Annotated in this window: 49 protein-coding genes and 2 pseudogenes (1 of these 51 cut by a window edge); 20 read left to right on the top strand and 31 right to left on the bottom strand. The window is 71.4% G+C overall.

What is annotated here, in order from left to right; translation table 11 throughout:
• Window positions 1-459: pseudogene (locus ACFVGW_RS14965) on the top strand (2-oxoacid:ferredoxin oxidoreductase subunit beta); the annotation flags it as partial.
• Window positions 460-498: 39 nt separating this feature from the next.
• On the opposite strand, the gene ACFVGW_RS14970 reads toward ACFVGW_RS14965, so the two are convergent.
• The 4 genes from ACFVGW_RS14970 to ACFVGW_RS14985 form a co-directional block, all read right to left on the bottom strand.
• Window positions 499-2,697 (bottom strand): bifunctional serine/threonine-protein kinase/ABC transporter substrate-binding protein, encoded by a 2,199-nt coding sequence (locus tag ACFVGW_RS14970; RefSeq protein WP_385852252.1) that lies wholly within the window; start codon window positions 2,695-2,697, stop codon window positions 499-501.
• A 2-nt stretch (window positions 2,698-2,699) separates the two neighbouring features.
• The gene (locus tag ACFVGW_RS14975) at window positions 2,700-4,886 is read right to left on the bottom strand and encodes a bifunctional serine/threonine-protein kinase/ABC transporter substrate-binding protein (protein WP_385852253.1); all 2,187 of its coding nucleotides are present in this window, start codon (window positions 4,884-4,886) and stop codon (window positions 2,700-2,702) included.
• Entirely contained in the window at window positions 4,883-5,710 is an 828-nt protein-coding gene (locus ACFVGW_RS14980; protein ID WP_385852254.1) for a hypothetical protein, read from the bottom strand. The genes ACFVGW_RS14975 and ACFVGW_RS14980 overlap by 4 nt, the downstream gene beginning before the upstream one ends.
• 83 nt (window positions 5,711-5,793) lie before the next feature.
• Window positions 5,794-6,201, bottom strand: coding sequence for a helix-turn-helix domain-containing protein (locus ACFVGW_RS14985; RefSeq protein WP_352188861.1), 408 nt, complete (start codon window positions 6,199-6,201; stop codon window positions 5,794-5,796).
• Window positions 6,202-6,299: 98 nt separating this feature from the next.
• On the opposite strand from ACFVGW_RS14985, the gene ACFVGW_RS14990 reads away from it, so the two are divergent.
• Window positions 6,300-7,160 carry an NAD(P)H-binding protein gene (locus ACFVGW_RS14990; RefSeq protein WP_385852255.1) on the top strand — a complete coding sequence of 287 codons (861 nt, stop codon included), beginning with the start codon at window positions 6,300-6,302 and terminating at the stop codon, window positions 7,158-7,160.
• Between the two features lie 218 nt (window positions 7,161-7,378).
• Window positions 7,379-8,350, top strand: a complete 972-nt coding sequence (rarD, locus tag ACFVGW_RS14995; RefSeq protein ID WP_385852480.1) for an EamA family transporter RarD — start codon at window positions 7,379-7,381, stop codon at window positions 8,348-8,350.
• Between the two features lie 72 nt (window positions 8,351-8,422).
• Here rarD and ACFVGW_RS15000 read toward each other — a convergent pair whose 3' ends face one another.
• Entirely contained in the window at window positions 8,423-8,758 is a 336-nt protein-coding gene (locus tag ACFVGW_RS15000; RefSeq protein ID WP_385852256.1) for a DUF6401 family natural product biosynthesis protein, read from the bottom strand.
• A gap of 26 nt (window positions 8,759-8,784) precedes the next feature.
• Window positions 8,785-10,212, bottom strand: a complete 1,428-nt coding sequence (locus tag ACFVGW_RS15005; protein ID WP_385852481.1) for an MFS transporter — start codon at window positions 10,210-10,212, stop codon at window positions 8,785-8,787.
• A 108-nt stretch (window positions 10,213-10,320) separates the two neighbouring features.
• On the opposite strand from ACFVGW_RS15005, the gene ACFVGW_RS15010 reads away from it, so the two are divergent.
• Together ACFVGW_RS15010 and ACFVGW_RS15015 are read left to right on the top strand one after the other, a co-directional pair.
• Window positions 10,321-10,779, top strand: a complete 459-nt coding sequence (locus tag ACFVGW_RS15010; protein WP_383228470.1) for a winged helix-turn-helix transcriptional regulator — start codon at window positions 10,321-10,323, stop codon at window positions 10,777-10,779.
• Window positions 10,780-10,950: 171 nt separating this feature from the next.
• A complete protein-coding gene (locus ACFVGW_RS15015) occupies window positions 10,951-11,406 on the top strand; it encodes a VOC family protein (RefSeq protein WP_352188856.1) in 456 nt (151 codons plus the stop codon).
• A 25-nt stretch (window positions 11,407-11,431) separates the two neighbouring features.
• Here the strand turns inward: ACFVGW_RS15015 and ACFVGW_RS15020 are convergent, their stop codons facing one another.
• Window positions 11,432-11,950, bottom strand: a complete 519-nt coding sequence (locus ACFVGW_RS15020) for a DUF1203 domain-containing protein (protein WP_385852257.1) — start codon at window positions 11,948-11,950, stop codon at window positions 11,432-11,434.
• Window positions 11,951-12,242: 292 nt separating this feature from the next.
• Between ACFVGW_RS15020 and ACFVGW_RS15025 the strand changes: the two genes are divergently transcribed.
• Entirely contained in the window at window positions 12,243-13,556 is a 1,314-nt protein-coding gene (locus ACFVGW_RS15025; RefSeq protein ID WP_385852258.1) for a M28 family metallopeptidase, read from the top strand.
• Window positions 13,557-13,680: 124 nt separating this feature from the next.
• Here the strand turns inward: ACFVGW_RS15025 and ACFVGW_RS15030 are convergent, their stop codons facing one another.
• Both ACFVGW_RS15030 and ACFVGW_RS15035 read right to left on the bottom strand, forming a co-directional pair.
• A complete protein-coding gene (locus tag ACFVGW_RS15030) occupies window positions 13,681-14,871 on the bottom strand; it encodes an outer membrane lipoprotein carrier protein LolA (RefSeq protein ID WP_385852259.1) in 1,191 nt (396 codons plus the stop codon).
• Between the two features lie 156 nt (window positions 14,872-15,027).
• Window positions 15,028-16,038, bottom strand: a complete 1,011-nt coding sequence (locus ACFVGW_RS15035; protein WP_352188852.1) for a polyprenyl synthetase family protein — start codon at window positions 16,036-16,038, stop codon at window positions 15,028-15,030.
• A gap of 175 nt (window positions 16,039-16,213) precedes the next feature.
• Between ACFVGW_RS15035 and ACFVGW_RS15040 the strand changes: the two are divergent.
• Window positions 16,214-16,548 (top strand): annotated as a pseudogene (locus tag ACFVGW_RS15040) (hypothetical protein); the annotation flags it as partial.
• A gap of 47 nt (window positions 16,549-16,595) precedes the next feature.
• Window positions 16,596-18,593: a CocE/NonD family hydrolase gene (locus tag ACFVGW_RS15045; protein WP_385852260.1), complete on the top strand. Its 1,998-nt coding sequence runs from the start codon at window positions 16,596-16,598 to the stop codon at window positions 18,591-18,593.
• Between the two features lie 61 nt (window positions 18,594-18,654).
• Here the strand turns inward: ACFVGW_RS15045 and ACFVGW_RS15050 are convergent, their stop codons facing one another.
• A complete protein-coding gene (locus ACFVGW_RS15050) occupies window positions 18,655-19,911 on the bottom strand; it encodes an LPXTG cell wall anchor domain-containing protein (RefSeq protein WP_385852261.1) in 1,257 nt (418 codons plus the stop codon).
• 301 nt (window positions 19,912-20,212) lie between these two features.
• On the opposite strand from ACFVGW_RS15050, the gene fahA reads away from it, so the two are divergent.
• Window positions 20,213-21,439, top strand: a complete 1,227-nt coding sequence (gene fahA, locus ACFVGW_RS15055) for a fumarylacetoacetase (protein WP_385852262.1) — start codon at window positions 20,213-20,215, stop codon at window positions 21,437-21,439.
• Window positions 21,440-21,519: 80 nt separating this feature from the next.
• Here the strand turns inward: fahA and nuoN are convergent, their stop codons facing one another.
• From nuoN to ACFVGW_RS15125, 14 genes are read right to left on the bottom strand one after another with little or no spacing between them, the layout of a single operon-like run.
• On the bottom strand, window positions 21,520-23,193 hold the full coding sequence (nuoN, locus tag ACFVGW_RS15060) for an NADH-quinone oxidoreductase subunit NuoN (RefSeq protein ID WP_385852263.1): 1,674 nt from the start codon (window positions 23,191-23,193) through the stop codon (window positions 21,520-21,522).
• Window positions 23,190-24,764, bottom strand: coding sequence for an NADH-quinone oxidoreductase subunit M (locus tag ACFVGW_RS15065; RefSeq protein ID WP_385852264.1), 1,575 nt, complete (start codon window positions 24,762-24,764; stop codon window positions 23,190-23,192). The genes nuoN and ACFVGW_RS15065 overlap by 4 nt, the downstream gene beginning before the upstream one ends.
• Before the next feature lie 5 nt (window positions 24,765-24,769).
• Window positions 24,770-26,665 (bottom strand): NADH-quinone oxidoreductase subunit L, encoded by a 1,896-nt coding sequence (gene nuoL / locus ACFVGW_RS15070; protein ID WP_385852265.1) that lies wholly within the window; start codon window positions 26,663-26,665, stop codon window positions 24,770-24,772.
• An 11-nt stretch (window positions 26,666-26,676) separates the two neighbouring features.
• Complete coding sequence (nuoK, locus tag ACFVGW_RS15075; protein ID WP_260229523.1) at window positions 26,677-26,976, bottom strand: NADH-quinone oxidoreductase subunit NuoK; 300 nt, start codon at window positions 26,974-26,976, stop codon at window positions 26,677-26,679.
• Window positions 26,973-27,800, bottom strand: a complete 828-nt coding sequence (locus ACFVGW_RS15080; protein WP_385852266.1) for an NADH-quinone oxidoreductase subunit J — start codon at window positions 27,798-27,800, stop codon at window positions 26,973-26,975. Before ACFVGW_RS15080 ends, nuoK begins: the two co-directional genes overlap by 4 nt.
• Window positions 27,797-28,393, bottom strand: a complete 597-nt coding sequence (nuoI, locus tag ACFVGW_RS15085) for an NADH-quinone oxidoreductase subunit NuoI (RefSeq protein WP_383228480.1) — start codon at window positions 28,391-28,393, stop codon at window positions 27,797-27,799. The genes ACFVGW_RS15080 and nuoI overlap by 4 nt, the downstream gene beginning before the upstream one ends.
• A complete protein-coding gene (nuoH, locus tag ACFVGW_RS15090; protein ID WP_385852267.1) occupies window positions 28,368-29,729 on the bottom strand; it encodes an NADH-quinone oxidoreductase subunit NuoH in 1,362 nt (453 codons plus the stop codon). Before nuoH ends, nuoI begins: the two co-directional genes overlap by 26 nt.
• Complete coding sequence (locus ACFVGW_RS15095) at window positions 29,726-32,209, bottom strand: NADH-quinone oxidoreductase subunit G (RefSeq protein ID WP_385852268.1); 2,484 nt, start codon at window positions 32,207-32,209, stop codon at window positions 29,726-29,728. The genes nuoH and ACFVGW_RS15095 overlap by 4 nt, the downstream gene beginning before the upstream one ends.
• On the bottom strand, window positions 32,206-33,558 hold the full coding sequence (gene nuoF, locus ACFVGW_RS15100) for an NADH-quinone oxidoreductase subunit NuoF (protein WP_352188839.1): 1,353 nt from the start codon (window positions 33,556-33,558) through the stop codon (window positions 32,206-32,208). The genes ACFVGW_RS15095 and nuoF overlap by 4 nt, the downstream gene beginning before the upstream one ends.
• Window positions 33,555-34,298 (bottom strand): NADH-quinone oxidoreductase subunit NuoE, encoded by a 744-nt coding sequence (gene nuoE, locus ACFVGW_RS15105; protein WP_385852269.1) that lies wholly within the window; start codon window positions 34,296-34,298, stop codon window positions 33,555-33,557. The genes nuoF and nuoE overlap by 4 nt, the downstream gene beginning before the upstream one ends.
• Window positions 34,295-35,620 carry an NADH-quinone oxidoreductase subunit D gene (locus tag ACFVGW_RS15110; protein ID WP_383228484.1) on the bottom strand — a complete coding sequence of 442 codons (1,326 nt, stop codon included), beginning with the start codon at window positions 35,618-35,620 and terminating at the stop codon, window positions 34,295-34,297. The genes nuoE and ACFVGW_RS15110 overlap by 4 nt, the downstream gene beginning before the upstream one ends.
• A complete protein-coding gene (locus tag ACFVGW_RS15115) occupies window positions 35,617-36,348 on the bottom strand; it encodes an NADH-quinone oxidoreductase subunit C (RefSeq protein ID WP_383310841.1) in 732 nt (243 codons plus the stop codon). Before ACFVGW_RS15115 ends, ACFVGW_RS15110 begins: the two co-directional genes overlap by 4 nt.
• Window positions 36,345-36,899 (bottom strand): NADH-quinone oxidoreductase subunit B family protein, encoded by a 555-nt coding sequence (locus tag ACFVGW_RS15120; protein ID WP_003998928.1) that lies wholly within the window; start codon window positions 36,897-36,899, stop codon window positions 36,345-36,347. Before ACFVGW_RS15120 ends, ACFVGW_RS15115 begins: the two co-directional genes overlap by 4 nt.
• Before the next feature lie 17 nt (window positions 36,900-36,916).
• Complete coding sequence (locus ACFVGW_RS15125; protein WP_030494815.1) at window positions 36,917-37,276, bottom strand: NADH-quinone oxidoreductase subunit A; 360 nt, start codon at window positions 37,274-37,276, stop codon at window positions 36,917-36,919.
• A 680-nt stretch (window positions 37,277-37,956) separates the two neighbouring features.
• Between ACFVGW_RS15125 and ACFVGW_RS15130 the strand changes: the two genes are divergently transcribed.
• Complete coding sequence (locus ACFVGW_RS15130) at window positions 37,957-38,781, top strand: C40 family peptidase (RefSeq protein ID WP_352188835.1); 825 nt, start codon at window positions 37,957-37,959, stop codon at window positions 38,779-38,781.
• A 78-nt stretch (window positions 38,782-38,859) separates the two neighbouring features.
• Here ACFVGW_RS15130 and ACFVGW_RS15135 read toward each other — a convergent pair whose 3' ends face one another.
• Window positions 38,860-39,732: an NAD(P)-dependent oxidoreductase gene (locus tag ACFVGW_RS15135; RefSeq protein ID WP_385852270.1), complete on the bottom strand. Its 873-nt coding sequence runs from the start codon at window positions 39,730-39,732 to the stop codon at window positions 38,860-38,862.
• 87 nt (window positions 39,733-39,819) lie between these two features.
• Here ACFVGW_RS15135 and ACFVGW_RS15140 point away from each other — a divergent pair, with 87 nt between their 5' ends.
• Window positions 39,820-40,815 carry a helix-turn-helix domain-containing protein gene (locus tag ACFVGW_RS15140; RefSeq protein WP_385852271.1) on the top strand — a complete coding sequence of 332 codons (996 nt, stop codon included), beginning with the start codon at window positions 39,820-39,822 and terminating at the stop codon, window positions 40,813-40,815.
• On the opposite strand, the gene ACFVGW_RS15145 is transcribed toward ACFVGW_RS15140, so the two are convergent.
• Entirely contained in the window at window positions 40,781-42,067 is a 1,287-nt protein-coding gene (locus tag ACFVGW_RS15145; RefSeq protein WP_383228487.1) for a geranylgeranyl reductase family protein, read from the bottom strand. The genes ACFVGW_RS15140 and ACFVGW_RS15145 overlap by 35 nt on opposite strands.
• A 114-nt stretch (window positions 42,068-42,181) precedes the next feature.
• Entirely contained in the window at window positions 42,182-42,874 is a 693-nt protein-coding gene (locus ACFVGW_RS15150) for a demethylmenaquinone methyltransferase (RefSeq protein ID WP_385852272.1), read from the bottom strand.
• Window positions 42,875-43,037: 163 nt separating this feature from the next.
• Between ACFVGW_RS15150 and ACFVGW_RS15155 the strand changes: the two genes are divergently transcribed.
• Both ACFVGW_RS15155 and ACFVGW_RS15160 read left to right on the top strand, forming a co-directional pair.
• The gene (locus tag ACFVGW_RS15155) at window positions 43,038-43,565 is read left to right on the top strand and encodes a SigE family RNA polymerase sigma factor (protein ID WP_385852273.1); all 528 of its coding nucleotides are present in this window, start codon (window positions 43,038-43,040) and stop codon (window positions 43,563-43,565) included.
• A gap of 8 nt (window positions 43,566-43,573) precedes the next feature.
• Window positions 43,574-44,380, top strand: coding sequence for a hypothetical protein (locus ACFVGW_RS15160; protein ID WP_385852274.1), 807 nt, complete (start codon window positions 43,574-43,576; stop codon window positions 44,378-44,380).
• A gap of 280 nt (window positions 44,381-44,660) precedes the next feature.
• Here the strand turns inward: ACFVGW_RS15160 and ACFVGW_RS15165 are convergent, their stop codons facing one another.
• From ACFVGW_RS15165 to ACFVGW_RS15175, 3 genes are read right to left on the bottom strand one after another with little or no spacing between them, the layout of a single operon-like run.
• Window positions 44,661-45,260, bottom strand: a complete 600-nt coding sequence (locus ACFVGW_RS15165) for a hypothetical protein (RefSeq protein WP_383228491.1) — start codon at window positions 45,258-45,260, stop codon at window positions 44,661-44,663.
• Between the two features lie 7 nt (window positions 45,261-45,267).
• Window positions 45,268-46,467 carry a cyclic dehypoxanthinyl futalosine synthase gene (gene mqnC / locus ACFVGW_RS15170; RefSeq protein ID WP_385852275.1) on the bottom strand — a complete coding sequence of 400 codons (1,200 nt, stop codon included), beginning with the start codon at window positions 46,465-46,467 and terminating at the stop codon, window positions 45,268-45,270.
• Between the two features lie 60 nt (window positions 46,468-46,527).
• Window positions 46,528-48,399, bottom strand: coding sequence for a serine/threonine-protein kinase (locus ACFVGW_RS15175; RefSeq protein WP_385852276.1), 1,872 nt, complete (start codon window positions 48,397-48,399; stop codon window positions 46,528-46,530).
• Window positions 48,400-48,599: 200 nt separating this feature from the next.
• Between ACFVGW_RS15175 and ACFVGW_RS15180 the strand changes: the two genes are divergently transcribed.
• Window positions 48,600-49,640: an alpha/beta hydrolase gene (locus ACFVGW_RS15180; RefSeq protein ID WP_385852277.1), complete on the top strand. Its 1,041-nt coding sequence runs from the start codon at window positions 48,600-48,602 to the stop codon at window positions 49,638-49,640.
• A gap of 4 nt (window positions 49,641-49,644) precedes the next feature.
• Here the strand turns inward: ACFVGW_RS15180 and ACFVGW_RS15185 are convergent, their stop codons facing one another.
• Window positions 49,645-50,517 (bottom strand): menaquinone biosynthesis protein, encoded by an 873-nt coding sequence (locus ACFVGW_RS15185; protein WP_352188824.1) that lies wholly within the window; start codon window positions 50,515-50,517, stop codon window positions 49,645-49,647.
• Between the two features lie 270 nt (window positions 50,518-50,787).
• On the opposite strand from ACFVGW_RS15185, the gene ACFVGW_RS15190 reads away from it, so the two are divergent.
• The 6 genes from ACFVGW_RS15190 to ACFVGW_RS15215 all read left to right on the top strand — a co-directional run.
• Window positions 50,788-50,991, top strand: a complete 204-nt coding sequence (locus ACFVGW_RS15190; RefSeq protein ID WP_003967102.1) for a cold-shock protein — start codon at window positions 50,788-50,790, stop codon at window positions 50,989-50,991.
• A 101-nt stretch (window positions 50,992-51,092) separates the two neighbouring features.
• The gene (locus ACFVGW_RS15195; RefSeq protein WP_385852278.1) at window positions 51,093-51,521 is read left to right on the top strand and encodes a DUF1992 domain-containing protein; all 429 of its coding nucleotides are present in this window, start codon (window positions 51,093-51,095) and stop codon (window positions 51,519-51,521) included.
• Window positions 51,522-51,658: 137 nt separating this feature from the next.
• Window positions 51,659-52,174 (top strand): DinB family protein, encoded by a 516-nt coding sequence (locus tag ACFVGW_RS15200; RefSeq protein ID WP_383291385.1) that lies wholly within the window; start codon window positions 51,659-51,661, stop codon window positions 52,172-52,174.
• A 156-nt stretch (window positions 52,175-52,330) separates the two neighbouring features.
• On the top strand, window positions 52,331-54,589 hold the full coding sequence (locus ACFVGW_RS15205) for an FG-GAP repeat domain-containing protein (protein ID WP_385852279.1): 2,259 nt from the start codon (window positions 52,331-52,333) through the stop codon (window positions 54,587-54,589).
• 102 nt (window positions 54,590-54,691) lie between these two features.
• Window positions 54,692-56,932 (top strand): FG-GAP repeat domain-containing protein, encoded by a 2,241-nt coding sequence (locus ACFVGW_RS15210; protein WP_385852280.1) that lies wholly within the window; start codon window positions 54,692-54,694, stop codon window positions 56,930-56,932.
• A gap of 102 nt (window positions 56,933-57,034) precedes the next feature.
• Window positions 57,035-57,502 carry the beginning of an FG-GAP repeat domain-containing protein gene (locus ACFVGW_RS15215; RefSeq protein WP_385852281.1) on the top strand. The gene runs 1,776 nt beyond the window's last position, so 468 of the gene's 2,244 nt are visible here — the first part of the coding sequence; the start codon lies at window positions 57,035-57,037; the stop codon falls past the right edge of the window.

The following is a 57,502-nucleotide window of genomic DNA, read 5'->3' on the forward strand; positions in this document are numbered from 1 at the left end:
GCCGACCACCCCGGCACCGCCCTCGTCGAGATCTACCAGAACTGCAACATCTTCAACGACGGCGCCTTCGAACCACTCAAAGACAAAGACCAGGCGCAGGAGGCCGTGATCCGGCTCGAACACGGCCGGCCCATCCGCTTCGGCACCGGCCAGGACAAGGGTGTCGTCCGCGACCCGGCCACCGGCGATCTCAAGGTCGTCACGGTCACCCCCGAGAACGAGAGCACGATCCTGGTCCACGACGCCCACGCGGCCTCACCGACCACCGCCTTCGCACTCTCCCGCCTCGCCGACCCCGACACCCTCCACCAGACCCCCATCGGCGTCTTCCGCTCCGTCCGACGCCCCGTCTACGACACCCTCATGGCCGACCAGCTCGAAACCGCCATCGAACAGCACGGCAAGGGCGACCTGGGCCAGCTCCTCGCGGGGAACGACACCTGGACCGTGGTCGGCTGACACGGGCCGCATCCTGAAGGGGTGAGGGGCCGCGGCCCCTCACCCCTTCAGACGCTTCTTCTCCTCGTCCGCGAACTTCTCGAACTGCCCGAGGTAGCGCGGGACGCCGCGCTCGACGCGGTACAGGAACACCTCTTTGTTGTACCGGTACATCATCACGTTCTGTTCGTCGAAGCCGTACATCTTGGCGACGCCCTGGAACGAGAACGCCCGCATCGCGCCGCGCACCGCGATCCGTGTCATCGCCAGCTTCCGGTCCGACACCAGGTCCCGCATGCGGTCGGCCAGGCACGTCACCGCGTCGTACGCCTCCACCGCGAAGCGCTCGACGGGCGCCGTGCCCGACAGGCGCCAGCGCCTGCGGTAGGCGGCCGTGAACTCCTTGGCCGCGGGCACGAGCGCCGGGTCGACGTAGGTGGTGCCGAAGTACCAGCCCTCGGCCGCCGGGCCGGCGGTGGAGAGGAACTCCGGTGCCAGCGCGTACTCGACGCTGCCGCACAGGCCGCCGTAGCCCTGCTGCTTCAGCGCCTTGGCGCACAGTCCGGCGCGGCGCGGGGAGACGCCGCCGTAGAGCACGGCGTCGGGGCGGGCGGCGACCACCTCGCGCGCCACCGGGCCGAAGTCCTCTTCGTCCGCCGCGATCTGGTGAACGGTCACCGTCTCACCGACCGCACCCATGGTGGTCTGTGCGGAGTGGGCCGTGCGCCAGGCGTAGTCGCCCGCCGCCCGGTCCTGCACGACGGCCGTCCGCTTGGCGCCATGCACGAGGGCGACGCTGGTGAAGGGCAGTTGCAGCATGTCGTGGTGGACGCGCAGCTCGCGGTAGACGGGGTTGATGGTCTGGAAGGGCAGGTCACCCTGGTCGATCCCGACGGCGACGGTCGCCGTCACCAGCAGGTTCGCGTCGTAGGTGGGGGCGGCGGCGAGCAGGGTCTCGCGGGTGGTGGGGCCGATCAGGGCCATGACGGTCGGGTCCTTCACGAACTCCCGTGCCAGGGCTCCCGCCCGGGGCGGGTGGCCCTCGTCGTCCAGCACCTTCAGGGCCAGGTCGAAGGGCCGGTCGGGACGGGCGTTGAAGGTCTCGGCGGCCAGCCTGGCCCCGCGCTCCTGGGCGCGCCCGTCCGCCGCCCGGGGGCCGCTGAGATCGGTCTGGATCCCGATCCTGTACGTGGGCAGGGCCGTGGGCGGCCCGCCGGCCGCCGGGTTCGCGGGGGTGCGGTTCACGAGCCAGGCCGTCAGCCCGCCGGCCCCGGCCACGGCGGCCGCCGAGCCGAGCGCGAGAAAGCGGCGCCGTGACGGGGAGGCGCCGTCCGGGGTCCCGGAGGCGACGACGACGGTGGGCTCCGCCACGGGCAGGTCCAGGACCCGCGCGGAGCGTTCGGCGATCAGCGCGGGCAGCCCGGGCGGCAGCCAGTCGCCCGCCGGCCCCTCGGCGGACCCCAGCCGCGCCCGTACCTCCACCGCCGTGGGCCGTTCCGCCGGATCCTTGGCGAGGCACTCGGTCACCAGCGGCAGCAGCGCCCGCGGTACGTCGTCGAGGTCGGGCTCCTCGTGGACCGTGCGGTACACGACGGCGGCCACCCCGCCCGTGCCGAAGGGGCGTCGCCCGGTCGTCGCGTACGCGAGGACGCATCCGAGCGAGAAGACGTCGCTCGGCGGGCCGACCTCGCCCGCACCGGCGGCGCGGGCCTGCTCGGGGGCGAGGAAGCCGGGCGTGCCGATCATCGCGCCGGTGGCGGTGAGGGCGGTGGCCCCGGCCGACCTGGCGATGCCGAAGTCGATCAGGCGCGGCCCGTCGAGGGCGAGGAGGACGTTGCCCGGCTTGACGTCACGGTGGACGAGTCCGGCCTCGTGGACGTCCGCGAGCGCGTCGGCGAGCCGGGCGCCCAGGGCCCGTACGCTCTCCTCGGGCAGGGCGCCGTGGAGGGCGACGGCCTCGGCGAGCGAGGGGCCGGGCACGAACTCGGTGGCGAGCCAGGGCTCACGGGCCTCCGGGTCGGAGCCGAGGACGCGGACCACCCAGTGGCCGGTGATGCGCTCGGCGACCCGGGCCTCCCGCCGGAACCGCTCGCGGAAGCCGGGGTCGGCGGCGTGCTCGGCCAGGATCAGCTTGAGCGCGGCGAGCGCGCCGCCGGCGGACCGGGCGAGGTAGACCACGCCCATGCCGCCGGCGCCGAGCCGGCCCAGCAGGCGGTATCCGGCGATCGTCGAGGGATCGGCGGGACGGAGGGGCCGCACGCTCAGACCTGTCTGTTCTTGGGCGGCACGGCGGGGGCGAACTCCAGCGGTTTGTACCGGCCGTTCTCGACGGCGTACATGAAGGTGCCGACCCCCGTCAGGTGCCCGTCCTCGTGGTCGAAGACGTAGCCGCCCATCGCGCCGGTGTACGTGGCCTTGCGCAACGAGGCGACGAGCGACGTGCGGTCGGGGCGCTTCCCGCCCTTCGCCGCCTTCTCCACCTCCTGGATGAGGAGGTTGACCATGTCGAAGTACTCGCCCGCGTAGAAGGCGGGCGTCTCGCCGAACCGCTTGCGGTGCGCGGCGATGAGGCCGGAGGCCTCCTTGCGGGTCGTGGGGTCGACGACCGGCGCTCCGATGATCCAGCCCTCCGCCGCCTCCCCCGCCTCGGTGAGGAACTGCGGCTTGAACACATGCTGCCCGGTGATCCTCATACCGGTGAAGCCGAGTTCGTCGAGCGCGCGGGCGGCGAGGACGGCGCTGGGGGCGAGACCGCAGTGGACGTACGCGTCCATGCCTTCCGCGATCAGGCTGCCGAGCACCCGCTTGTAGTCGGTGGTGGGTCCGGGGACGACTCGGGGGAGGGGCACGACCTTCGCCTGGCGGAAGCCGAAGTTGGCGCCGCCGATGTACTGCCAGGCGTAGGTGTCGTCGGTCCGCTCCTGGAGGACTCCCGGCCGGATGCTCCGGGTCTTCGTCAGGACGTAGTAGGCGAGGCACATGCCCGCGTAGACGTGCTGCGGGCACGCCTGCACCATCGAGAGTCCCTGGCCGCCGGCCCGGTTGGAGAGCAGGTTGAGTCCGGCGGAGGCCGTGATCACGGGCAGGAGCGCTTCGTCGTACGCGGGGAGGGCGGCCAGGCCCGTGTAGTCGGAGGTGGGCCCGATGACGCCGAGGACGTCGGGATCGCCGGTGAGGACGCGGGCCGCGGCCAGGGCCCTGTTCTTGTCCCCGCCGTCGTCGGAGACCTTGAGTTCGAGGGTGAAGGGCTTGTCCTTCCGGGCGTTGAACTGCTCGACCGCGAGTCGGGCGCCGCGTTCCTGCGCCAGTCCGACGTCCTTGGCGGGGCCGGTCAGGTCGGTGTGGACGCCGATGACCCAGCGGCGCTTCTTCGGTCCGGTGGCGGCCTTCCGGTCCTTGTCGTCGTTCCGCAGCGCGGCCCAGGCGCCGATGCCGCCGCCGGCGGCGAGGACGGCGCCGCCGGAGGCCAGGAGCAGGAACTTCCTTCTGCCGGTGCCCTGTTGTCCGCCGTCGTCCGCCGTGCCGAGCTGGGTGGACTCGATCTCGGGGAGGGCGAGCATGGCTGCGGAGCGCTCGGCGATGGTCCGTACGACGGGGGCGGGCAGCCAGTCGTTCCCGGCGCCGGGCGCGTCCTCGGTGAGGCGGTCGGCGATCTCCTCGGCGGTGGGCCGCCCGGCCGGTTCCTTGCCGAGGCAGGCGCGCACGAGGTCCAGGAGCCCGTCCGGTACGCCGGCGAGGTCGGGCTCGTCGTGGACCGTGCGGTACAGCAGGGCGTCGACCGACCCTGTGCCGAAGGGCGGGCGGCCGGTCGCCGCATGGGCGAGGAGGCAGCCGAACGCGAAGACGTCGCTGGGCGGGCCGATCTCGGCGGCGCGGGCCTCGGCCTGTTCGGGCGCGAGGAAGCCGGGGGTGCCGACGACCATGTCGGTGGAGGTGAGGGCGGTGTCCCCGGTCGCGCGGGCGATGCCGAAGTCGATCAGGCGCGGGCCGTCGACGGCGAGGAGGACGTTGCCGGGTTTGACGTCCCGGTGGACGAGTCCGGCCGCGTGCACGGCGGCCAGCGCGCGGGCGAGCGCGCCGCCGAGGATCCGTACGCTCCGCTCCGGCAGCGGGCCGTGCGCGGCGACGGCCTCGCCGAGGGAGGGGCCGGGGACGAACACGGTCGCCATCCACGGCTCCGGGGCGTCCGGGTCGGCGCCGGTGACGGGGACGGCCCAGGGGCTGGCGACCCGGCGGGCGGCCTCGACCTCGCGGCGGAATCGGGCGCGGAAGTCGGCCTGGTCGGCCTGGTCGGCGTGGGTGACCTTCACGGCGGCGAGTTCGCCGTTGTCCGTGCGGCCGAGGTAGACCACGCCCATGCCGCCGGCGCCGAGCCGGCCGAGCAGCCGGTATCCGGCGATCGCCGACGGGTCCGAGGTCCTCAGCGGCTGAAGGGCTGCGGGGCTCATGACTGCACCTCCAGGCTGTCCTCGGCGCGCCCGACCATGGCGACCAGCGCCTGGATCTGCGCGTTGTCGACCTCCTTGGCGACGTGGCCGGGAGCGCCCTTGACGACGGCGGCGACGGTGATCTGTCCCACGCGGGACTGGTACCAGGAGTACGTCTGCTCGCCCTTGACCGCGTCGTTGACGTACGACCCCGCCTCTCTGAGCGAGTCCGCGGCGGTGAAGTTGCCGCCGACGCCGAACGGGCTGCCGAGGGACATCAGACCGGTGATCCGCTCCCCGTCGCGCAGTCGCTGCGCGGGGCAGCGGAGCGCCTCCTCCAGGGTCTCCGCCATCTCCCAGTCGGCGTCCGTCTCGCTGCGGTGGACGGTGACGGTGGCGGAGACCCGGAGCGCGCCCCGGCCAGCCCGGGCGGGGATCTCACCGTAGGCGGTGACGCTGTGGAGCACGGTGGGCGGGCGGGTGCCGGTCTCCCAGGTGCACTGCGCGGAGAGGACCGGCCAGTAGTCGTCGGCGCTGAGGTACGGGGTGCGTCTGACGTAGTCCGCGCCCCAGGACTCGGGGCCCGCGACGATCGCGAGGGCGAGCCGCTTGGCCTCGGCCTCGTTCTTCGGGGCCCGCTTGGGGTCGGCGGTGAAGCCGAGCTTCGAGGGCGTCGGCGCGGGCTGGGCGGTCGCGGTTCCGGACGACGCCGCCGCCGAGGGTGTGCCCCCCTTGCCGTCGTCGTGTCCCCCTTCGTCGCCCGCGTCGGAGCATCCCGTCAGGATCAGGCCGCACGCGAGTACTCCCCCGCAGGCGCGCAGCACTCTTCGGTACCCGTATGTCACGTATCCCCCACGCACGCTCACACTTGCCCCGAGTGGTGAGGAGATCGTACGCGTGCGGACACCAACTCACCCCGATAACAACATCATTGGGGCGAACCTGTGGCCTTCCCGGGACGTGCCGCGTCGTAGCGGGCGCGGGCCTCCCGGACCGCGGGGACCCGGGCGTCGGTCCAGCGGGCCAGCTCCCAGACCCGCCCGGCGGCCTCCTGGCCGAGTTCGGTGAGGCTGTAGTCGACGCGGGGCGGGATGACCGGCTTGGCGTCGCGGTGGACGAAGCCGTCGCGCTCCAGGGTCTGGAGCGTCTGCGTCAGCATCTTCTCGCTGACCCCGCCGACCTGTCGGCGCAGCTCGCTGAAGCGGTACGAACGCTCCCGCAGCGCGATCAGGATCAGGACGCCCCAGCGGCTGGTGACGTGTTCCAGGACGAGCCGCGCCGGGCACATCGCGCCGTCGACGTCGGCCAGCAGGCTCTTCGGGTCACTTACTTCCATGCCAGTACCTTACTTCAAAGTGGGTACTTTCCCAGAGTTAGTGCCTTCCGTACGGTGAGTGCACAGCCCACCGCACCCCACGGGAGAAGGAACCACCCATGAGCATCGTCGTCACCGGAGCCACCGGACAGCTCGGCCGTCTCGTCATCGACGAGCTCCTCGCCCAGGCGGCCGCCGAGTCCGTCGTCGCCGTCGTCCGGGACAAGGCGAAGGCCGCCGATCTCGCCGAGCGCGGCATCGGGCTGCGGATCGCCGATTACAGCAGGCCGGAGACCCTCGCGGAGGCCTTCGGGGCCGGCGACCGCGTCCTGCTGATCTCCGGCAGCGAGGTCGGGCAGCGCGTGGCCCAGCACGCCGCCGTGATCGACGCGGCCAAGGCCGCCGGCGTCGCCCAGCTCGCGTACACCGGCATCCTCGGCGGGCCGGAGGCCGACTTCGACCTGGCCGCCGAGCACCGGGCGACGGAGACGCTGATCCTCGACTCGGGGCTGCCGTACACCTTCCTGCGCAACGGCTGGTACACCGAGAACTACACGGCGAACCTCGCCCCCGTCCTCGCCCACGGCGCCGTCGTCGCCAACGCCGGCGAGGGCCGCGTCGCCTCCGCCGCGCGCGCCGACTACGCGGCCGCGGCCGCCGCCGTCCTGACCGGCCCCGCCGAGGAGCACGCGAACAGGGCGTACGAGCTGAGCGGCGACACCGCCTGGTCGCTGGCCGAGTACGCGGCCGAGGTCGCCCGCCAGACCGGCCGGGAGATCGGGTACGACAACGTCCCGGCCGAGGCGCACGAGGCGATCCTGACCGGTGCCGGGCTCCCGGCGGCCTTCGCCGCGATCCTCGTCGACGTCGACAGGGCCATCGAGCGCGGGGCGCTCGCCCGGCGGACCGGCGACCTGTCCCGCCTCATCGGCCGCCCCACCACCCCGCTCGCCGAGACGGTCGCGAAGGCCCTCGCGTAGGCCCTCACGCAGGCCGTCGCGCAGGCCCTCGCCCAGTCCTTCCGCAGGCCCTCGGGAGGGGCCGGGGCGAAGGTCATGACCGTATCGCGGTACGGACATGACAGCCTGCCCTGTGCGGCGCTACCTTCATCAGGACGGCGTGGCGCAGGGCAGGAGGTTCGGTGAAGACGGACGACGAGGGACGAGCAGGTCTCCTCTACGGGATCGGTGCCTACGGGATGTGGGGTCTGGTCCCGCTCTTCTGGCCGCTCCTGAAGCCCGCCGGGGCGGTCGAGATCCTCGCCCACCGGATGGTGTGGTCCCTGGCCTTCGTCGTCGTCGCGCTCCTCGCGGTCCGCCGCTGGGGCTGGATACGCGAGCTGGTGCGCAGCCCGCGCAAGCTCGGCCTGATCACGCTGGCCGCGGCGGTGATCACCGTCAACTGGGGCGTCTACATCTGGGCGGTCAACGCCGGCCAGGTCGTCGAGGCGTCCCTCGGCTACTTCATCAACCCGCTCGTCACGATCGCGCTGGGCGTCCTGCTCCTGAAGGAGCGGCTGCGGCCCGCGCAGTGGGTGGCGGTCGGCGTGGCCGCCACGGCCGTGCTCGTCCTCTCCGTCGGGTACGGGCGGCCGCCGTGGATCTCGCTGATCCTGGCCTTCTCCTTCGGCGTCTACGGCCTGGTGAAGAAGAAGGTCAACATCGGCGGCCTGGAGTCCCTGGCGGCCGAGACCGCGATCCAGTTCCTGCCGGCCCTCGCCTACCTGCTGTGGCTCGGCTCGCAGGGTTCGGCCACCTTCGGCGCCGAGGGCACCGGGCACGCGGCGCTGCTCGCCGCGACCGGCATCGTCACCGCCGTACCCCTGATCTGCTTCGGCGCGGCGGCGATCCGCGTACCGCTCTCGACGCTGGGACTGCTCCAGTACCTGGCCCCGATGTTCCAGTTCGGGCTGGGGATCGCGTACTTCCACGAGGCCATGCCGCCGGAGCGCTGGGCGGGCTTCTCGCTGGTGTGGCTGGCGCTGACGATCCTGACCTGGGACGCGCTGCGGACGGCCCGGCGGAGCAGGGCGGCACTGGCGGCCGCCGAGCGTGCGGCCGCCGCGGCTGCCGTGGCGGCGGCGACGACCGGGACCCTGCGTGCCGACGCCGGGGTCGTCTCCGACACCGGGGTCGCCTCCGACCCCGGCCGGGCCCCGGCCGTCTCCTGAGCCCCCGAGTCCGGGTCCGAGTCCTCTCGTCGCCGAGTCGCCGTGCCCGCGGCGGGACGGACGGCCGGCAGGTCAGGCCGCCAGCAGGTCGTGCTCCCGGATCAGCCAGCACACGGCCGTGAGGCGCAGCGTCGCGAAGTCGTGGCCGACCGGCTCGGTCCAGTCGGCCTCCGACAGCGAGTCCGTGAAGCCGAGGACGTAGTCGGCGAGGTCCTCCCGGCGCACGGTCGGCCGGGGCGCGGGGACGGTCTCGTCCGGGCGGCGCGGGGCCGGGAACAGGGCGTCGCACACGGCCGCCGCGTGCTGGTCGACGGCGGCCACGAGCCCCGGCTCGAAGGCGAACTCCGCGAGCCGGGGCAGGTAGGCGGCGACCACTCCGACCAGCGGACAGTCGGGCGAGTCGTTCATTCCTCCACACTAAGGGCGCCTCCCGCTCACCCCGCGGTGACCTCGGTCGCAGCGTCCGGGACCCGCGGCGCCTCGGTCACGGTCACGGCCCCGGCCCCGGCACCGGCCCCGGCGCCCCGCAGCCCCGTCGCCGAGACCAGCGCCCCGAGCGCCACCATCGCCACCGGCACGGTCAGCGCGGCCCTGAAGCCGTCGAGCCCGCCGCCCGCGATCCCGTACACGGCCGTCACCAGCGAGATGCCGACGGCCGAACCGAACTGCGTCGCCGTCGTCAGGAGCCCGCTCGCGAGCCCCTGCTCCTCCTCGTCGATGCCCTCCGTCGCGGCGATCGTCAGCGGCCCGTACGCCAGCGAGAAGGCGAGCCCGGTCAGCAGCAGCGTCGGGAACATCGCCGCGTACGACCAGTCCGGCCCGACCGGCAGGAAGAGCGCGTACGAGAGGACCGCGAGCGCGAAGCCGCCGAGGATCACCCGCCCGTTGCCGAAACGCGCCACCAGCCTCGGCGTCAGCGTCGGGGCGAGGACCGCGTCGATGCCCATGACCATCAGCGCGAGGGCCGTCTCCAGGGAGGACCAGCCGCGCAGCTCCTGCAGGTAGAGCGTGGCGACGAACTGGAATCCGAAGAAGGAGCCGACGAAGAGCAGGGCCCCGAGGTCGGCCCGGACCGTCGACGCCTTGCGCAGCAGCCCGAGGCGGACGAGCGGGGCGGCGGCGCGGCGCTCCACGGCGATGAACACCCCGGCGAGGACCACACCGGCGGCGGCCAGGAGAGCGGTCAGCGGCCAGCCGTCGAGGCCGTGCTCCAGCCGTACGATGCCGTACGCGAGCAGCAGCATCGCCCCGGCCGCGGTCGCCGCGCCGGCCACGTCGAAGCCGCCTGCCGTCCGCTCCGGGCGCGCCTCCCCCGGGATCAGCCGCAGCCCGGCGAGCAGGACCGCCGCCGCCAGCAGGACGGGCGCGAAGAAGACCCAGCGCCAGCCGAGCTGGGTGAGTAGCCCGCCGATGACCAGGCCGAGCGAGAAGCCTCCGGCCGCCGTACCGGCGAAGACCAGCAGCGCCTGGTTGCGCTGCGGTCCCTCCTCGTACGACGTCGTGATGATCGACAGCGCGGCGGGGGTCATGAAGGCGGCGGCGACACCCGTCACGAAGCGGGCCGTGATCAGCATCCAGCCCTCGGTCGCGAAGCCGCCGAGGCCGGAGAAGAGCAGGAAGACGGTGAGCCAGCCGAGGAACATCCGGCGGCGGCCGAGCAGGTCGGCGGCGCGTCCGCCGAGGAGGGTGAAGCCGGCGTAGCCGAGGACGTACGCGGACATCACCCAGGCCGCGGTGCCGGTGGACAGTTCCAGGTCGGATCTGATGCTGGGCACGGCGACGGCGAGCATGGCCACGTCGATGCCCTCGAGGAAGATCGTTCCGCAGAGGACGAGGAGGAGGGCCCAGGCGCGTGCGGGCAGGGAGGTGGACACAGCTGTCTCCAAGGCGGGGAAGGGGAAGGGTGGTTACCGGCCATGAGGTCGGTTCCCTCTTGTAACCACCCCGATCCTGCGGCAGGATCCGATGCCGTGGAAGAAGGCACTTTGAAGTCACCGAGTCACTGCGAAGTGACCTACGCGGACGGCTACTCCGGGGACGCGGATCCCTTCCAGTGGGACACGCGGGAGGACTGCGAGGTCCGGCAGATCCTCGACCGGGTCGCCGACAAGTGGTCCCTGCTGGTCATCGCCCTGCTCGACCGCCGCAGGCTCCGCTTCTCGGAGCTGCGGCGGGAGATCGACGGGATCAGCCAGCGCATGCTGACGGTGACCTTGCGGCAGCTGGAGCGGGACGGCCTCGTGAAGCGGACGGTCCACCCGGTGGTCCCGCCGCGCGTCGACTACGAACTGACGCCGCTGGGAGGGACGTTGCACACGACGATCCGCTCGCTCGTCCTCTGGACGGAGCGGCACCAGAACGAGATCGCGGCGGCGCGGCAGGCGTACGACGCGAAGGAGGCGGCCGAGGCGGAGGCGGCCCTGGCCTGACGGGCGACGGCGACCGCCGACGGCGACCGGCGACCGGCGACCGGCGACGGGCGACGGGCGACGGGCGACGGGCGACGGGCGACGGGCGACGGGCCGGAACGACTGCCCATCGGGGTGAACGCGGGTCATGCCTCTCGGGACGCGGATCGCGCGAGCAGTACGACTGGTGGCATGACTCCGCTCCACTGGAAGCTCGTGATCGACACCGCCGACCCGCACGCCCAGGCCGCCTTCTGGGCCGCCGCCCTCGGCTACGTGGAGGAGGACCACAACGCTCTCGTCGAGCGCCTCCTCGACGCCGGCGCGGCCCCGCCCGAGCTGACGGTCATGCTCCCGGACGGCCGCCACGGCTGGCGCGATCTGGCCGCTGTCCGGCATCCGGACGATCCTTTCGAGGAGGAGTCGGGCACCGGGCGCGGCCGCCGCATCCTCTTCCAGCGCGTCCCCGAGGCGAAGACCGTGAAGAACCGCGTCCACCTCGACCTCCACCCGGGCCCCGACGCCCGCGACGCGGAGGTGGAGCGCCTGGAGTCCCTGGGCGCCTCGGTCCAGCGCCGGGTGTCGGAGTGGGGGACGACATGGGTGGTCATGACCGACCCCGAGGGGAACGAGTTCTGCGTGGAGTGACGGTGTCCGGGCGCGCGTCGCGCCGTCAGGCTCCCCGCCGCACCTCGAACTGGAAGCAGCCGTACTCGACGGCCCTGACGTGCACGAGCGCGACCCGCGGGTCGGCGAAGGCCTCCGCGAAGCCCTGGTCGAAGGCCGCGGTCGCGTCGGCGGGGATCTCCAGGAGCCGCCCGCCGACGATCCGTCCCTCGGCGTCGTAGCGGCGCAGCGTCCGCAGCGCGCCGGAACGGTCGAAGGGGTACGACTCCGGGGCGGCGGGCGGTCCGGCGCACTCCTCGGCGTGGACGAAGACCGGCCCCTGCTCGTCGTACGCCCCGGGGGCGGCACCGTTCGCGGCGGCCCAGCGGCGGAGCGGCGCGTACGAGACGAGGGCGATCCGCTCCCCCGGCACGATGTTCCGCAGGCAGCAGCGCAGCGGACTGCCCTCCTCCGCGGATCCGGCGGTGAACGGCGCACAGGGCCGGCCGGCGTCGTCCGTGATCCGGAGTCCGGCGAGGACGGCGGGCTCGATGGCACGTGCGGTGTAGGTCGTGTAGGTCGTCATGGCTTCAGCGTCCCGCGCGCGTGATCCGCCCGCTGGCGGGATTCGGACCTGGCGTTCGGGGCGCGCACGGCGCGTCCGCCCGCACAGTCGTCCGGTGAGCGAACGCGTCTGACCGGTTTCCGCTCTTGACGCTCAGTCAAACTCTCGTTGAACATTCACCACGCACATCACGCACCACCCCGCACCGACATGCACAGCGCCACCGCACAGCTCCAACGCCCCGCGACTGCACAGCCGTCGGGGCGTCTCGCACGTTCCGTTCCCATCCCCGTTCGGAATCCGGAGCCCCCACATGAACCTCTCCGTACCCAGACGTGCCGCCGCGCTCGCGGCCGTGACCGCCATGGCCCTCGCCGGGTTCACCGGCGCCACGGCGAACGCCGCGCCCAGTGCGCCCTCCGCCGCTGCCGCGCCGGACATACCGCTCGCCAACGTCAAGCAGCACCTCACCGACCTCCAGGCCATCGCCACCGCCAACGGCGGCAACCGCGCCCACGGCCGCACCGGCTACAAGGCGTCCGTCGACTTCGTGAAGGCCAAGCTGGACGCGGCCGGATTCACCACCACCGTCCAGCAGTTCACCTCCAGCGGCGCCACCGGCTACAACCTGATAGCCGACTGGCCCGGCGGTGACCCCAACCAGGTCCTCATGGCCGGCGCCCACCTCGACTCCGTCTCCTCCGGTGCCGGGATCAACGACAACGGCTCCGGTTCCGCCGCCGTCCTGGAGACCGCGCTCGCCGTCTCCCGCGCGGGCCTCCAGCCCACGAAGCACCTGCGCTTCGGCTGGTGGGGCGCCGAGGAGCTCGGGCTCGTCGGGTCGAAGTACTACGTCAACCAGCTCCCCAGCACGGAGCGTTCGAAGTTCTCCGGGTACCTGAACTTCGACATGATCGGGTCGCCCAACCCCGGCTACTTCGTCTACGACGACGACCCCGCCATCGAGCAGACCTTCAAGAGCTACTTCGCCGGCATCGGCGTGCCCACCGAGATCGAGACCGAGGGCGACGGCCGTTCCGACCACGCCTCGTTCAAGAACGTCGGCATCCCCGTCGGCGGGCTGTTCACCGGTGCCAGCCGGGTCAAGTCGAGCGCCCAGGTCCAGAAGTGGGGCGGTACGGCCACGGCCTTCGACCGCTGCTACCACTCCTCCTGCGACACGACGTCGAACATCAACGACACGGCCCTGGACCGCAACAGCGACGCCGTCGCCCACGCGATCTGGACCCTGTCGGCCGGGACGACCAACCCGAACCCGGGCACGGTCTTCGAGAACACGGCCGACGTGTCCATCCCGGACAACGGCGCCGCGGTGACCTCCACGGTCAACGTCACCGGCATCACCGGCAACGCCCCCTCGGCCCTCGCGGTGGACGTCAACATCGTCCACACCTACCGCGGTGACCTCGTCGTCGACCTCGTCGCCCCCGACGGCACGGTCTACAACCTGCACAACCGGTCCGGCGGCAGCGCCGACAACATCGTGCAGACCTACACCGTGAACGCCTCCTCCGAGGTCGCCAACGGCGCCTGGAAGCTCCGTGCCCAGGACCGGGCCTCGGTCGACACCGGCTACATCAACAGCTTCAAGCTGACGTTCCCGTAGGACCGCAGGCCGCGCTCAGGCCGCACGCAAGCCGTACACAGGCCGCGCTCAGGCCGTACGCACGAAAAACTCCCGGGTGGGTCGGTGACCATCGCCCCCGACCCGCCCGGGGTCCCAATCGCCGCTACTTCCCGGCGTTCGCCGCGTCCACCAGCGCCTGCTTCGTCACGGCGCCGACATAGACCTTGCTGTCGTCCGTCATCAGCGCGTTCACGAGCTTGGTCTTGAAGACGGTGCCCGAGCCGAACTTCCCGCTGACCTTGTCCCCGAGGGCGTCCAGGAAGCCCTGGACCTCCTTCGGGGCCTCGCCCGTCTTCGGGGCCGGGGCGCCGGTGTCGATCTTCGCGATCGTGGTCCAGCCCTCGCCGATGACGTTCATGCCCTCGGCGCCCGCGCCGCCGGCACCGGCGCCGGGAACCATCCCGCCGAAGAGGCCGCCGAACTCCTTCTCCAGGTCCTCGGGCGCCTTGCCGTGGTCCGCGCCGTCCGCGCCCTCGGAGCCCTCGGTCACCTTCGCGCCCTTGGGCGCCTTGAAGTCGAACGTCGAGGCCGCGGGCTTCGCGAAGTCGACCTTGGTGAAGCCCGCGTCGAGGACCGGCTTGCCGCCCTCGACCGACGCCAGCGTGAACTTCAGCGGCGTCCCGGTCTTCGCGTCCACCGCGATCTTGACCGAGTCGACCGTCGAGCCGCTCTGCTTCGGCTTGACGACGAGCTGGTACGCGTCCCGGCCGGCCACCTTCGCCGTACCGCCCACCGTGATCGACGTCGTGTCGCCCGCCGCCTTCAGGACCTCGTCGGCGAGCTCCTTCGGGGTGCCCGGGAGCTCCTTCTCCTCGGCGGGGCGGTCCGGGGCGTCGCCCTTCTCGTGGAACACCTCGTTCGACGCGCTGTCGTACGCCCACACGTCGTCGCCGTTGTGGATCAGGCTGTACTCGTCCGAGCCGTCCACGATCGTCAGCTTCTGCTTCTCGGGGCCGTCCGCCGCCACCCGCAGGGTGTGCGTGCCCGAGACCAGCTGCGTCAGCCGCTCCTGCGGGTCCACGGACGACGGGCCGCCGGACGGCGAGCCGCCCGCGAAGCTGTCGGCCAGGCCCGCCACCGACGGCAGACCCAGGTCCGTGGTCACCTTGAACGTGCCGGACAGCGTCTGCGTGTCCGACGCCGCGATCTTCTCGATCAGCTGCTGTGCCGTGATCTCCGGCAGGTCGGGGTCGCCGGACGCCGCCAGCGCAGGTACGAGTCCGATGGTCGCCGCGGCCACTCCGGCCACCGCCAACGGGACGACGTAGCGGCTCGCCTTACGGGTCTCTGCCATGGTCTGTCCTAACCTCCGTGGTCGATGACTCCATCTGACCAAAGCGGCGGCGCCGAATCGTCAGCCTCCGGCATCAACCTGACGTACTGCTACGGGATGACAACCCCTAGGGCCTCTAGCCCGTCCGGCCATCCCGTCCGGCCATCCCGTCCGGCGTCAGCCCGCCCGGTGGACCACCGCGTCGCACAGCTCCATCAGAGCCGACTTCGCGTACCCCTCGGGCAGCGGCGCCAGCATCGCCCGCGCCTCCTCCGCGTACCGCACGGTGTCCCTGCGGGCCTGCTCCAGGGCCGGGTGGACGCGCAGCCGGCGCAGGACCTCCGCGTGCCGCTCGTCGTCCGTCAGGTCGCCGTCGATGAGCTCGACCAGCTCCACGTCCTCGGAACGTCCGAAAGTCGCCGCCGCGGCGCGCAGGCGGAGCACCGGAAGGGTCGGAATGCCCTCCCTGAGGTCCGTCCCCGGGGTCTTGCCGGACTCGTGGGAGTCGGAGGCGATGTCGAGGACGTCGTCGGCGAGCTGGAAGGCGACGCCGAGCCGCTCGCCGTACTGGGTGAGGATGTCGACGACGGTCTCGTCCGCGCCGGACATCATCGCGCCGAAGCGGCAGGAGACGGCGACGAGCGAGCCGGTCTTGCCGGCGAGGACGTCGAGGTAGTGGTCGACGGGGTCGCGGTCGCCCTGGGGTCCGGCGGTCTCCAGGATCTGACCGGTGACCAGGCGTTCGAACGCCTCGGACTGGATGCGTACGGCCTCGGGTCCGAGGTCCGCCAGCGTGTGCGACGCGCGGGCGAACAGGAAGTCACCCGTCAGGACGGCGATGGAGTTCCCCCATCGGGTGTTCGCGCTGTCGACGCCGCGCCGCACGTCCGCCTCGTCCATGACGTCGTCGTGGTAGAGCGTGGCGAGGTGGGTGAGCTCGACGACGACTGCCGAGGGCACGACACCCGGCGCGTAGGGGTCGCCGAACTGGGCGGCGAGCATCACGAGCAGCGGCCTGAAGCGCTTGCCGCCTGCCAGCACGAGGTGCTGGGCGGCCTCCGTGATGAACGGGATCTCGCTCTTGGTGGCGTCGAGGAGCCCTGCCTCCACGGCCGCCAATCCGGTCTGGACATCGGCCTCAAGAGCCTGGTCCCGCACGCTAAGACCGAACGGCCCGACGACGGTCACGAGGGGGTCTCCTGTCTGCTGACGCCTGCTTCTGCTGCCGACGATCACACGGATTGTCGATGTGTCGCTCGATTCACTCAAGTCAGCGTATCCGGTCGCCTTTCGATCACCATGGGCGCCTTCCCGCCACCCCCGGTATGTTCGTGATCAGCTGATACGACCAGGAGTAGGCGATTTGTCCCGAACAGTGATCGATCCCGACGCGAACGACGAGCGGCCTCCGCCCGAGGACGATCATGCCTTCTTCGGCCGGCCACGAGGGTCTCGGCATGGACCCGGGCACGGCCGCCTCCGTCGCCGCCGCCTACGGCACCCTCGTCCACCTGGCCTCCGTCGCGGGCGGCCGGCTCGCCGACCACCAGGGGCCACCACTGGGGCTTCTCGGCGGCGGCGGTCGGCATGACCCTCGGTCTGCTGCAGTACGTGCCCGGCCGCCGTCACCTGGCCGGGCGCACGCACGCGGCCGAGTTCGCGCTCGCCGTCGCCGCGGGCCTCGTCGTGATCGCCATGGCGCCCTGGCCGCGCCGCACCATGCACCCCGTCCACTGAGGTACGACATGCGCATCCGCACCGAGTTCCCGTACGAGACGACCCACGAGGACGTCCGGATCCCCCTCCCGGAGGGAACCAGGCTCTACGCCCGGATCTGGCGGCCGGTCACCGACGAGCCCGTCCCCGCCCTCCTGGAGTACCTGCCGTACCGCCTGACCGACTGGACCGCGCCCAGGGACCGGCAGCGCCATCCCTGGTACGCCGGGCACGGCTACGCCTCCGTACGGGTCGACGTGCGCGGGCACGGGAACAGCGAGGGCCTGCCGGGCGACGAGTACGACGCCGTCGAGCTGGCCGACGGCGTGGCGGTGGTGAACTGGCTCGCCGAGCAGCCCTGGTGCACGGGGAAGGTCGGCATGTTCGGGATCTCCTGGGGCGGCTTCAACGCGCTGCAGATCGCCGCGCTGGCCCCCGAACCGCTGAAGGCGATCGTCACCGTCTGCTCGACCGACGACCGCTACGACAACGACGTCCACTACATGGGCGGCTCCGTCCTCGCCGTGGACATGCACGCCTGGGCCGCGACCATGCTCGCCTTCGCGTGCCGGCCGCCGGACCCGCGGTACTTGGGCGAGGAGTGGCGCGAGCTGTGGCTGCGGCGCCTGGAGGCCGTGGAGCCCCTCGTGCACACCTGGCTCGCCCACCAGACCCGGGACGCGTACTGGCGGCACGGGAGCGTCTGCGAGGACTACGGCGCGATCCGCTCCGCCGTGCTCGCCGTGGGCGGCTGGCACGACCCGTACCGGGACACCGTGCTGCGGCTGGTCGAGCACCTCCCCCAGGACCGGGTCCGGGGCATCATCGGGCCGTGGTCGCACCAGTACCCGGACCGAGGTCTGCCGCCCGGCCCGGCGATCGGCTTCCTCCAGGAGACCCTGCGCTGGTGGGACCACCACCTCAAGGGCGCCGACAACGACGTGATGGCCGAGCCGCTGCTGCGCTCCTGGATCAGCGGGTCCCACCCGCCGGCCACCGTCTACGACGAGCTCCCGGGCCGATGGGTCGCCGACCCCGCCTGGCCGTCCCCGAACGTCACCCCCGTCACGTACGCCTTCGCGGGCGAACCGGTCCTGGTCGACTCCCCGCAGCAGACCGGCCTCGACGCCGGGCGCTTCTTCCCCTTCGGCAACGACGCCGATCTGCCGCCCGACCAGCGCGAGGAGGACGCCCATTCGGCCTGCTTCGACTTCCCCGTGCCGGAGGACGGCGAGCCGATCGAGATCCTGGGCCGGCCTCGCGTGAGCCTGAACGTGCGGGCCGGCGCCCCCACCGGGCAGGTCGTCGCCCGGCTGTGCGACATCGCTCCGGACGGCTCCTCGACCCTGGTCACGCGGGGCGTCTTGAACCTCTCCGCCCGCTACGGCCGCGACCGGGCGGTGGAGGCGCAGATCGGGGAGCCCGAGGAGGTCGCCTTCGAGCTCAACGGCATCGGCCACACCTTCCCGCCGGGCCACCGGGTCCGCCTCGCCGTCTCCTCCGCGTACTGGCCGTGGATCTGGCCCCAGCCGGACGCGGCGGGCTTCACCCTCGACCCGGCCACCTCCCACCTGACGCTGCCGGTCCGCCGCCCCACGGACGACGCCGTGGACTGGGAGCCGCCGGAGCAGTCCGAGCCGCTGGGCGTGAGCGTCCCGGAGACGCTGGAGGAGCCCCGCCCGGAGCGGATGGTGGTACGGGACGTGGCCAAGGGCGAGTGGCGCCTCGAGGTGGACCCCCGGTACGGCGGTACGCGGGTCTATCCGGACGGCCTGGAATTCACCGAGGACGCCCTGGAGACGTACACGATCGTCGAGGACGACCCGCTCTCGGCCCGCACCCGCTCGGACTGGTCGATCCGGCTGCACCGGCCGGAGATGGCGTGGGACGTGACGATCGAATCGCGCTCGGAGATCTCCTGCGACGCGGACGCATTCCTCACGTCGAACGAGGTGGTGTGCAAACGCGGCGACGAAGTCGCCTTCCACCGGACATGGGAGAAACGCATTCCGCGTACGGCGGGGTGAGCGGAAAAGCGAAAGGGCTCGCATTCCCGGTGGAATGCGAGCCCCTCACCTACCGCGAGGATCAGGCGTCGGCGCCGGCCTTGCGGCGGCGGACGACGAACATCGCGCCGGCGCCGAGGGCCACGGCAGCGGCGCCCGCAAGGGCGAACTGCGGCATGACGTCGTTCGCACCGGTCTTGGCGAGCTGGCCGGTGGACGTCACGGACGTGGTGGAGGTGCCGCCCTGCTGGGTGGTGCCGGTGTTGCCGCCAGACGTGGAGCCGCCCGTCGAGCCGGTGGAGGGCTTCTCCTCGTCCTTGGCCTTGGCGGCGACGTCGAACCCGACGAATGCGCCCTCGGCGATGTAGCCGCAGGAGCCGTCCTTGTTGTCATAGCCAGGTTCGGCCACGAACATGGCTTCGGACTTGGGAGCCTTGGCGTCGACCGTCAGGCGGACCAGCAGGTCGACCTTCTCGCCCGGCTTCATCGCGTCGAGGTCGATGAAGCCGTACTCCGCGTCCAGGTCCGCCCACTCGCTGTTCAGCGGACCCCACTCGAGCTCCACGTGGTCGAGCAGGCTGTCCTTCTCGGCGAGGAGGTCGGTGGTGACGTAGGCCGCGTCGAGCTTCTGCTTGGAGTCGTTGGTGACCCGGAGCTTGAACTCGGCGCTGCCGCCGGCGACGACCTTCTCCGGGCCGGTCATCGTGATCGTCAGCTGGTCGCTGACGTCCTTGCAGTCCGGGTGCGGCGGCTCGGCGTCCGCGAGCGCCTTCTTGGCCGCGTCGAGGATCTTGAGAGCCTCGTCCTTGACCTTCTTGGCCTCGCCGGTCTTCGTCAGCAGCGCGACCCGCTCGTCCTCGATCGCCTTGTTCGCCTTGGTGACGTTCGCGTCGGCGGTCGTCTTGGCGGTGGCGGCGGTGGCGGCCTTCGTCTTCGCCTCGTCGAGGACCGTCTGCGCGGCGGCCTTCTCCTCGTCGGTGACGGCGGCGTCCAGCTTGGCCTGGGCGTCCACGACGGCCTGGTCGGCCGCCGTCTTGTCGGCGGTGGCCTTCTCGGCGGCCTTCTTCGCGTCGGTGAGGGCGACCTGAAGCGCGTGGTCGGCCTTGTCGAGCGCGTCGATGGCCTTCTGGGAGGCGTCGTACGCGAGGACGGCGGCGTCGTACGCCTTCTGCGCCTCGGCGACCTTCTTCTGCAGCTCCTCGATCGTCGGCTGCTGCTCCTGCGTCTGCGACGGCGCGGACGGCTTGGTGTCGGCGAACGCCGGAGCGGCCGAGAAGAGGACGACGGGAGTCGTCACGGCGGCGGCCACGGCCGTCGCGAGAATACGGCGAATCTTCAAGGTGGACCTTCTGGTCAGGATCGGTCGACGAAAAGAAAGAAAAGGTGCGTCGCTCCTGCGGGGATACTCACGCGGTGCGACTTCTCCAAGATCGTATGACCCGGATTAAGCCCTGAAAAGGGGGAGTTGAACGTGCCCAGTCGCACAGGTCGCGCACACGGTGCACACAGGACGCATAAAGCGCGCGAACATGGACAGTTGTGCACGGAGGCCCATCTTTTTGTGTGACCCATGTCATCCGCGCCGAGCGGTCCGCCCCGTAACGTGTCCCCCACACCTGTGGAAAGCGAGGCAAGCACCGATGCCCGAGCAGTCCCCGCTCGATCTGGCCGAAGGCGATCCCTTCGGCCCGCACAACCTTCCGTACGGCGTCTTCTCCCCCGCCGACGAGCCCGACCGGCGGAGGGTCGGCGTCCGCATCGGCGGTCATGTCCTCGACGCGGGGGCCGCGGCGCACGCGCTGGGCTCGCCCTACGCCGCGCTGCTCGACCGGCCGAGCCTCAACCCGCTGCTCGCCGCCGGCCGCACCGCCTGGCGCGACGTGCGCCGGGCGCTCACGGCCTGGGTGACGGTGCCCGCACACCGCCCCGTCATAGAGCCGCTGCTCCACCCGCTGGACACCGTGACGATGCACCTGCCGTTCGAGGTCGCGGACTACGTCGACTTCTACGCGAGCGAGCACCACGCCACCAACGTGGGCCGGATCTTCCGCCCCGACGGCGACGCGCTCACCCCCAACTGGAAGCACCTGCCCATCGGTTACCACGGCCGCGCGGGCACCGTCGTGGTCTCCGGCACCGATGTCGTACGCCCCGCGGGGCAGCGCAAGGCGCCCACGGACCCGGCGCCGGTCTTCGGACCTTCGGTGAAGCTGGACATCGAGGCCGAGGTCGGCTTCGTCGTCGGCACCCCCTCGACGATGGGCACCCCGGTCCCGCTGGCCGACTTCCGGGAGCACGTCTTCGGTCTGACGCTCCTCAACGACTGGTCGGCGCGGGACATCCAGGCCTGGGAGTACGTCCCGCTCGGCCCGTTCCTCGGCAAGTCGTTCACGACGTCCGTCTCGGCCTGGGTGACGCCGCTGGAGGCCCTGGACGCGGCCCGCACGGCCCCGCCGGCCCGGGACTTCGACCTGCTGCCGTACCTGGACGACTCCGCCGACGAGGAACCGGGCGGCTTCGACCTGCGGATCACGGTCGAGATCAACGGCGAGGTCGTCTCCGAGCCGCCGTTCGCCACGATGTACTGGACCGCCGCCCAGCAGCTCGCGCACATGACGGTCAACGGCGCCTCGCTGCGGACGGGTGATCTGTACGGCTCCGGTACGGTCTCCGGGCCCGAGACGCACCAGCGCGGCTCGCTGCTCGAACTGACCTGGAACGGCCGCGACCCGCTCGAACTGCCCACCGGCAAGCGCACGTTCCTGGAGGACGGCGACGTCGTCACGCTCACCGCCTGGGCTCCGGGTCCCGACGGCACGCAGGTCGCGCTCGGCGAGGTGACGGGCCGGATCGTTCCGGCGCCGTAACGAGCCCCGCACAGACCGAACAGACGTCAGGGCCCGGCCCCCCGCGTGAGCGGGGACCGGGCCCTGACGGCGTTTCTCGTCTACCGTACGAACACGCTCGCCTGGCCCGCCAGGTCCAGGAAGTACTGCGGCGCGAAGCCGAGCACCAGCGTGACCGCGACGCCCACCGTGATGGTGGCCGCGGTGAAGGCCGAGGGCACCGCGACCGTGGGGCCGTCCGCCTTCGGCTCGCTGAAGAACATCAGCACGATCACCCTGATGTAGAAGAACGCGGCGATCGCCGACGAGATGACACCGACGACGACCAGCGCGCCCGCGCCGCCCTCCGCCGCCGCCGAGAAGACCGCGAACTTTCCGGAGAAGCCCGACGTCAGCGGGATGCCGGCGAAGGCCAGCAGGAACACCGCGAAGACCGCCGCCACGAGCGGCGAACGACGGCCGAGCCCCGCCCACTTGGACAGGTGCGTCGCCTCGCCGCCGGCGTCCCGCACCAGCGTGACGACCGCGAAGGCACCGATCGTCACGAAGGAGTACGCGCCCAGGTAGAAGAGCACGGACGAGATGCCGGTGGGCGTGGCGGCGATGACACCGGCCAGCAGGAAGCCGGCGTGCGCGATGGAGGAGTACGCGAGGAGCCGCTTGATGTCGGTCTGGGTGATCGCGACGATCGCGCCGCCCAGCATGGTGACGATGGCGACGCCCCACATGACCGGCCGCCAGTCCCAGGTGAGGCCCGGCAGCACCACGTACAGCAGGCGCAGCAGGGCGCCGAAGGCGGCGACCTTCGTCGCGGCGGCCATGAAGCCGGTGACGGGGGTCGGCGCGCCCTGGTAGACGTCCGGGGTCCACATGTGGAACGGCACGGCGCCGACCTTGAAGAGCAGCCCCATGAGGACCATGGCGAAGCCGATGAGCAGCAGGGCGTCGTTGCCCATGGTGCCGGCGAGCGCCGGGTCGATCGAGCCGACCGCGCCGTCGACGACGTTCGCGATGGTGGCGTACGAGACGGAGCCCGCGTAGCCGTAGAGCAGCGCGATGCCGAAGAGCAGGAACGCCGAGGAGAAGGCGCCGAGGAGGAAGTACTTGACCGCGGCCTCCTGCGACATGAGCCGCTTGCGGCGGGCGACGGCGCAGAGCAGGTAGAGCGGGAGGGAGAAGACCTCCAGGGCGATGAAGAGCGTCAGGAGGTCGTTGGCGGCGGGGAAGACCAGCATGCCGGCGATGGCGAACAGCGCCAGCGGGAACACCTCGGTGGTGGTGAACCCGGCCTTGGCCGCGGCCTTCTCCTGGTCGCTGCCGGGAACGGCGGCGGCCTCGGCGGCGAAGGAGTCGACCCGGTGGCCGTGGCCGGCCGGGTCGAGCCTGCGCTCGGCGAAGGTGAAGACGGCGACGAGCGAGGCCAGCAGGATGGTGCCCTGGAGGAAGAGCGCCGGGCCGTCGACGGCGATGGCGCCCATGGCGGCGATGTGCGCCTTCGTGGAGCCGTAGCCGCCGGCGGCGAGGCCGACGATCGCGGCGAACGCGGCGACCAGCGCGAGCACGCTGAGGAACACCTGGCTGAGCCAGCGGCCCTTGCGGGGCACGAAGGCCTCGACCAGGACGCTGAGGACCGCGGCGCCGACCACGATGAGTACGGGTGAGAGCTGGACGTACTCGATGTGGGGTGCCGGGATCTTGGTCAACGGCTCGGCGGCCGTCGTCCACAGGCTGTGGACGACGGGCGCGGCGCCGGACGCGACGGCGGATGCACTCACTTGGCCGCCTCCACTTCGGGCTGGGGGTCCTTTTGCTGGACGTCGGACATGGTGTGCGAGACGGCGGGGTTCACGATGTCCGTCAGCGGCTTCGGGAACACCCCGAGGAAGATCAGCAGAGCGATCAGCGGGGCGACCACGACCAGCTCCCGCACCCGCAGGTCCGGCATCGTCCGGACCTCCTCCGTCACCACCGGGCCCGTCATCGTCCGCTGGTAGAGGACGAGGGTGTAGAGCGCGGCGAGGACGATGCCGGTGGTGCCGATGATGCCGGCCACCGGGTAGCGGGCGTACGTGCCGACCAGGACCAGGAACTCACTGACGAAGGGCGCGAGGCCCGGCAGCGAGAGCGTGGCGAGGCCGCCGATCAGGAACGTGCCGGCGAGGACCGGGGCGACCTTCTGCACACCGCCGTAGTCGGCGATGAGCCGCGAGCCGCGCCGCGTGATCAGGAAGCCGGCCACCAGCATCAGGGCGGCCGTCGAGATCCCGTGGTTGACCATGTACAGCGTCGCGCCGCTCTGGCCCTGGCTGGTCATCGCGAAGATGCCCATGATGATGAAGCCGAAGTGCGAGATCGAGGCGTACGCCACCAGCCGCTTGATGTCCCGCTGGCCGACCGCGAGCAGCGCCCCGTAGACGATGCTCACCAGGGCGAGCGCGATGATCACCGGGGTCGCCCACTTCGACGCCTCCGGGAAGAGCTGGAGGCAGAAGCGGAGCATCGCGAACGTGCCGACCTTGTCGACGACCGCGGTGATGAGCACGGCGACCGGTGCGGTCGCCTCCCCCATCGCGTTCGGCAGCCAGGTGTGCAGCGGCCACAGCGGCGCCTTCACGGCGAAGGCGAAGAAGAAGCCGAGGAACAGCAGCCGTTCGGTGTTGGTCGCCATCTCCAGCTGACCGGACGCCCGCGCCTCGGCGATCTCCGTGAGGGAGAAGTTCCCGGCGACGACGTAGAGCCCGATGACGGCGGCCAGCATGATCAGTCCGCCGACCAGGTTGTACAGCAGGAACTTCACCGCCGCGTACGAGCGCTGGGCCGCCGCGTTCTCGTCCGAGCCGGCGTGGGCCCGGTCGCCGAAGCCGCCGATGAGGAAGTACATCGGGATGAGCATCGCTTCGAACAGGACGTAGAAGAGGAAGACGTCGGTGGCCTCGAAGGAGAGGATCACCATCGCCTCGACCATCAGGATCAGGGCGAAGAAGCCCTGCGTCGGCCGCCAGCGGCTGGACTTCGTCTCCAGGGGGTCGGCGTCGTGCCAGCCCGCCAGGATGATGAAGGGGATCAGCAGCGCGGTGAGCGCGATCAGCGCCACCCCGATGCCGTCCACGCCCAGTTCGTAGCGGACCCCGAAGTCCGCGATCCACGAGTGGGACTCGACGAGCTGGTACCGGTCGCCGCCGGGCTCGAAGCGGACCATGACGACCGCCGCGAGCACCAGCGTGACCAGCGAGACCAGCAGCGCCAGCCACTTGGCCGCGGTACGGCGGGCGGCGGGCACGGCGGCGGTGAGGATCGCACCGACCGCAGGCACCGCTGCCGTCACCGTAAGGAGCGGGAAGGACATGGCAGTTACACCGCCCTCATCAGCAGGGTCGCGGCGATCAGCACCGCCGTACCTCCGAACATGGAGACCGCATACGTGCGGGCGTAGCCGTTCTGCAGTTTGCGCAGCCGGCCGGACAGACCGCCGACCGAGGCGGCGGTGCCGTTGACCACTCCGTCGACCAGGGTGTGGTCGACGTAGACGAGCGAGCGGGTGAGGTGCGTGCCGCCCGTCACGAACACGGCGTGGTTGAAGTCGTCCTGGAGCAGGTCGCGGCGCGCGGCCCGGGTGAGCAGCGAGCCGCGCGGGGCGGTGACCGGGACGGGCCGGCGTCCGTACTGGAGGTAGGCGACGGCGACGCCGAGCACCATGACCGCGACCGTGGCCGAGGTGATGGCTCCGGCGCTGATCGGCGGGTGTCCGTGCTCGAACTCGGTCACCGGCTTCAGCCAGGTGATGAACCGGTCGCCGATGGAGAAGAAGCCACCCGCGAGGACGGAGCCGAAGGCCAGCAGGACCATCGGGATCGTCATCGACTTCGGCGACTCGTGCGGATGCGGCAGCTCGCCCTTCTCGTCGGCCTGCCAGCGCTTCTCGCCGAAGAAGGTCATCAGCATCACGCGCGTCATGTAGTAGGCGGTGATGGCCGCGCCGAGCAGCGTGACCGCGCCGAGGATCCAGCCCTCGGTGCCGCCCTTGGCGAAGGCCGCCTCGATGATCTTGTCCTTGGAGAAGAAGCCGGACAGGCCCGGGAAGCCGATGATCGCGAGGTAGCCGAGGCCGAAGGTGACGAAGGTGACCGGCATGTACTTCCGCAGACCGCCGTAACGGCGCATGTCCACCTCGTCGTTCATGCCGTGCATGACCGATCCGGCGCCGAGGAAGAGCCCGGCCTTGAAGAAGCCGTGCGTGACCAGGTGCATGATCGCGAAGACGTAGCCGATGGGGCCGAGGCCCGCCGCCAGGACCATGTAGCCGATCTGCGACATCGTCGAGCCGGCCAGCGCCTTCTTGATGTCGTCCTTCGCGCAACCGACGATCGCACCGAAGAGGAGCGTGACCGCGCCGACCACGACGACCACGAGCTGGGCGTCCGGGGAGGCGTTGAAGATGTCGGCGGAGCGGACGATCAGATAGACACCGGCGGTGACCATCGTGGCCGCGTGGATGAGGGCCGAGACCGGGGTCGGGCCCTCCATCGCGTCCCCGAGCCAGGACTGCAGCGGCACCTGGGCCGACTTGCCGCAGGCGGCGAGGAGGAGCATCAGGGCGATCGCCGTCAGCTTGCCCTCGGAGGCCTCGCCGGTCGCCTCCAGGACCGGCCCGAAGGCGAAGGTCCCGAAGGTGGTGAACATGAGCATGATCGCGATCGACAGGCCCATGTCGCCGACCCGGTTGACCAGGAAGGCCTTCTTCGCGGCGGTGGCCGCGCTGGGCTTGTGCTGCCAGAAGCCGATCAGGAGGTACGAGGCGAGGCCGACGCCCTCCCAGCCGAAGTACAGCAGCAGGTAGTTGTCGGCGAGGACGAGGAGCAGCATCGCCGCGAGGAACAGGTTCAGATAGCCGAAGAAGCGGCGCTTGCGCTCGTCGTGCTCCATGTACCCGATCGAGTACACGTGGATCAGCGAGCCCACGCCGGTGATCAGCAGCACGAACGTCATCGACAGCTGGTCGAGCTGGAACGCGATGTCCGCCTGGAAGTCGCCGACGGCGATCCAGCTCCACAGGTGCTGGTACATGGCCCGGTCGTCCGCGCTCCTGCCGAGCATGTGGGCGAAGAGGACGAGACCGATGACGAAGGAGGCGGCCGCGAGCAGCGTGCCGAGCAGGGGCCCGGCCTTGTCGAGGCGCCGCCCGCCGCAGAGCAGGACGGTCGCCCCCAGCAGAGGCGCCGCGACGAGCAGCGCAATCAGGTTCTCCACGATTCAGCCCCTTACAGCTTCATCAGGCTGGCGTCGTCGACCGAAGCCGAGTGGCGGGAACGGAACAGCGACACGATGATCGCGAGCCCGACCACGACCTCCGCGGCGGCGACGACCATCGTGAAGAAGGCGATGATCTGGCCGTCCAGGTTGCCGTGCATCCGGGAGAAGGTGACGAGCGCGAGGTTGCAGGCGTTGAGCATCAGCTCGACGCACATGAAGACCACGATCGCGTTGCGCCGGATCAGCACCCCGGCCGCGCCGATCGTGAACAACAGGGCGGCGAGATAGAGATAGTTCACGGGGTTCATCGCGAGGCCTCCTCGTCGTCCCGGTCGCGGCCGAGCCGCTCCTGCGCCCGCTGCTCCAGCGCCTTGAGGTCGGCCAGCGCCTCGCCGGACACGTCGCGGACCTGGCCGCGCTTGCGCAGCGTCTGCATCACGGTCAGCTCGGCGGGGGTGCCGTCGGGCAGCAGACCGGGGATGTCCACCGCGTTGTGCCGGGCGTAGACACCCGGCGCGGGAAGCGGCGGGACGTGCTTGCCCTCGCGGACCCGCTGCTCGGCCATCTCGCGCTGGGTGCGGGCCCGTTCGGTCCGCTCGCGGTGCGTGAGGACCATCGCGCCGACGGCCGCGGTGATGAGCAGCGCGCCGGTGATCTCGAAGGCGAAGACGTACTTGGTGAAGATCAGGGCGGCGAGGCCCTCGACGTTCCCGCCGTACGCGCCGTTCGCCGCGCCGAGCCCGTTGAACTCCGTCAGGGAGGCCTGGCCGATGCCGCCGATCAGCAGGACGCCGAAGCCGAGCCCACAGGCGGCGGCCCACCAGCGCTGGCCCCTGATGGTCTCCTTCAGGGAGTCGGCGGCCGTGACGCCGACGAGCATGACGATGAAGAGGAACAGCATCATGATCGCGCCGGTGTAGACGACGATCTGGACGATGCCCAGGAAGTACGCGCCGTTGGCGAGGTAGAAGACCGCGAGGACGATCATCGTGCCGGCCAGACACAGGGCGCTGTGCATGGCCTTCCTCATCAGGACCGTGCACAGGGCGCCGATGACGGCGACCGTGCCGAGGACCCAGAACTGGAAGGCCTCTCCGCCGGAGGTGGCGTAGGCCGCGAGCTGGGCGTTCATGCGTCCACCTCTTCCGGCTCGCCCTTCTCCCCCTTGGAGGTGGCGACCTGCTGGACCGTGCCCGGCGCGGCCTCGGTGACCAGGCCCCGGTAGTAGTCCTGCTCGTCCGCCCCCGGGAAGATCGAGTGCGGGGAGTCGACCATGCCCTCCTCCAGGCCCGCGAGGAGCTGCTCCTTGGTGTAGATCAGGTTCTCGCGGGAGGAGTCGGCCAGTTCGAACTCGTTCGTCATCGTCAGCGCCCGGGTGGGGCAGGCCTCGATGCACAGTCCGCACAGGATGCAGCGGGCGTAGTTGATCTGGTAGACGCGGCCGTAGCGCTCGCCCGGGGAGTAGCGCTCCTCCTCGGTGTTGTCCGCGCCCTCCACGTAGATGGCGTCCGCGGGACAGGCCCAGGCGCACAGCTCGCAGCCCACGCACTTCTCAAGTCCGTCCGGATGACGGTTGAGCTGGTGGCGGCCGTGGAAGCGCGGCGCCGTCGTCTTGCGCTCCTCCGGGTACTGCTCGGTCAGCCGCTTCTTGAACATGGCCTTGAAGGTCACGCCGAAGCCGGCCACCGGATTCTGGAAATCAGACACCGTCCGTCTCCTTTCCATCACTCGCAGTAGCAGTATCGGGGGCACCACTGGCAACCAGGTCCCGGTCCCCGCGCGGCCTGCGCCGCGGTACGGGCGGCAGGGTCTGGCCGGGCTTGGGCGGTACGGGGAAGCCGCCGGCCATCGGGTCGAAGGGGAGCTCGTCCTCGGCCGGACCCTCGGCCTCCTTCGCCCTGCGGTCGCGGAACATGTCGGCGACGAAGGAGATGAGCAGGACGCCGATCACGGCCCCGGCGACGTACAGCACGATCGTCTGGAACGCGAAGTTCTCGTTGCGCAGGGCCCGGACGGTGGCGACCAGCATCAGCCAGAGCACCGAGACCGGGATGAGGACCTTCCAGCCGAGCTTCATCAGCTGGTCGTAGCGGACCCGGGGCAGGGTGCCGCGCAGCCAGATGAAGAAGAAGAGCAGCAGCTGCACCTTGAGGATGAACCAGAGCATCGGCCACCAGCCGTGGTTCGCGCCCTCCCAGAAGGTGGAGACCGGGTACGGGGCGCGCCAGCCGCCGAGGAAGAGCGTCACGGAGACGGCGGAGACCGTCACCATGTTCACGTACTCGGCGAGCATGAACATCGCGAACTTGATGGACGAGTACTCGGTGTTGAAGCCGCCGACGAGGTCGCCCTCGGACTCCGGCATGTCGAACGGGGCGCGGTTGGTCTCGCCGACCATCGTGACGACGTAGATGATGAACGAGACCGGCAGCAGGATGATGAACCAGCGGTCCGCCTGCGCCTCGACGATCGCCGAGGTCGACATCGACCCGGAGTAGAGGAAGACGGAGGCGAACGCGGCGCCCATGGCGATCTCGTAGGAGATCATCTGGGCGCAGGAGCGCAGGCCGCCGAGGAGCGGGTACGTGGAGCCGGAGGACCAGCCGGCGAGGACGATGCCGTAGATGCCGACGGAGGCGATCGCGAGGACGTACAGCATCGCGATCGGCAGGTCGGTGAGCTGCATCGTGGTGCGGTGGCCGAAGATCGAGACCTCGTTGCCGGCCGGGCCGAACGGGATCACGGCGATGGCCATGAACGCCGGGGCCGCGGCGATGATCGGCGCGAGGATGTAGACGACCTTGTCGGCGCGCTTGACGACGACGTCCTCCTTGAGCATCAGCTTGATGCCGTCCGCGAGGGACTGGAGGAACCCCCAGGGTCCATGCCGGTTGGGCCCGATGCGCAGCTGCATCCAGGCGACGACCTTGCGCTCCCACACGATGGAGAAGAGCACGGTGACCATGAGGAAGGCGAAGCAGAAGACCGCCTTGATCGCGACGAGCCACCAGGGGTCGGTCCCGAACATGGAGAGGTCTTCCGCGGCGAGCAGCGTGGTCATGCCTGCACCTCCGTCGAGGTCGCCGGGCCGATGCGGACCAGGTCGCCCGGGTGGGCGCCCGTGTCGGAGAGGACTCCGCCGTCGGCCGAGTTGAGCGGGAGCCAGACCACGCGGTCGGGCATCTCGGTGACCTGGAGCGGGAGTCGGGTCGAGCCCGCCGGGCCGGAGACGGCGAGGAGGTCGCCGTCCTTCACGCCCGTCTCCTCCGCGGTCGCGGCCGAGAGGCGGGCGACCGCCGCGTGGCGGGTGCCGGCCAGCGCCGTGTCGCCCTCCTGGAGGCGGCCGAGGTCGAGCAGGAGCCGGTGTCCGGCGAGGACCGCCTCGCCCTCGCCCGGGCGGGGCGCGGCCTGCGCGGGCTCGGTGGGCTCGGAGGCCCGCTCGCCGTCCCAGCCGCCGAGCCGGTCCAGCTCACGGCGGACCGAGCGAAGGTCGGGCAGGGCCAGGTGCGCGTCGAGGGCGTCGGCGAGCATGTGGAGCACGCGCGCGTCCGCCGGTGGCAGCGTCCGGGTCATCTGCTCGGGCTTGAGCGCGGCCTCGAAGAGCCGTGCCCTGCCCTCCCAGTTGAGGAAGGTGCCGGGCTTCTCGGCGACCGCGGCGACCGGCAGGACCACGTCGGCCCGCTCGGTGACCTCGCTCGGCCGCAGCTCCAGGGAGACCACGAACGCCGCGTCGAGCGCCTCACGCGCGCGTGCCGGGTCCGGCAGGTCGCGGACCTCGACGCCACCGACGAGCAGAGCGCCCAGTTCGCCGGTGGCCGCGGCCTCGACGATCTGGCCGGTGTCGCGGCCGTAGCCGTGCGGGAGTTCGCGTACGCCCCAGGCCGCCGCGACCTCCTCACGCGCGCGCGGGTCGGTCGCGGGGCGGCCGCCGGGCAGCAGCGTCGGGATGGCGCCGGCTTCGAGCGCCCCGCGCTCCCCGGCCCGGCGCGGGATCCACACCAGCTTCGCGCCGGTCGCCGCCGCCGTCCGGACGGCGGCGGTCAGCCCGCCGGGCACGGCGGCCAGCCGCTCGCCGACCACGATGACGGCGCCGTCCTGGCGCAGCGCCTCCGCGGCCCGCGTACCGGCCTCGTCGAGTCCGACGCGGGAGGTGAGCGCGTCCAGCCACTCGGTCTCGGTGCCGGGCGCCGCGGCGAGCAGCGTGCCGCCCGCCTTCACCAGGCCCCGGGTCGCGAACGCGGCCAGCGCGTAGGTCTTCTGGCCCTTCGTGCGCCAGGCCTTGCGCAGCCGCAGGAAGACGCCGGGCGCCTCCTCCTCGGACTCGAAGCCGGCGAGCAGCACGGCCGGGGCTGCTTCGAGGGAGGTGTACGTGACCCCCGAGCCGTCCAGGTCCCTGCCGCGGCCGGCGACGGTGGAGGCCAGGAAGTCGGCCTCCTCGCTGGAGTGGACCCGGGCCCGGAAGTCGACGTCGTTGGTGTCGAGGGCGACCCGGGCGAACTTGGCGTACGCGTAGGAGTCCTCGACGGTCAGCCGCCCGCCGGCCAGGACGCCGGTACGGCCCCTGACCAGTCCGCGGGCCGCGGCCTCCAGGGCCTCCGGCCAGGAGGCCGCTTCGAGGACGCCCGTCTCCGGGTTCCGTACGAGCGGTGTCGTCAGCCGGTCACGCTGCTGGGCGTACCGGAACGCGAACCGTCCCTTGTCGCACACCCACTCCTCGTTGACCTCCGGGTCATCGGCCGCGAGCCGCCGCATGACCTTGCCGCGCCGGTGGTCGGTGCGCGTGGCGCAGCCGCCCGCGCAGTGCTCGCAGACGCTCGGCGAGGAGACGAGGTCGAAGGGGCGGGAGCGGAACCGGTACGCCGCCGAGGTCAGCGCGCCCACCGGGCAGATCTGGATCGTGTTCCCGGAGAAGTACGACTCGAACGGGTCGCCCTCGCCGGTGCCGACCTGCTGGAGCGCGCCGCGCTCGACCAGCTCGATCATCGGGTCGCCGGCGATCTGGTTGGAGAACCGGGTGCAGCGCGCGCAGAGCACGCACCGCTCACGGTCGAGCAGCACCTGGGTCGAGATCGGCACCGGCTTCTCGTAGGTCCGCTTGTGGCCCTCGAAGCGGGACTCCGCCTGCCCGTGCGACATCGCCTGGTTCTGCAGCGGGCACTCGCCGCCCTTATCGCAGACCGGGCAGTCCAGCGGGTGGTTGATGAGCAGCAGCTCCATCACGCCGTGCTGGGCCTTCTCGGCGACCTGCGAGGTCAGCTGCGACTTCACCACCATGCCGTCGGTGCAGGTGATGGTGCAGGACGCCATCGGCTTGCGCTGGCCCTCGACCTCGACGATGCACTGCCGGCAGGCGCCGGCCGGGTCGAGGAGCGGGTGGTCGCAGAACCGCGGGATCTCGATGCCGAGCTGCTCGGCGGCGCGGATGACCAGGGTCCCCTTGGGGACGGAGATCTCGGCGCCGTCGATGGTCAGCGTGACCATGTCCTCCGGCGGTACCGCCGGGGAACCGCCGCCCGCGGGGCCGGCCGTGGTGACCGTCATGCCGTCACCTCCTTGTGGTTGTCCGCCCAGGCGGTCGACTTGGCCGGGTCGAAGGGGCAGCCCCGGCCGGTGATGTGCTGCTCGTACTCCTCGCGGAAGTACTTCAGCGAGGAGAAGATCGGGGAGGCCGCACCGTCGCCGAGCGCGCAGAACGACTTGCCGTTGATGTTGTCGGCGATGTCGTTGAGCTTGTCGAGGTCGGACATCACGCCCTTGCCCGCCTCGATGTCACGGAGCAACTGCACCAGCCAGTAGGTGCCTTCGCGGCACGGTGTGCACTTGCCGCAGGACTCGTGGGCGTAGAACTCGGTCCACCGGGTCACCGCGCGGACCACGCAGGTGGTCTCGTCGAAGCACTGGAGCGCCTTCGTGCCGAGCATCGAGCCGGCCGCGCCCACGCCCTCGTAGTCCAGCGGGACGTCGAGGTGCTCGTCGGTGAACATCGGGGTGGAGGAGCCGCCCGGGGTCCAGAACTTCAGCCGGTGCCCGGGGCGCATGCCGCCGCTCATGTCGAGGAGCTGGCGCAGCGTGATCCCGAGCGGTGCCTCGTACTGGCCGGGCGAGGCGACGTGCCCGCTGAGCGAGTAGAGCGTGAAGCCCGGGGACTTCTCGCTGCCCATCGACTTGAACCAGTCCTTGCCCCGGTTGAGGATCGCGGGAACGGAGGCGATGGACTCGACGTTGTTCACCACGGTGGGGCAGGCGTACAGACCGGCGACCGCGGGGAAGGGCGGACGGAGCCGGGGCTGGCCGCGCCGTCCTTCGAGCGAGTCGAGCAGCGCGGTCTCCTCGCCGCAGATGTACGCGCCGGCGCCCGCGTGCACGGTGATGTCGAGGTTCAGGCCGCTGCCGAGGATGTTCCGGCCGAGGAGGCCGGCGTCGTACGCCTCGCGCACCGCCTCGTGCAGGCGGCGCAGGACGGGCACGACCTCGCCGCGCAGGTAGATGAACGCGTGCTCGGAGCGGATCGCGTAGCAGGCGATGATCATTCCCTCGATGAGGGAGTGCGGGTTGGCGAAGAGGAGCGGGATGTCCTTGCAGGTGCCCGGCTCGGACTCGTCGGCGTTGACGACGAGGTAGTGCGGCTTGCCGTCGCCCTGCGGAATGAACTGCCACTTCATTCCGGTGGGGAAGCCGGCGCCGCCACGGCCGCGCAGCCCGGAGTCCTTGACGTACGCGATGAGGTCGTCGGGCGACATCGCGAGGGCCTTGCGCAGACCCTCGTACCCCTCGTGCCTCTTGTACGTCTCCAGGGTCCAGGACTCGGGCTGGTCCCAGAACGCCGACAGGACCGGCGCCAGAAGCTTCTCGGGGCTGCTGTTGTTGATCTCGGCTGCCAAGGTCATCACTCCCCCTCCCCACTGGCCGATTCGCCGCGCGGGTGGACGATCTTGTGGTGCGGGGTCTCGCCCTTGGCCAGCCGCAGCCCGACGAGCGAGGCCGGGCCGGCCCCACCGGTGGCCTCGACGGCCCCCTCGCGCTCGTCGGGGAAACCGGCCAGGATGCGGGCGGTCTCCTTGTACGTGCAGAGCGGCGCGCCCCGGGTCGGCTCGACCGGACGGCCGGCCCGCAGATCGTCGACGATCTTCTTGGCGGACTGGGGCGTCTGGTTGTCGAAGAACTCCCAGTTGACCATCACCACGGGCGCGAAGTCGCAGGCCGCGTTGCACTCGATGTGCTCCAGCGTGACCTTGCCGTCCTCGGTCGTCTCGTTGTTGCCGACCCCGAGGTGCTCCTTGAGCTCCTCGAAGATGGCGTCGCCGCCCATGACCGCGCAGAGCGTGTTGGTGCAGACGCCGACCTGGTAGTCGCCGGAGGGCTTGCGGCGGTACATCGTGTAGAAGGTGGCGACCGCGGTGACCTCGGCGGTGGTCAGGCCGAGGACCTCGGCACAGAACTTCATGCCGGTACGGGTCACATGGCCCTCCTCCGCCTGCACCAGGTGCAGCAGCGGCAGGAGCGCGGAGCGGGACCCCGGATAGCGGGCGATGATCTCCCGGGCGTCCGCCTCCAGCCGGGCGCGTACCTCGGCCGGGTAGTCGGGGGCGGGGAGCTGGGGCATCCCGAGACTGGTCTGTCCGTCCGTCATCGGTCGACGCCTCCCATCACGGGGTCGATGGACGCGACGGCGACGATGACGTCGGCGACCTGGCCGCCCTCGCACATCGCCGCCATGGCCTGCAGGTTGGTGAAGGACGGGTCGCGGAAGTGGACCCGGTAGGGGCGGGTGCCGCCGTCGGAGACGACGTGCACGCCGAGCTCGCCCTTGGGCGACTCGACGGCCGCGTAGGCCTGTCCGGCCGGGACGCGGAAGCCCTCGGTGACCAGCTTGAAGTGGTGGATCAGGGCCTCCATGGAGGTGCCCATGATCTTCTTGATGTGGTCGAGGGAGTTGCCGAGTCCGTCCGGGCCGAGCGCGAGCTGCGCGGGCCAGGCGATCTTCTTGTCGGCGACCATGACCGCGCCGGGCGCCAGGCGGTCGAGGCACTGCTCGACGATCCGCAGGGACTGGCGCATCTCCTCCAGGCGGACGAGGAAGCGTCCGTAGGAGTCGCAGGTGTCGGCGGTCGGGACGTCGAACTCGTAGTTCTCGTAGCCGCAGTACGGGTCGGTCTTGCGCAGGTCGTGCGGGAGGCCCGCGGAGCGCAGGATCGGTCCGGTGGCGCCGAGCGCCATGCAGCCGGCGAGGTCGAGGTAGCCGACGTCCTGCATGCGGGCCTTGAAGATGGGGTTGCCGGTGGCGAGCTTGTCGTACTCCGGCAGGTTCTTCTTCATGGTCTTCACGAACTCGCGCACGGCGTCGACGGCGCCCGGCGGCAGGTCCTGGGCGAGGCCGCCGGGGCGGATGAACGCGTGGTTCATGCGCAGGCCGGTGATCAGCTCGTAGAGGTCCAGGATCATCTCGCGGTCCCGGAAGCCGTAGATCATGATCGTGGTGGCGCCCAGCTCCATGCCGCCGGTGGCGATGCACACCAGGTGGGAGGAGAGCCGGTTGAGCTCCATCAGGAGCACCCGGATGATGCTGGCGCGGTCCGGGATCTGGTCGGTGATGCCGAGCAGCTTCTCGACGCCCAGGCAGTACGCCGTCTCGTTGTAGAACGAGGTGAGGTAGTCCATGCGCGTGACGAAGGTGGTGCCCTGCGTCCAGTTCCGGAATTCGAGGTTCTTCTCGATGCCGGTGTGGAGGTAGCCGATGCCGCAGCGGGCCTCGGTGACGGTCTCGCCGTCGATCTCCAGGATCAGCCGCAGCACGCCGTGCGTGGACGGGTGCTGGGGACCCATGTTGACGATGATCCGCTCGTCGTCCGCCTTGGCGGCGGACTCGACGACCTCTTCCCAGTCGCCACCGGTGACGGTGTAGACGGTGCCTTCGGTGGTCTCGCGGGCTTCCGAAGCGTTGGGGTTGTTCACGAGTACGACCTCCGCTGGTCCGGAGCCGGGATCTGGGCGCCCTTGTACTCGACGGCGATGCCGCCGAGGGGGTAGTCCTTGCGCTGCGGGAAGCCCTGCCAGTCGTCCGGCATCATGATCCGGGTGAGGGCGGGGTGGCCGTCGAAGACGATGCCGAAGAAGTCGTACGTCTCGCGCTCGTGCCAGTCGTTGGTCGGGTAGACCGCGACGAGCGACGGGATGTGCGGGTCGGCGTCCGGGGCGGACACCTCCAGGCGGATCAGCCGGCCGTGGGTGAGCGAGCGCAGGTGGTACACGGCGTGCAGCTCGCGGCCCTTGTCGCCGAGGTAGTGGACGCCGGAGACGCCCGTACAGAGCTCGAAGCGCAGCGCCGGGTCGTCGCGCAGGGTGCGGGCGACGCGGACGAGGTGCTCGCGGGCGATGTGGAAGGTGAGCTCGTCGCGGTCGACGACCGTCTTCTCGATGGCGTTCTCGGGGAGGAGCCCCTGCTCGTCGAGGGCGCCCTCGAGCTCGTCGGCGACCTCGTCGAACCAGCCGCCGTACGGGCGGGTGGCCGCGCCGGGCAGGCGCACGGAGCGGACGAGGCCGCCGTAGCCCGAGGTGTCGCCGCCCTTGTCGGCGCCGAACATCCCGCGCTGGACGCGGACCTCCTCGCCGTGCTCCCCGCGCTGACCGGGCAGGTTCTGCTCGGAGAGCTCCTTCTCGGGGTTCGGTGTCTCGTCACTCACCGGAGAAGACCCTTCATCTCAATCGTCGGCAGGGCCTTGAGCGCCGCTTCCTCCGCCTCGCGGGCCGCCTCCTCGGCGTTCACGCCGAGCTTGGAGGTCTGGATCTTCTGGTGGAGCTTGAGAATCGCGTCCATCAGCATCTCCGGGCGCGGCGGGCAACCCGGCAAATAGATGTCGACCGGCACAATGTGGTCGACTCCCTGCACAATCGCGTAGTTGTTGAACATTCCGCCCGACGAGGCGCAGACCCCCATGGAGATGACCCACTTGGGGTTCGGCATCTGGTCGTAGACCTGCCGCAGGACGGGCGCCATCTTCTGGCTGACACGGCCCGCCACGATCATCAGGTCGGCCTGGCGCGGTGAGCCGCGGAAGACCTCCATGCCGAAGCGCGCCAGGTCGTAACGGCCGGCGCCGGTCGTCATCATCTCGATGGCGCAGCAGGCGAGGCCGAAGGTCGCGGGGAAGACGGACGCCTTGCGCACCCAGCCCGCGGCCTGTTCGACCGTCGTCAGCAGAAAACCGCTCGGCAGCTTCTCTTCGAGTCCCATAGGTGCCCCTCAGCCCCTCAGTCCCATTCCAGGCCGCCGCGCCGCCACACGTAGGCGTAGGCGACGAAGACGGTGAGCACGAAGAGCAGCATCTCCACGAGCCCGAAAAGCCCCAGGGCGTCGAAGGTGACCGCCCAGGGGTAGAGGAAGACGATCTCGATGTCGAAGACGATGAAGAGCATCGCCGTCAGGTAGTACTTGATGGGGAAGCGGCCGCCTCCGGCCGGAGTGGGCGTCGGCTCGATGCCGCACTCGTATGCCTCAAGCTTTGCCCTGTTGTACCGCTTTGGGCCGATTAGCGTGGCCATGACCACGGAGAAGATCGCAAACCCCGCACCCAGGGCACCGAGCACGAGGATGGGCGCGTACGCATTCACGCTCCTCGCTCCTTCCAGTCGTCCTTGACCGTTGGACCGCACGGTCGGGCCGTGGAAGATCGCCCCCATGTGAGGCAGTTCACAAGCCCGACTGCCCCGCATCTTATGCCTGCCCCTCTGTGATCTGCGACACGGGGTACACCACCGGCTTTGTGATCTCCACCACCTGACGAAGGATCATGAAGTCGGATGAGCGGTGATCTTGGCACTCGAAGCGCCCAGGTGATCACCAGTTGTGACATCCGGACCGGAAACCGCTGGTCGGAGGGGTGTCGCACTATCAAGAGGTGGCGTCTACAGGCAAATTGGTGATGGACCCGGGCGAGTGATAAAGGACCGGCTCGTCGCCCGGTCGGGGGTCTCGCAGGCGCGAAGTGGACGTGTGCACCGATTCACGAGCGTCCCGATCGCCTGATGGACATCATGCTGTGACCTGCGTCACAGCATTCCGCTCGGGAGAAAACGGGGCTTGGCCATCGGTGTGAAGAGGTGGTAAGCGGCGGTCAATTCGGACGTTTCATTGAAAACCCGTGATCAAGGGCCAGATGAGTCGTGCCCGGATTGTCCGTTACGGCGTCAATAAGGGCGCCAGATAAGCGGATTAGGTGGTTCCGAACGTAACTGTGGCGCAACCCACGTTTCTTGAAGGGAACCGTGAAGCCCTGATAGCGGTTGTACTCATGTCCCACACCGCTCACATACCCAGCCACCGGAAGCCCCGCCGAAGCGCCTCCAAGCTCGCGCTCCGCGCCGGAGTTGCCGGTGGCGTCCTCAGCACCATCGCGGTGGCCGGTGCTGCCGGGCCGGCGAATGCCGAGCCGGTGACCGAGACCATCGAGATGCCCACCCTCGGCTCGCTCGACACCGGCCTGGCGAGCGCCGTCTCCGCCTCCGCCGAGGCCTCCCAGCAGGAAGCCCTCGACCTGAGCCTCCAGGCCCAGGAGACGGCCGCGCTGGAGAAGGCCGCCAAGGAGGCCAAGAAGGCCAAGGCCGAAGCCGACCGCAAGGCCGAGGCCGAGAAGGCGGAGCGGGCCGAGAAGGCCCGCGCCGAGGCCCGCGAGCGCGCCTCCCGGACCCAGGAGCGCACCACGCTCTCCTCGTCCTCCGGCTCCTCCGACAGCGGCTCCTCGTACAGCAGCGACGCCCCCACCGGGTCCGCCGCCGCGATCGTGGCCTTCGCCCGCGCCCAGATCGGCGACGCCTACATCTCCGGCGGCACCGGCCCCAACTCCTGGGACTGCTCCGGTCTCGTCCAGGCGGCCTACCGCCAGGCCGGCGTCGACCTCCCGCGCATCTCGAACCAGCAGTCGTCCATGGGTACGTCCGTCTCGCTGAGCAACCTGCAGCCGGGCGACATCCTGTACTGGGGCAGCCGCAGCGGCTCGTACCACGTGGCGATCTACGTGGGCGGCGGCAAGTACGTGGGCGCGCAGAACCCGTCGACCGGTGTCGTCGAGCGCTCCCTGGACTGGGACATGCCCTCCGGCGCGGTCCGCATCCTCTGATCATCCGCACCGGCATACGTGAGAAGCCGTCACTCCTCGGGGGAGTGACGGCTTTTCCCTGCTTCGGGTGGATATGCCCTACTTGCGGAAGGCCTCGATGATCCGGGCGTAGCTGTCCCCGCCGTGGCCCGCCTCGACCGCGGCGCGCATCAGCTCCAGATGCAGCCTCGGCAGCCGGTCGTCGACGCCCCGCTCCTCCCCCGCGTGCAGCAGATGCCCGATCGCCGCCACCTGGACGTCGATCGTGGCGTCCGCGCCCGGGTACTCCCCGGCGTCGATCTGCTCGGCGTACCCCGTCATGAACCACGAGACCGTCGACAGCCAGCGGGTGGCCACCGCCGTGAAGTCCCGGGCCGGCACCCCGTCCGCGCCCGCGAGGGCGGTGGCGTGCAGCCAGCCGCCGAAGACGGACCACATGAGACCGAGCAGCCCCGCGTCGTAGAGCGAGGCGAGCCCCGCGTCCGGGCCGAGGTCCACCGGGTCGCCCAGGACGGCGAGCGTCGCCCGGTGCGCGGCGAACAGCTCCGGGGCGCCCGCGTAGAGGATCATGTTGGAGCTGTCGCCGACCCCCGGCGGGGTCGTCATCACGGCCCCCACGAGATGACCGATGCCGTGCTCACCGGCCCACCGCGCCTCCTCACGGGCCTGCTCGGGCGAACCGGTGGTGAGGTCGACCAGGGCCTTGCCCCGCAGCGCATCGGCGACGGGGGCGAGGAGTTCGCGTACGGCGGTGTGGTCGAGGACGCAGACCACGACGAGCTCGCTCGCGGCGACGGCCTCGGCGACGGTGGCGGCGCGGACGGCGCCCCGGGCGACCAGGGCGTCGGCCTTCGCCGGGGTGCGGTTCCAGACGGTGGTGCGGTGGCCGGCGGCGAGGAAGGCGTCGGCCAGGGCGGAGCCCATCTGCCCGAGACCGATGACCGTGATGTTCTGTGCATTCATGGGGTCCACGCTCGCAGCGGCGGAATCCGGCCGACAGTGGCAGGACCGACGGCGACCGCACGATTCCTGCCGCACCTCTGACGTACGGTCGAGGGCATGAGCGCAGGAGTGGTGGCCATCGCCGTCGTACCGGACCGGCGGACCGGGACGTCGCTGTGGGAGCTGTACGAACTCTCGCTGGCGTGCGGGGTCTTCGGCATCCCGCATCCCGACCTGGCCGACCCCTGGTACGAGCTGCGGCTCTGCGGGGACTCCGGCGACGGCGGGATCTTCTCCCTGCGCACCACGCACGGTCTCGACGGACTCGTCGGCGCGGACACCGTCATCGTGCCCTCCGTGCCCGACGCGGTCGTGGAGGAGGGCGAGGAGGTGCCCGCCGAACTCGTCGAGGCGCTGCGCGCGGCGGCCGCCTCCGGCGCCCGGATGGTCTCGCTGTGCACCGGCGCCTTCGCGCTCGCCGCCGCCGGGCTGCTCGACGGCCGCCGGGCCACCGCCCACTGGCAGCACACCGCGCAACTGGCCGCCCGCCACCCCGGCGTGCTCGTGGACGACTCGGTGCTCTACACGGACGAGGGAACGGTGCTGACGAGTGCCGGGGCCACCGCCGCGCTCGACCTCTGTCTGCACCTGGTGCGCACCGACCTCGGCGCGGCCGTCGCCGGGCAGCTCGCCCGCCGCCTCGTCGTCCCGGCCCACCGCCCCGGCGGCCAGGCCCAGTTCATCGAGGCTCCGCTCCCGCCGAGCGACGACGACAGCCTGGGACCCGTACTGCAGTGGGCGACCGAGCACCTGGCCGAGCCGCTGACCGTGGAGGAGCTGGCGCGGCGGGCCCGGATGAGCCCGCGCACCTTCCACCGGAGGGTGCGCGAGGAGTACGGGACCACCCCGCTGCAGTGGCTGCTCCAGCAGCGCGTGGCCCGGGCCCAGTCCCTGCTGGAGTGCACCGACCTGCCCGTGGAGCTGGTCGGTGACCACAGCGGTCTGGGGTCGGCGGCCAACCTGCGCCGCCACTTCACCCGGGCCGTCGGGGTGTCCCCGTCCGGGTACCGGCAGGCGTTCAGGCCTTCGGGGCCACCTTCGAGAGACCGTTGATGATGCGGTCCATCGCGTCGCCGCCCGTCGGGTCGGTCAGGTTGGCCAGCATCTTCAGCGTGAACTTCATCAGGACCGGGTGCGTCAGGCCGCGCTGGGTCGCGATCTTCATGATCTTCGGGTTGCCGATGATCTTCACGAAGGCGCGGCCGAGCGTGTAGTACCCGCCGTAGGTGTCCTTGAGGATCTTCGGGTAGTTGTGCAGGGCCAGTTCGCGCTGGGCCGGGGTCGCGCGGGCGTGCGCCTGGACGATGACGTCGGCCGCGATCTGGCCCGACTCCATCGCGTACGCGATGCCCTCGCCGTTGAACGGGTTGACCAGGCCGCCCGCGTCACCGACGAGCAGCAGGCCCTTGGTGTAGTGCGGCTGGCGGTTGAAGGCCATCGGCAGCGCGGCGCCCCGGATCGGGATCGTCATGTTCTCCGGGGTGAAGCCCCAGTCCTCCGGCATCGAGGCGCACCAGGCCTTGAGCACCTCGCGCCAGTCCAGCTCGCGGAAGGCGGCGGAGGAGTTGAGGATGCCGAGGCCGACGTTGGAGGTGCCGTCGCCCATGCCGAAGATCCAGCCGTAGCCCGGCAGCAGACGGTCCTGCGGGCCGCGCCGGTCCCACAGCTCCAGCCAGGACTCCAGGTAGTCGTCGTCGTGGCGGGGGCTGGTGAAGTACGTCCGTACGGCCACGCCCATCGGCCGGTCCTCGCGCCGGTGCAGGCCCATCGCGAGGGAGAGCCGGGTCGAGTTGCCGTCGGCGGCGACGACGAGCGGCGCGTGGAAGGTGACCTCGCGCTTCTCCTCGCCGAGCTTGGCGTGCACGCCCGTGATGCGGCCGGTGCGCTCGTCGATGATCGGGGAGCCGACGTTGCAGCGCTCGTACAGCCGCGCGCCCGCCTTCTGCGCCTGGCGGGCGAGCTGCTCGTCGAAGTCGTCGCGCTTACGGACGAGTCCGTAGTCGGGGTACGAGGCGAGGTCCGGCCAGTCCAGCTGGAGCCGGACGCCACCGCCGATGATGCGCAGGCCCTTGTTGCGCAGCCAGCCGGCCTCCTCGGAGATGTCGATCCCCATGGCGACGAGCTGCTTGGTGGCGCGGGGCGTGAGCCCGTCGCCGCAGACCTTCTCGCGCGGGAACGCGGTCTTCTCCAGGAGCAGGACGTCGAGCCCCGCCTTGGCCAGGTAGTACGCCGTCGTCGATCCCGCCGGGCCCGCCCCGACGACGATCACGTCTGCGCTGTGCTCGGAGAGGGGCTGCTCGGTCACGGCGGTGTCTCCCGAAGGTCGAGGGGTGAGGGGTACGGCGGCGTGAGGCACGTCGGCTGAAGTCTAGGAGAAGGGTTCCGGGCGTCCGGGGCCCGGGGCGTTCGCCCGGGGCGTTCAGTCCTTGAAGCCCCGGTGCAGGGCGACGATGCCGCCCGACAGGTTCCGCCAGGCCACCTTCGACCAGCCGGCCTTCTGGAGCAGACCGGCGAGAGTCGGCTGGTCCGGCCAGGACCTGATGGACTCGGCGAGGTAGACGTAGGCGTCCGGGTTGGAGGAGATCGCGCGGGCCACCGGCGGCAGGGCACGCATCAGGTACTCCTCGTACACCGTGCGGAACGGCGCCCAGGTGGCGTGCGAGAACTCGCAGATCACGACCCGTCCGCCGGGCTTCGTCACCCGGTACAGCTCGCGCAGCGCCGCCTCGGTGTCCTGGATGTTGCGCAGGCCGAAGGAGATCGTCACGGCGTCGAAGACGTCGTCGCGGAACGGGAGACTCATCCCGTCGCCGGCGGTGAACGGCATCCACGGGTGCCGCTTCTTGCCGACCTGGAGCATCCCGAGGGAGAAGTCGCACGGCACGACGTACGCCCCCGCGCGGGCGAAGGGCTGCGAGGAGGTCGCCGTCCCGGCCGCCAGGTCCAGGATCCGCTGCGCCGGGCGCGCGTCGACGGCCTTGGCGACCTCCTTGCGCCAGCGCCGGTCCTGACCGAGCGAGAGCACGTCGTTGGTGAGGTCGTAGTTCGCCGCCACGTCGTCGAACATCGAGGCGACTTCGTGCGGCTGCTTGTCCAGGGATGCTCGGGTCACCCGGCCATTGTGGCAGCCCGCGCTCCCCGGACCTCGGGAGCCCTCCGGCCCGCGCCGCCGGGAAATCTTTTCGCCCCGCCGTTCAACCCTTTCCGGGGTCGCGCGCTCAAGGAGGGGTGACAGTCGGGCAACCGGGGGCCGACCCCACGAACGGAGGAGCGCGATGCAGGCATCGCACGGCTCGGACCAGGCGTTCGAGGAGTTCGCCCGCACCGGGCAGACACGGCTGTACCGCACGGCCTATCTGCTCTGCGGCGACGCGGAGACCGCCCGCGACCTCACCCAGACCACCCTCGCCAAACTCTTCCAGCACTGGCGCAAGGCCGGCACCGCCGAGTACCCGCATGCCTACGCCAAGACCGTACTGACCCGCACCTTCCTCGCCGAGCGGCGCCGTCGCGTGCGCGACCTGCTCGCCTTCACCAGGACCGGCGGACTCGTCCCCGCTCCCACGGCCGAGCACACCGACCTCCGGGTCACGCTCCTCGCCGCACTCGCCGAACTCACACCGAGGGCCCGCGCCATGGTCGTCCTGCGGTACTGGGAGGACCTGAGCGTGGAGACCGTCGCCTCCCTCCTGCGCTGCAGCGAGGCCACGGTCAAGAGCACCTGCTCCCGCTCCCTCGCGCGGCTCCGCGACCACCTCGGCGAGGCCCATCTCTACGCCACCGACCACCACTCCGGAAGCTGAGGTCCACCGTGGACGACACCACCCTGCTCAGGAACGCCATGGACCGCATCACCGAAGACCTCCCGCCGCTCCCCGACCTCGCTCCGCTCGCGATGGCCCAGGGCCGCAGGCGGCGCAGCCGGGCCCGGCTCGCCGCCGTCGGCGGGGTCTTCGGCACGGTGACCGCCGCCACGCTCGGACTGACGCTCCTGCCGGGGCCGGGCGGCGCACCGGCCTCGCCCGCCGCGCCCCCGGACGCCTCCCCCTCCGCGTACCGCACCCCGGTGCAGGTGCAGGAGACCCCCGGCGTGCCGCCGCCGGACAACCCCGAAGGCCTCCCGGCCGCCGAACGGGAGCGGCGCGCGGGCTACCAGCAGCAGGTGGCGGCGGTGCTCGACGAGCTGCTGCCCGCCTCGGTGACCGACGTCCGGCCGGTGAAGGACCAGGCGCAGGCGTACCGGATCACGTCGGGCGGCACGGCCTTCGACCTCACGCTCTCGGTGCGGCGGTCCGACGACCTGGCCCCGCGCCCGTGCCCGAGCCCCGCCGACGAGCGGGCGCGGTGCGAGACGGCCGCGCTCGACGGGGCGCGGGACCAGAAGGCCAGGCTCCGGTCGCTGATGGCCGAGGGGCCCGACACCTGGACGTCCTGGGTCGACTTCTCGTACGGCCGGAGCGCCGTCAGGTTCTCCGTCGCGGCCGGCGAGGCCACGGCGCCGGTGACGCCCGAGCAACTCCTCGCCGTAGCCCGCGACTCACGCCTGCTCGACCTGGTGCGGTACGCGGACGAGCACCCGGTCGAGAAGAAGGACGCACCCCCGGTCCAGGGCGGCTGAACGACGCCCGGCCCACCCGGCCCGGGCGTCGTGTGCCCGGCGGCATGCGCCCGGGCGTCGTGTGCCCGGCGGCATGGGCCCAGCGGCATGGGCCCAGCGGCATGGGCCCAGCGGCATGGGCCCAGCGGCATGGGCCCAGCGGCATGGGCCCGGCGGCATGGGCCCGGCGGCGTGGGCCCGGCGGTGTCACCGCGGGTGTGAGCTCGGCGAGGCGCCGCGGGCCCGGCACGATGCCGTGCCGGGCGTCGCGAGGGCCGGGCGTCGTGGGCCCCCGCACCCCCTAGCGGCTGCGGTGGACCAGGCGGCCGTCGATGACGGTCGCCACGCAGGTGGAGGCGCCGAGCCGGACGAGGGCGGCGCGGTCCGGGACGTCGAAGACGGCGAAGCGGGCGGGGCCGCCCGGCGCCAGGGGCGGCAGCAGCACGAGCGGTACCGGTGAGAAGGACGGCGGCCCCGGCAGCACCTCGGGACGGCGGCCGACGGCGAGTCCGGCCCGGCGCACCGCGTCCACGGCGGCCCGGCCACGCAGTTCACCCGCGACCGCGACCGTCCCGTGCGCCAGCATCCGCTGCACGCCGCGCCGCGCCGAGGCGCCCCGGCGCGCGGGGTCGGCGCGGAAGAGCGCCTGCGCCCGGGGGCCGGTGATCGGCTCGGTGCCCAACTCCTCGGCCTCCCGCGGGTCGGGGACGTAGGCGCCTTCGAGCAGCTCGGGCGCGTACGGGTTGAGCAGCCCGGGCGTGAGGATGCCGGGCCACCGCCGCACCCGGGCCTCCGGCCGCACGGCGGCCAGGTCGTCGTAAGGGCCGACGGCGGCGAGGCGCGCGCCGTCGACCAGGACGGCGGTCTCGGGCGACGCCTCGGCGACGTGGATCGTCAGCACGGACGCGTCAGTTGGCGTTCAGGAGCTTCAGCTCCGGGTGCGCCGTGCCGCCCTCGATCGCCGTGGAGGAGATGTGCGAGGCGACCCGCTCGTCGACCGGGTCGTTCGCCGGGTCTTCGTGGACGACGAGGTGTTCGTACGTCGTCGAGCGCTGCGCCGGCACCCGGTCCGCCGTACGGATCATGTCGATCATCTCGCGCAGGTTGGAACGGTGCTTGGCGCCCGCGGAGGAGACGACGTTCTCCTCCAGCATGATCGAGCCGAGGTCGTCCGCGCCGTAGTGCAGCGTCAGCTGGCCGATCTCCTTGCCCGTGGTCAGCCACGAGCCCTGGATGTGCGCGATGTTGTCCATGAAGAGCCGCGAGATCGCGATCATCCGCAGGTACTCGAAGAGCGTGGCCTGCGTGCGGCCCTTCAGGTGGTTGTTCTCGGGCTGGTACGTGTACGGGATGAAGGCCCGGAAGCCGCCCGTCCGGTCCTGCACGTCACGGATCATCCGCAGGTGCTCGATGCGCTCGGCGTTCGTCTCGCCCGTGCCCATCAGCATCGTGGACGTCGACTCCACGCCCAGGCCGTGCGCGATCTCCATGATCTCCAGCCACCGCTCGCCGCTCTCCTTGAGCGGGGCGATCGCCTTGCGCGGGCGCTCCGGCAGCAGCTCGGCGCCGGCGCCGGCGAAGGAGTCGAGACCGGCCTCGTGGATGCGGGTGATCGCCTCCTCGACGGAGACGCCCGAGATGCGGGCCATGTGCTCGACCTCGGACGCGCCGAGGGAGTGGATGACCAGCTGCGGGAAGTCCTTCTTGATGGCCGCGAAGTGCTTCTCGTAGTACTCGACGCCGAAGTCCGGGTGGTGGCCGCCCTGGAACATGATCTGGGTGCCGCCCAGCTCCACGGTCTCCGCGCAGCGGCGCAGGATGTCGTCGAGGTCGCGGGTCCAGCCCTTGGCCGTGTCCTTCGGCGGGGCGTAGAAGGCGCAGAACTTGCAGGCCGTCACGCAGACGTTCGTGTAGTTGATGTTCCGCTCGATGATGTACGTCGCGATGTGCTCCGTACCGGCGTAGCGGCGGCGGCGCACGGCGTCGGCGGCCGCGCCCAGCGCGTGCAGCGGCGCCGAGCGGTAGAGGTCGAGCGCCTCCTCGGGGGTGATCCTGCCACCCTCTGCGGCGCGGTCGAGGACGGACTGGAGGTCGGCCTTCTCGGTCACCGGCTGAGTCCCTTTCGGAGGGTGGAATCTAAGGACTGAGCCAGCCTACGCCAGCGCTTCTCAGGACTTCCGCAGGGTGCCGGTCGGAAGCCCCGCGGCCTCCTCGTGGGAGCGGTAGCGGAGCGTCCCGTCGGGGGCGAGGGTGAGGGTGAAGGAGGACTCGCCGGTGGTGCACAGGCCCGCGGTGCCGGGGCGGTCGGGGTCGGTGCGGTCGTCGATCCGGAGTTCGGTGGCGGTGGCGGAAGCGAGTGCGCCGATGCCGTGGCACCGCACGGTGGTGCCGAGGAGGCTGATGGTGTGGGTGGTGCGGACGACGTCCTCGCCGGCACCGCCCTTGGTCACCACCGCGGTCAGCTCTCCGTGCGGCGAGCCGTTGCGCTCGGTGGTGGGCCCGGTCCAGGTGCCGACGAAGGCGGCGGGGACCGAGCCGACGGCCGGGGCCGTGGTCGGGGTGCGCGTCGCGGTGGGCGTCGGGGTGGGCGTGGAACCGCTGGTGGGGGTCCTTTTCGTGGGCTCGGTGTCGGCCGGAGGGCTCGCCGTGCTCCCGCCGGTCCTGCCGGCGTCGGCGGCGCGCCGCCCGCCGGGCATCAGGTCGAAGAGGTACCCCGCCCCCAGCGTCACCGCGGCGAGCGCACCGGCGACGGCCAGCGCGACCGTGCAGCTGACCCGCCGCCCCGCGGCGAGCGAGAGCGTGGCCTGCCGCCGCCGGGGGGCTTCGCCTCCCGGAGCGGTGGAGTCCTGACCCCCGGCCGGGGTCAGGGGGAAGTCCGGCGACTCCGAGGAGAACGAGGCGCTCGGGGAGAACGAGGCGTTCGGGGAGAACGGCGGGCCGAAGACGCCCGGCCCGGGAGCGGGCGGCCCGGGAGCCGGCGGCCCGGGGTGGCCGCCCGCGGCGTCGGGCGTCAGGAGGGGCGGAGGCCCGAAGACCCCCGACGGCGGACCGGTCATGGGCCCCTCGGGGGCGGGCTCCCATGCCGAAGGCGCCGTGAAGGGCACGGGACCCGAGACGTTCGGATCGGCCCCGATCCCTCCCGTACGCGCGTCGAGCTCCAGGAGCTGCACGGCCGTCCGGCTGATCTGCTCCACCAGCGGGGTCGGCAGCCAGCCCGCCGCCACCAGGGCGTCCGCACCGGCGGGGGCCAGCGCGGCCGCGAGCGCGGACGGGGCCGGGCGGGCTGCCGGGTCCTTCGCCAGGCAGGCCGCCACCAGCTCGCGCAGATCCCCCTCCAGCGCGCCCAGTTCGGGCTCCTCGTGGACCACCTTGTAGAGCAGGGCGGCCGAGGTGTCGCCGGGGAAGGGCGGTGCGCCCGTCGCCGCGTACGCGAGGACCGCACCGAGCGAGAAGACGTCGGACGCACCGGTCGCGCCCTGCCCGACGATCTGCTCGGGCGCCATGTAGCCGGGTGACCCGATCGAGACCCCGCTCGCCGTGAGCGACGCCGTGCCGTCCGTGGCCCGCGCGATGCCGAAGTCGATGAGCCGGGGGCCTTCCAGGGTGGCCAGTACGTTCGAGGGCTTCACGTCGCGGTGCACCAGGCCGAGCGCGTGCACGCCCGCCAGCGCCTCGGCGAGGCCGGCGCCCAGCGTCCGTACCGTGTGCTCGGGCAGCGGGCCGACCGCCTCGACGGCCCGGGCGAGCGTCGGCCCGGCGACGTACCCGGTCGCGACCCACGGCACGGGCGCCTCGGGGTCCGCGTCCAGGACGGGCGCGGTCCACCGGCCGCCGACCCTGCGGGCGGCCTCGACCTCGCGCCTGAACCGGGCCCGGAACTGCTCGTCCAGGGCGAAGTGCGGGTGCACGATCTTGACGGCAACGGTCCGGCCGCCCTCGTTGCGGGCCAGATAGACGCGGCCCATCCCGCCGGAACCGAGCCGGCCGAGGAGCCGGTAGGTGCCGATGGTCCTCGGCTCCCCTGCGTCGAGCGGCTGCATCTCTCCCCCTGGATGGACCGGAACGTGGACCGAACCGGGTCGTGGGCCGGCTGTTCACCGAACCCCGTAGGCCGACTGTGTCACCGAACCGTGGGCCGGATCACCACGATTCGGAACCGTACCCAGCCAACCGATCGCCCACCACGACCCTCCTCCTTTCCGTAATCCACCACCGTGCCCGAAACGCCCGGAGTCGCCCCATGTCCCGCCTCCCCAGGTTCCTCGCCACCGCTCTCGCCCTCGGTACGGCCGCCGCCCTGGTGACCGGCTGCTCGGAGGAGGGCGCGCCGGTCACGTTCGACACCCCCGAGTCGACGTCGCGGGCCCAGGGCGCGGGCGCCGGGGGCGCCGCGAAGAACGGCGACGGGCGGGGCCCCGAAACGGTTCTCCCCACCGGCCCCAAGGCGAGTTTCACGACGGCGAACACCCTGGACGACGGCACCAGGATCGGCGTGACGACGCTCGCGGGCGCGAAGTCCGGTTTCACGGGCAAGGTGTGGGTGTGGGCACCGAAGCAGTATTTCGACCCGAAGTACGCCGGCAGCGGCTTCCCGGTGCTCGTGGCACTGCCGGGCGGAAACGGTTATCCGCTGAATTACTGGATGGGCACGGACCTCAAACTCCAGTCGAGCATCACCGCATGGTCGCAGGAGGGAAAGAGCCTGCCGTTCATTGTCGTGATGCCTGTCCTCAACCCCGACGACAACTACTACTACGACGGCAGCGATATACCCGGGCAGCCGAAAATGGGCACCTGGCTCACCGAGGACGTGCCCGATTTCGTCCGCGCGAATTTCCGTACCTTCGCGTCCCGTGACGGCTGGGCTTTCATGGGCTCGTCCTCGGGCGGCTTCGCCGGACTCAAGGCCGTGCTCCAACGGCCGGACCGGTTCAAGGCGGTGATCGCTTCGGGCCCCGACACCGTCCCCGACTCCCCGCTGTGGGCGGGGCACGAGGCCGAGCGGCAGGCGAACAACCCGGAGAGGCTGGCCGAGGCGCTCGGCGCGAAACCGGACACCGAGAAGAACCGGGTCTATCTCGCGTTCCAGATCGGCACCGAGGAGTCCGGCATGGGCCGCCTGAAGTCCTTCATGAGGAACCACACCAAAGGCCCGGTGAAGACCCGGCTGCAGGTCATCCAGGGCGGCGGGCACAACGCGAAGAGTTACGTCCGGGGCATGGGGGACGGTTCGATCGCGTGGATCAGCCGGCAGATGCAGGGCCCGGTCCCGTCCCCCTGACGCCTCAGCGCCGCGCCGCGCCGAGCAGCTCGACCCGTACGTCCGCCGGGAAGCCGGTCGTCGGACCGGTCCGGCGGGCGAACTCGCGCACCCCCGCCAGCTGCTCGGGGCCGAACCGGAAGTCCAGGGTCCGGAAGTACCGCTCCAGGAGCTCGGCGTCGAAGGACTCCCAGCGGGCCGCCTGCTCGGCGACCTTGGTGACCTCCACCAGCGACAGGTCCCGCGAGGCGAGGAACGCCTCGTGGACCTCGCGCACGGTCTCCGGCTCACGGGCCAGGAAGTCCTTGCGCGCCGCCCAGACCGCGAAGACGAAGGGCAGGCCCGTCCACTCCTTCCACATCAGCCCCAGGTCGTGGACCTGGAGACCGAGCCGCGGGGCGTCGTGCAGGGAGGCCCGCAGCGCGGCGTCGCCGATGAGGACGGCGGCGTCCGCCTCCTGCATCATCAGGCCGAGGTCGGGCGGGCACGCGTAGTAGTCCGGCCGTACGCCGTACTGCTCGGCGAGCAGCAGCTGAGCGAGCCGTACCGAGGTACGGGAGGTGGACCCGAGCGCCACCCGCGCACCGTCGAGCCGCTCCAGCGGCCGCTGGGAGACGATCACGCAGGACATGACCGGGCCGTCGCAGCCCACGGCGATGTCCGGCAGGGCGACGAGATCGTCCGCGTTGCGGAGATATTCGACGAGGGTGATGGGGCCGATATCGAGCCCGCCGCCCACCAGCCGCTCGCTGAGCTTCTCCGGTGTGTCCTTGGTCAGCTCCAGATCGAGCAGCGTTCCGGTGCGGGCCAGGCCCCAGTAGAGGGGCAGACAGTTCAGGAACTGGATGTGTCCGACGCGGGGCCGGCTGCGCTGGTGGTCATCGGTTGCATTGTCCACAGCGCGAGGCTAGACCCGTCTCGCACGGTGGACATCGCCGGGGCCGCGCGTGGCGCGGACGTCAGCACATCAGGAGTTCGTCAAACGTGTGAGTGACGTGATCTTTCCCTCTAGTGCGCCGCACACCCTGCGTGCTACGCTCATCGCAAGTTGCAGTTTGGTTTCCCTTGCAGTACAGAGCCTGCGGAGCATGTGACCCGCAGGCTTTTGTAGTTTTCAGACTTGTTTCAGGTTCTGGAGCAGGGCAACCCTTTGGCCCAAGGAGGGCTTATGGCTACCGGAACCGTCAAGTGGTTCAACGCTGAAAAGGGCTTCGGCTTCATCGCCCAGGACGGCGGCGGCCCGGATGTCTTCGTCCACTACTCCGCGATCAACGCGTCCGGGTTCCGCTCCCTCGAGGAGAACCAGGTCGTGAACTTCGACGTCACCCAGGGCCCGAAGGGCCCGCAGGCGGAGAACGTCACCCCGGCCTAAGTTGCCCGGGTCGGCGATCGCGCACGGCTAGAGAAGTACCCAAGGAGCCCCGCTCCGTGCTTTCGGGCACGAGCGGGGCTCCTGCCTTTTAGGCTGGACACATGACCGAACGCAAACCGCCCGGGGTCAGCTTCGAGTCGTTCGTGGACAAGCAGATCCGCGAGGCGACGGAGCGCGGTGACTTCCGGAACCTGCCCGGCTTCGGCAAACCGCTGGACGACGACAGCGCGCCGTACGACGCGCTGTGGTGGGTCAAGAGCAAGCTGCACCGCGAAGGCACACCCGTCCTCCCGCCCTCGCTGGCGCTGCGCAAGGAGGCCGAGGACGCGAGGGAGGCGGTCGACCGGGCCGTCTCGGAGCCCCAGGTCCGCCGGATCCTCGGCGAGATCAACACCAAGATCGCCGCGGCCCTGCTCCGCCCGCCGGCGGGCCCGCCGCTGAACCTCAAGCCGTTCGAGGTGGAGACGGTACTGAAGGAGTGGCAGGCGGCCCGGGCCGCGCGCGACGACGAGGGCGAGGCGGGCGCGTAGCTCGCCGGCACGGCCCGCCGACCACCACCGAGCAGGTGAACTCCCCGGCCTCCCGGCCGCCTCCCCGGCCTTTCTGACCTGCCCCACGTCTCCTCGGTGGCCCACTGGTGGGAACACCGAGCGAGGAGTTGAGGGACATGAAGAGCGCCGACCTGCTGCTGGACGCGTTCGGGCGCGTCCAGGAGGCCGTGCACGGGGCCGTCGAAGGGCTGTCCGAGGACGAGCTGGCGGAGCGGATCGACGAGGACGCGAACTCGATCGCCTGGCTGGTCTGGCATCTGACCCGTATCCAGGACGACCACGTCGCGGGCGTGTTCGGCACCGGGCAGGTCTGGACGGAGGACGGCTGGAAGGACCGCTTCGGCCTGCCCTTCTCCGCGCGCGCCACCGGCTACGGCCACTCCAGCGGTCAGGTCGCCCAGGTCAGGGCCCCGGCGGAGCTGCTGCTCGGCTACTACGACGCGGTGCACGCGCGGTCCCTGGAACACCTCGGGACCCTGACGAACGCGGACCTCGGCCGCGTCGTGGACGACGCCTGGGACCCGCCGGTCACGCTGGGCGTGCGCCTGGTGAGCGTGATCGCGGAGGACAACCAGCACGCGGGGCAGGCGGCGTTCGTCCGGGGTGTCGTGGAGCGGCGGGAATCCTGGTGACGCCTGTCGGCCCGGATTGCTATCCTCCGGCGATCAGATCACGTGAGGCGATGATCCGGATGGGGGGAAACCTCCGGCCGCCTCCGATGCTTCCGACCGCCCGCGCGCCCGCCCTTCGCCGCGCCGTGCGGTCGCCTCAGGGGAGGGCCACCGCCCATGCGTCACCAGTCCCATGCCGCGAGCCGCAGACTCACCGTGTCGGTCGCCGTCGCGCTCGCCACGACGCTGGGCGCCGCCCCGGCGGTCGCCGCCGACGCGGCGCCCGGGGTCTCGCCGGCCACCGCCGCCGCCACCGGGCAGCAGCAGGCGGCGGTCCCGTTCCCCCAGGACGCCGACCTCGTGAGCGCGGGCAGGACCGGCTTCCTCACCTGGGGAAGGGACGGCCACCCCCTTCCGGCACGCTGGACCCGGTACGCGGACGGGTCGACGACCGACGTCACGGCGCCCTTCACCTTCGGCTCGCGCGACTCCGACGTGGTGGTCCGGCAGAGCGGCCCCTTCGTCACTCTCCGGGACATGGCGACGGACACAAAGGTCCTCTCCGTCAATCTGGAAGGCATCGGCGAACGCGCCCGGTTCGCCGGGGCCGTGCGCTCGACGCTCTTCGTCAGCGCCACGGACCCGGCGACCGGCGGCATGGCACTCCGCCTCGTCGACCAACCCGACGCCGCCTCCCTCGTCCAGCGCACGGTCACCGGGCTGCCGGCGAACACCACCTCGGTCTTCGTCGCGGGCGCGGCGGGCGGGCATGCGCTGCTCTCGGTCCAGACGGCCTCACCCTCGGCGTCCCACTGGGTCCTGGTCGACCTCGCGACGGCGACCGTCACCGAGACCCGCGAGACGATCCGCGTCAGCGGCACGCCCACGCTCTCCTCCACCCACATCGCCTGGGTCGAGCAGACCGACGTCCAGATGAAGACGCTCCTCGTCCTCGACCGCGCGACCCGCGCCGTCCAACGCATCCCGCTGGGCGCGACGGGCAACCTCACGATCGGTCTCGTCGGCAACTCGGTGGTCTACGCGCAGCCCGACGGTCTCCTGGAGCACAACCCCAGCCCGATGTACGCGCTCACCGCGCGCGACCTGACGACGAAGACCACCCGCAAGCTCCTCGACACCGTGAAGTCACTCCTCCCCGGCCCGGACGGCACGCTGACCGTCCAGGGCGGCACCCTGGCGGGCGGCGAGGGGCTCTACCGGATCTCCGCCGGGGCCGACGGCGCGCCCGCCGTCACGCAGGTCGCCACGAGCGGTGAGTCCACGAAGGTGACGCTGCTGGGGCACAGCATCCCCGCGACGATCGACCTGAGCCGCAACGGCGGGCGGGCGCGGATGGAGTGGCGGCTCTCGCGCATCAACGTGACCATGACCGTCACCCTGCGCAACACCCGCACCGGCGAGACGCGGACGGATGACGTCCATCCCCTCTCGGTCAGCTACGAGGACCCGCACCGCGCCTCCTACGACTGGGCGGGCGACGTGGCCTGGAACGGTGAGCCCGACCTCTGGAGCGGGGCGACAGCAGGCCCGTACACCTGGCAGATCGAGGCCAGGCCGCTCAACGGCATCGGCCCGAACCTGCGCGCCTCGGGCACCTTCACCGTCACCCGCCCGCCCGCGCCGCACGACTACGACAGCGACGGCTCCCCCGACGTGCTCACGCGGGACACGTCGGGCCGGCTGTGGCGGGGCGACGCGTTCTACCGCTCGGAGCTCGGCCAGCTCGACCAGAACCCGGGCGAACTCGTCGGCAGCGGCTGGCAGATCTACGACCGTGTCGAGGCCACCGGCAACCTCGGCGGCCAGGCCGCCGCCGACCTCGTCGCCCGCGACAGGGACGGAGTCCTCTGGAGCTACCTCGGCAAGGGCGACGGCACCTTCGCCGCCCGCACGAGGATCGGCGCCGGCTGGAACACGTACACCCGGCTCGCCGGCGGAAGTGACCTGACGGGCGACGGGCGCCCCGACCTCGTCGCCACCGACAAGGCCGGTGACCTGTACCTCTACCCGGCCACCGGGAACCACCAGGCCCCCTTCTCCGCACGGAAGAGGATCGGCCACGGCTGGGGCATCTACAACGACCTCACCGCCACCGGCAACATCGCCGGAGGCCCCGCCGGGGACCTCGTCGCCCGGGACAGGGCAGGCGTGCTCTGGCTCTACCTCGGCAGGGGCGACGGCACCTTCGCCGCCCGTACGAAGATCGGCTCCGGCTGGAACGCGTACACCCACCTCGTCGGCGCCGGCGACGCCGACCGCGACGGCCGCCCCGACCTGTACGCGGTGAACACGGCCGAGCCCCACGGCCCGGTCCTCTACAAGGGCACGGGCGACTGGCGCGCGCCGTTCCGCTCGCGCGAGCAGATCGGCGCGTACTCCGACGGCTCCGACCGCCGGTACGACCACTTCGCCTGATCGCCGACGAACGTCGGGCGCTCGCACAACCCTTCCTGTCGATCACGAGTCTGACCGGGCGCGCAATCCCTGGTGCGCCCGGTCGCCTGAGAGGAACCTGTCTTGAGTCACGCTCGTCCCGCGCGTCGTCGCCTCGTCGTCGCCGTCGTCACCGTGCTCGCCGTCACCGCGGGCGGGGGCGCGCTCGCCGGACCGGCGAGCGCCGTTCCGGCCGCCGAAGGCACGGCGCGGGCGGGCGCGGCCGCCGCACAGGACGTCATCGCCTTCCCGCGCGGCGACCTGATCTTCGGGGCCACCGCGTCGGGCTACCTGACCCGCGGCCAGTCGTCGTTCGACCGGCGCTGGGTGCCGGCGGACGGTTCCGCTCCGAAGGAACTGTCGTCGACCTTCCCCCTCCAGGGCACCGGCTCCGGGAACCTCGTGGGCATGCGCGTGGGCGACGACGCCAAGCTCGTGGACATCTCCGACGGCCGGCAGCTGACGAGCGTCTTCCTGGGCCCGCGAGGGCTCCTCCGGGAGTACGTGGGCGCCGCCGGCCAGGCGCTCTTCACCACCTCGGACAACGGGAGCGGCGGCAGGGACCTCTTCATCCACACCTCGGGCGGTGGAGAGGCTCCGGTCACCGGCCTCCCCGCGGGTGCCGCCGGCATGGCGGTCAGGGCGGGCACGGCCGACCACGGCCTGCTGACGTACTCCACCGGTACCGGGGAGGAGACCAAGCGGTTCCTCGGCCTCGTCGACCTCGCCACCGGCGCGGTGACCGAGACGTACGCCCTTCCCGCGCCCGCCGCGAGCGGGGACATCGCCGTCTCGAAGACGCACGTCGCCTGGGTCGAGCTCACCGCCACGTACCGGGCGACGGTGATCGTCTTCAACCGCTCCACCGGGCTGAAGCAGTCGTTCCCCCTCGGCGACCAGTGGGCGAGCGAGCTCGAGGTCGGCCTGGTCGGCGACTGGGTGACGTACGGAGAGCGCGGCGCGCTCAGGAACGGCGCTCCGGGCCCCCTGAACGCCCTGACCGCCCGGAACCTGACGGACGGAAAGACGACCCGTAAGCTCCTCGACCACCTGACCTCGGCCGCTGCCGCCCCCGACGGCACCCAGGTCGTGCGCGGCGGCACGATCGCCCAGGGTGAGGGCCTCTACCGGGTCGCGCCCGGCGCCGACGGCGTCCCGGCCGCCACCCTCGTGGCGAGCACCGGCGAACCGACCCGGCTGACGCTCGTCGAGCACAACGTCCCGAGCACGATCAACCTCGACGCCGACGGCGGCCGGGTTCCGCTCCAATGGCGTCTGTCCCGGGGCCAGGCGGAGGTGAAGGTCACCCTGCGCCACACCCGGACCGGGCAGACGACCGTCGCGTACCTCTACGACCAGCCGGACAGTCCGGTGTACGCGTTCGACTGGGCCGGCGACCTCGACTGGGCCCGCAGCGCCTACAACGGCGACTACACCTGGGCGCTCAGCGCGAAGCCGCTCAACGGCATCGGGCCGGACCTCGCCTCCTCCGGCACGTTCAAGGTGGTCCGGAAGGCCGCGCCGCACGACTTCGACGACAACGGCTCGCCGGACGTCCTCCTGCGGGACTCGTCCGGCCGGCTGGTCCGCGTCGGCTCCTACTACTCCCCGTACGCCAACTCCGGCCAGCTGGTGGAGGCGGAGCGGAAGGTCGTCGGCTCGGGCTGGAACATCTACGACCAGATCGAGGCCGTGGGCAACGTCGGTGGCGCGTCCGCCGGTGACATCGTCGCCCGCGACAGGGCCGGAACGCTCTGGCTCTACCTCGGGAAGGGCGACGGCGCCTTCGCGGGCCGTACGAAGATCGGCGCCGGCTGGGGCGTCTACAACAAGATCGCCGCCGGCTCCGACCTCAACGGCGACGGCCGCCCCGACCTCCTCGCCACCGACGCCGGCGGCGCCCTCTGGCTCTACAAGGGCACCGGCAACTGGAGGGCCCCCTTCTCCGCCCGTGTGAAGGTCGGCGCAGGCTGGGGCATCTACAACCAACTCACCGCCGTCGGCAACATCGCCGGGTCCGCCGCAGGCGACCTCGTCGCCCGCGACAAGGCCGGAGTGCTCTGGCTGTACCAGGGCCGGGGCAACGGCACGTTCGCCGCCCGCACGAGGATCGGCGCGGGCTGGAACGCGTACACCCACCTCGTCGGTGTCGGCGACGCGAACCGCGACGGCCGTCCCGACCTGTTCGCGTACACCCCCGGCGACAGCTGGAGCATCGGCACCGGGTACCTGTACAAGGGCACGGGAAGCGCGAGCGCCCCCTTCCGCGGGCGGGAGCTCACGGGCGTGGACGGCGGAGTCACGGGCAGCCCCGCGGTCGCCTGAGGGCCGTGAAGGAACCGCAGACACATACAACCTTCTGATTCGATCATCAGTCTGACCCGGCGCACGACCCCTGGTGCGCCCGGTCGCTTGAGAGGAACCCCCTTGATCCACGCTCGTCCCGCCCGGCGTCGGCTCGTCGCCGCCGTCGTCACCGTGCTCGCCGTCACCGCCGGCGGGGGCGCGCTCGCCGCTCCGGCGGTCGCCGCTCCGGCCGTCGAGGCCGCCCACGCCGCGGCAGCGGCCGACGTCGCGCCGTTCCCGGTCAGGAGCACCCTCTTCGGTGCGACCGAGTCGGGCTTCCTGGCCTCCGTCGAGGGCCCGCCGGTGGACGAGTCCGGCCCCACCTACTCGGCCCTCTGGGTCCCGGCGAACGGTTCCGGCGCGAAGGAGATCGGCTGGGGCTACGTGAGCACCGGCTCGGGGAACCTCGTGGCCTCGCACGGCGACACCGGAGCCTCCCTCACCGACATCGCGACGGGCGTGAAGCTCAAGTCGATCTCCTTCGGGACCGGCCACACGTACGCGGGCGCCGCCGGCAAGGCCCTGTTCACCACCGTGCTCAACGACAAC

Origin of the sequence: Streptomyces sp. NPDC127129 (genome assembly GCF_042671585.1) — a bacterium.
In the GTDB taxonomy this organism is placed as follows: Bacteria; Actinomycetota; Actinomycetes; order Streptomycetales; family Streptomycetaceae; genus Streptomyces.

Coding starts and splice junctions, on each gene's coding strand:
- ACFVGW_RS15015 (WP_352188856.1), top strand. CDS start 10,951: ATGACTCCGCTCCACTGGAAGCTCGTGATCGACACCGCCGACCCGCAC.
- ACFVGW_RS15080 (WP_385852266.1), bottom strand. CDS start 27,800: ATGAACGCCCAGCTCGCGGCCTACGCCACCTCCGGCGGAGAGGCCTTC.
- ACFVGW_RS15155 (WP_385852273.1), top strand. CDS start 43,038: ATGCAGGCATCGCACGGCTCGGACCAGGCGTTCGAGGAGTTCGCCCGC.
- nuoE (WP_385852269.1), bottom strand. CDS start 34,298: ATGACGGACGGACAGACCAGTCTCGGGATGCCCCAGCTCCCCGCCCCC.
- rarD (WP_385852480.1), top strand. CDS start 7,379: ATGTGGGGTCTGGTCCCGCTCTTCTGGCCGCTCCTGAAGCCCGCCGGG.
- ACFVGW_RS14990 (WP_385852255.1), top strand. CDS start 6,300: ATGAGCATCGTCGTCACCGGAGCCACCGGACAGCTCGGCCGTCTCGTC.
- ACFVGW_RS15190 (WP_003967102.1), top strand. CDS start 50,788: ATGGCTACCGGAACCGTCAAGTGGTTCAACGCTGAAAAGGGCTTCGGC.
- nuoI (WP_383228480.1), bottom strand. CDS start 28,393: ATGGAAAGGAGACGGACGGTGTCTGATTTCCAGAATCCGGTGGCCGGC.
- fahA (WP_385852262.1), top strand. CDS start 20,213: ATGCCCGAGCAGTCCCCGCTCGATCTGGCCGAAGGCGATCCCTTCGGC.
- ACFVGW_RS15205 (WP_385852279.1), top strand. CDS start 52,331: ATGCGTCACCAGTCCCATGCCGCGAGCCGCAGACTCACCGTGTCGGTC.
- ACFVGW_RS15195 (WP_385852278.1), top strand. CDS start 51,093: ATGACCGAACGCAAACCGCCCGGGGTCAGCTTCGAGTCGTTCGTGGAC.
- ACFVGW_RS15045 (WP_385852260.1), top strand. CDS start 16,596: ATGCGCATCCGCACCGAGTTCCCGTACGAGACGACCCACGAGGACGTC.
- ACFVGW_RS15020 (WP_385852257.1), bottom strand. CDS start 11,950: ATGACGACCTACACGACCTACACCGCACGTGCCATCGAGCCCGCCGTC.
- ACFVGW_RS14975 (WP_385852253.1), bottom strand. CDS start 4,886: ATGAGCCCCGCAGCCCTTCAGCCGCTGAGGACCTCGGACCCGTCGGCG.
- ACFVGW_RS15095 (WP_385852268.1), bottom strand. CDS start 32,209: ATGACGGTCACCACGGCCGGCCCCGCGGGCGGCGGTTCCCCGGCGGTA.
- ACFVGW_RS15030 (WP_385852259.1), bottom strand. CDS start 14,871: ATGGCAGAGACCCGTAAGGCGAGCCGCTACGTCGTCCCGTTGGCGGTG.
- ACFVGW_RS15000 (WP_385852256.1), bottom strand. CDS start 8,758: ATGAACGACTCGCCCGACTGTCCGCTGGTCGGAGTGGTCGCCGCCTAC.
- nuoH (WP_385852267.1), bottom strand. CDS start 29,729: ATGACCACGCTGCTCGCCGCGGAAGACCTCTCCATGTTCGGGACCGAC.
- nuoK (WP_260229523.1), bottom strand. CDS start 26,976: ATGAACCCCGTGAACTATCTCTATCTCGCCGCCCTGTTGTTCACGATC.
- ACFVGW_RS15200 (WP_383291385.1), top strand. CDS start 51,659: ATGAAGAGCGCCGACCTGCTGCTGGACGCGTTCGGGCGCGTCCAGGAG.
- ACFVGW_RS15025 (WP_385852258.1), top strand. CDS start 12,243: ATGAACCTCTCCGTACCCAGACGTGCCGCCGCGCTCGCGGCCGTGACC.
- ACFVGW_RS14985 (WP_352188861.1), bottom strand. CDS start 6,201: ATGGAAGTAAGTGACCCGAAGAGCCTGCTGGCCGACGTCGACGGCGCG.
- ACFVGW_RS15065 (WP_385852264.1), bottom strand. CDS start 24,764: ATGTCCTTCCCGCTCCTTACGGTGACGGCAGCGGTGCCTGCGGTCGGT.
- ACFVGW_RS15130 (WP_352188835.1), top strand. CDS start 37,957: ATGTCCCACACCGCTCACATACCCAGCCACCGGAAGCCCCGCCGAAGC.
- ACFVGW_RS15140 (WP_385852271.1), top strand. CDS start 39,820: ATGAGCGCAGGAGTGGTGGCCATCGCCGTCGTACCGGACCGGCGGACC.
- ACFVGW_RS15175 (WP_385852276.1), bottom strand. CDS start 48,399: ATGCAGCCGCTCGACGCAGGGGAGCCGAGGACCATCGGCACCTACCGG.
- ACFVGW_RS15120 (WP_003998928.1), bottom strand. CDS start 36,899: ATGGGACTCGAAGAGAAGCTGCCGAGCGGTTTTCTGCTGACGACGGTC.
- ACFVGW_RS15180 (WP_385852277.1), top strand. CDS start 48,600: ATGTCCCGCCTCCCCAGGTTCCTCGCCACCGCTCTCGCCCTCGGTACG.